Consider the following 42,343-nt stretch of genomic DNA (forward strand, 5'->3'; position numbering starts at 1 on the left):
TGCGTTCCTGGGTTTGCGATGCCTTAAAACCAAAGTGAAGGTAAAAGCTTTTGGCTTCTTCAGTCAGTGCATGAACCATAATTGCACGGACTCCAATATTCTCAGCTACACGATAACAGCGCAAAACTGCATCATGCAATAAATCAGCCCCCAGCCCGTTTCCACGAAATGAAACTTCGACAGCCAGGCGAGCAAGTATGATGACGGGGATGGGATCTGGCATATTGCGCCTAAGGCTTCCCGTTGCCTCCACGTGGTTGACGCTGCCGGTGGACAGAGAGTAAAAACCGACAACCTGTTTCGTGTCTGCTTTACAAACAACGAACGTTCGGGCTGCACCGAGAGCCTGGTTTTTTAATCCTCTCTGTTTAAGCCAGCCATCAAGTACAGCCTCACCACTGATAAACTCTGCTAGTTGATGCGAACTGGATAACGGTTCTGGTGCTGTTACACGTCCCACTGAGGTTTCCTTGCCAGGAGTTTATCAATGACAGCGTCATCCGAAACTGGCGCATCGAGCATATCGATGAACTCTGCATACTGCTCATCATTGAAATTAAATACTCGACGATCGAGGATCACATTCTCAGCAGCCTGGCATGCCATTTCCAGGATGAAGTCTGTGCGTGATTTATGGAGAATCTCTGCTGCAGCATCAATGAGTGCTCTTTGAGATTCCTTAGCTCTTAGGTTGAGCTGAACATCTGATTTCATGGGGGGCGCTCCTTGTATAGCAATTGCTTTACAAGCATAACACATGTAAAGCGTATAGCAAAAGCTACACAAAGCTAATGGGAGGTGCCTGTAATCTATCTTATGTTAAATATAATTAATTTATACCTCAATAATTTAAATCTAAGACGTTGCTATCTTTCAAGATGAGGTCATCTGACCGTTATCCCGAATTGGTAAGGCATCGCCGAACACTCCATCCCCCCGAAGGACATGCTGTGCCTGAACGATACCGTGAACAGGTATCCCGGTTGCGACAATTGTACTTGCCAATAGTCGCACCGGGGAAGTGGACAAATTTAGCGAATTTGTCAGACCGTTTACTTAACTCGTAAAGGGCGATGGATACCGCCCCTTAAATTCAGATCCTGCGTCGAATCTTCTCCACCAGGGCGGCAGTCGAAATACCGTATCGTTCGTGCAAAGTGGGCAGCGCGCCCGCATCAAGGAAAGCGTCCGGCAGTGCGACGGTATCAAAGTCCACGTTCACGCGGTTGCGCATTAATAGCGACGCAACAGCCTCACACAGTCCACCAACGCTGCTGTGGTTTTCCGCCACAATCACCAGCCGTCCCGGCTTCGCCGTCTGGGCAAGTATTGTCTCTTCATCCAGCGGCTTAATCGTGGGCGAGTGCAGCACCGCCACGCTGACGTTATCCTTACGCAGCTGCTTCGCCGCCTCCAGGGCTCGCATGGTCATCAGGCCTGAGGCGATGATCAGGACGTCGCGCCCCTCTTCCAGTAGTGCGGCTTTACGCACACCGTTGCCGTGTGGTGGGTGCCACCAGTGCTGCACATCCCCCTCGATAAACTGCCGTGATGCACAGAGTATTATCTGTTCACGCATCCGGTCCGGAGCAGCGTGGCTCAGAGCCAGCGTATCCTGCAGCTGATCGCGAAAACCAAATGCACCGCCAGACTGATAGTAGCCACTCCGGGCCACGAGCCGGCAGGCTTCCGCCCCGTCTTATCACCGCAGAAAAGGCATAAAAAAACCGCAGGGAAGGCGGTCTGTATGCAGCTAGCAGGGGAGATCAGGAGGTGGTGCTGGCGAGCCTGGCCGCAAATCCAATGAAAAAGAGACCGACCAGGCATTTACGATTGCAGACAGTCTGCGGTTACCACAACTGCCGGCGCGGTTTCAGGCGGGATAGATGGATTCTTTTCTGGCATTAATGCCCTGAAGATGAACACGGCCGTTGTCAGGCAAATGGATACCCATCAGGCGCAGGATAAAGTCACGCCAGCCTCGGTTAACCTGACGATTATAGTCATACAGGTCAGTATTCTCTGCCGTATCGCGGTCTATCCGATTCAGCAAAATCTGGATAACGGCGAGTTTAAACTCCTCCGGAAATTGCTTCAGCCGGTTCACTGAAAAGCCAGCCGTTGCCCGTGGAGTCCTGCAGTTATCCTTCAGGACAACTGCAGGTGGCGAGACGTTGTCCCTGCGTCTGAGGCACTGCCAGAAGGCACGGCTAAAAAGCTTAAGGAAATGGCCGATCGCCAGGCCTGGTCCGTTTATATTATTCAGGCAATATCTGCGATCCAGTTTTTCAGTAGTGCAGCAACATCATCGCTGTTCTGTTCAAAGAACATCATATGGCTGTTACCCGGAATACCATGATCAGGCAGGAAGACGCTGTCAGCTTTGCCGTTTACGGCATGGATTTCATCGACCAGCGTCTGGTTCAGCTCGCCTGAATGCCCGGTGTTGGAATAGTGTCCGCCTGCGCTGTTGACGTTGAGAAGCGGAATATTGTGTCTGGCCATCGTGGCAGCTACCGTTTTATATTCACTGATAGGCCCGTTATCGAACCATTTTCCGGGCTGTGGGAAACGATTTTCGCCGCTGTAGCCGTCCAGCAGGATCAGGGCTCTGAACAGGTCCGGGCGCCTCAGCAGCAGACGTTGCCCCAGACCACCGGCCATTGACCACGCCACAAAAACTGCCGGGCCGGACAGATTATTGACCTTTTCAAGCACGCTGATGAAGGTGTCGTCCAGAATGGCATCAGGAACCGGTTTATTCGGGATAAGCGTCCCGAGCAGGCGACGTCTGGAAGCCTCATCACCGGGCATCTGATTGCCCTGAAGGATACCATCACCCGGTACCCCCCATTCAGGTCCCATATTCCATGCAGCCCAGGCACTGCTGTCCTGGCCTGGCCAGAACCCTTTATCAACAGACATCGCGCCATCAATCACCATCTGTGCATGGTCGATATCATCCGGATTAAAGCCGGCACGTCCTGACCCGGGCGGATCGATAACATACACCGGGTGGCCGTTACGCAGGAAGAATTGCGCCCAGCCTTCTTTCCCGTCAACGTTACTTAACCAGGCTGAAGCCGCGAAATAATTATGGGTCAGAATGATAGCCGAGCGATCTGCCGACAGGTCTGAAGGAATATAGTATTCCACGTATGCCTGATGGCGCAGGGTAACCTCTTCTGTGCCGTCGGTATTCTGCCGCCTGACCACTTCGCCACCGGCAATAAAGGAACCAAATGTTGAGAGTTTTATATCTTGCATAGCGTGCTCTTTTCGTAGGTTTAAACAGGTGAAACGGACATATCGTCAGTTTATACAGCTTCGTTTTTATTAAAGTTTGGCGTCCAGGATAACGGAGAGAATGGTCGTTCCGGGCTCTTTAGAAAAATCAGGTGCCAGCTGAGCTGCCACACTGGCGAGGGACGTGATTTGTGCGCCTGCCTGTGCAGTCCGGGCCAGTGCTGCATCTTCGGTGCGAGCTGAGCGATTACCGATACAATCCACAGGGATCAATACCCGATACCCGTTATCCAGAGCGCCCAGCGCGGTAAGCATGACGGCAACCTCTGAGGTATAGCCCGAAACGATGAGGGTGTGTTTTCCAGATTTTTTAATTGCATTAACGATTTGCTTAACCCTGAATGGATCCGCATTTTCCCGGTAAATAGTGTTTTCTGCCGTCGCGTAAGGCTGGAGTTCCGGAAGGAGTTCACCCGGTTTCCCATTCCGTGGCACGGTCAGAAAAAGGGACGGGGCCTTGATGGCATGAGCAACTTTTGCCAGTCCCCCTGCGTTGGCTGCCAGCGCAGACGGTGACATTGTATTGCTGGATGCGATTAGATCAGGATGCAGGTCGGCAAAGATAAACAGTACATCTGATGGATCCAGCGTATCGTTTCTGACCGTTTTTACACCGGTTGCTGAAATTACCGAGGATGTATAAGACAGATGAGTTTCCGGCGCAGTTATCTGGTTATCTTTTGCCTGTACGCTGGTCAGAAACAGGCTTGCACCCAGTAATATTCCCATATTAAGGGAGGTTAATTTTTTATTCATTTGATGAGTCGCTCTGATTGAGTGTGTGAGAGGTTTATTTATTTGCAGACTTGCCCGGGGCACCATGACCATAAATCGCAATATTAGGGAGCTGAAATCCCTGCACCTATGAGGCCATGAAATTAATATTGCCTGACAATTCTCATATGTAGCGGTCATACCGGTAGACATGACAGTTACCAGATGATGTATCCCGTCCATTGACTCGACAGGCAGAACGGACGGCACAAGAATGCCGTTTCGGCAGCCTGTTGCGTATCTGTCGCCGTTGTATTTCCTGAACGGCGGGAGACAGCACTTGTGCAAAACTGCATCAGGACATCACCCGTCTACACTATACTGCAAATGTTTTATGACATTTAATGCAAAGATGAGAATGAACTGATGAGATAATTTCACTAATATTGATGACTGAACCAGCCGCATGTCGGACGGGCGGCTTACGGTTCCGTTCTTTTCAGCACCATTCCGGACTGATTAATAATTTATTACGACTTCCTGTGGATTGTTATGGCTAAAGATAATTACAACGACCTCGCAGCGTTCATGGCGGTTGCCTCCGAACTCAGTTTTACCCGGGCGGCCGCCAGAATGAACGTATCTCCCTCTGCGTTAAGCCATACCATCCGGAATCTGGAAAGGCGGCTGAGTATGCGACTGTTTACCCGAACAACCCGGGCTGTGGCCCTGACTGAAGCCGGCATTCGTTTACAGTCAGGAATTTCACCCCTGATGGATGCCATTGACGAACAACTCGATGCGCTCAACACTCTCCGGGATAAGCCTGCCGGTACCATACGTTTATCTGCCCCTGAATTCGCCGCCCGGTTTTATCTGTGGCCAAAGATCAGACGGTTCATTTCAGACTATCCGGATGTGACGGTTGAAATGAACGTCAGTAACAGCCTGCTTGATATCGTGTCCGAGAACTTTGATGCAGGGATTCGAATGGGGGAAAACCTGGCTAAGGATATGATATCAGTAAGGATAAGTCCGGATACGCGCTATCTGGTAGTGGGCGCGCCGGCCTATCTGGACACCATTCACCTTCCCGCGCATCCCCGGGAGCTGATTCAGTATAAATGCATTAATTACCGTTTTTCGCTGGCAGGTCAGATTGTCCCCTGGGAGTTTGCCCGTGACGGAAAAATCGTAAAAGTCCGAGTTGAGGGCCCCCTGATATTTAATGACGTTGAGCATGCACTGCAGGCGGCTGTGGAGGGAATTGGACTGGCTTATGTGCATGAAGAGTATGCCGATGAGTATCTCCGCAATGGCATGCTACAGGAACTTCTGGCTGACTGGTCGCCGCTCTGGGAAGGTCTGCACCTGTATTACCCCAACCGGCATCTTACTTCATCAGCTTTTACCGCGTTTGTAGAGGCGCTTAGATTTCGTGAATGATTGCCGCATAGCGACATCCCGGTCGCCATTGCTCTGTTATTCAGTAAAAGGTGCTTATTACTGAAAAATATATTCAGTCCGCAATTAATGTTGCAGTGCTTTTTTGTGACACATGACGATCAAAACCAGGCTCCTTTTTTAAAGCGTACATGATTATGGTCAGAAAACAGTTCCTGAAATAAGCGTGTTCTCTGGCGCAGGTCGTTTTCTGGCTGTCCGTGCAGACCCTGGCTGCAGGCTCGCTGATCATGAAGATGGATACCGGGTCTGTACCCGGTATGGTTCAGTATTTACAGCCGGTCATTCTTCTGAGGAGTAAAACCGGGCAGATGAAAGGTTTTTCTGTAACGGGCGCTACTCCGATTCAGCGAAACAAAGTCCCTTTTCTCCGGTCAGCTCTTCCGCTTTGTCCCACAGAGCCTTCGCCTGTTCAGGATCCGCAGCATAAGAACGAACGCCTTCGCGCAGCCCCTCTCCATCCATCACTTTCGCAACGTGACAGTCTTCGCAATACCGCCCCCCGGCCTCCTCCACAGGTGCCGCCACTGCAGCCCATACCGTTGTTGCCGCTCCCTGTGAAATATCCTTATAGCGAAACGGGGGGCGTCCGGCTTTTTGGTTGGCTTCATTTATAGAAGCGACAAGGGCTTCTTCATCTTCTGGACTGTAATGCCGCTGAAGTTCTGTCCGGATGGAGCCTGGATGAACGGCAATGGCACGAATGCCATATCGTTGTGCTCGTCGGTCCAGCTCCAGGGCAAACAAGGCATCAGCCGTTTTAGAACGACCATAAGCTATCCACGGATCGTAGCGGCTGTGGGTAAAATTAAAGTCGTTCAAATCAATATTTGCCCGTGAGTGTGCCCCTGAGGATAAAATAACGACCCTTCCGCCTTTCTTAAGCAGTGGAAAAAGGCGGTTAACAAGAACAAAATGGCCGATAAAGTTTGTGCCAATCTGGATTTCAAATCCCTCTTTAGTCAGACCGAATGGTGTGGCCATAACCCCGGCATTGGCAATAATAATATCCAGCGCTGAAACGCTGTCCCGAAGTTTACCGGCACAAGAACGGACACTGTCCAGGTCGGCAAGATCGAGCTGGATCAACGAAAATTTACCGCCGCCCTGTATTGCCGCTTCATGAACAATTTGTGTAGCCAGCTTACCTTTATCAATATCCCTGACCGCTCCGATCACTTCAGCGCCATGCGCAACCAGTGCCCGGGCTGTCTCTACGCCAAGCCCGGCAGATGCCCCGGTGACAAGAATCCGCAAACCAGAAAGATCATGACCTTTCAGAACATCTTCTGTCGTCGACTCCGCATTAAACTCGTTTTTCATTTTCACTCCTGGTATATGTATGACTAAGGGAGGGGGTTGTGTCTGAAACCTCCCCCATTTTCCTCGTTCAGCGGCCTACCAGTTTTAGGTCCTTTTCGTTATACCGGGTTCCTTTCACCGGCATTTTAAGCAAGAGAGCATCCAGTTCCTGAAGGATTTCCGGCGTCAGCACCACTGAAGCTGCCGCTGTATTTTCCTGCATACGGTGTATCTTTGTGGTCCCCGGGATAGGCACAATCCATTCCTTTTGCGCCAGTAGCCACGCCAGTGCCAGCTGGGCACTGGTACACTTAATCCCTGATGCCAGACGACCTATCTCTGTCGCAATTTTCACATTGTTATCACGGGATTCTGTACTGAATCTGGGAAGACGGTTACGTACATCATTTTCATCAAAAACAGTATCTGATGTGATTGCTCCCGTCAGGATCCCCTTGCCAAGGGGACTAAATGGAACAAATCCCACACCAAGTTCATTCAGAAGCGGCAGAATGTATTTTTCAGGATCCCGGGTAAACAATGAGTAATCACTCTGCACAGCCGTAACCGGGAAAACGGCATGGGCGCGGCGGATGGTCTCAGGCCCCGCTTCAGAAAGGCCAAAATGTTTGACCTTCCCTTCTTTCACCAGATCCGCAACCGTACCCGCCACATCTTCAATAGGAACATCGGGATCCACGCGATGCTGGTAAAACAGGTCGATATAATCTGTTTTCATCAGCTTCAGGGATTTTTCAGCCACCTGCCGTATCCGCTGCGGACGGCTGTCGAGCAATCCCGTTCTGGCATTACCGTCCTTCCAGCCAAATTTTGTGGCAAGTACGACGTCATGGCGAAATGGAGCAACCGCTTCTCCCAGTAGCGTTTCATTTTCAGCGCCATAAGCTTCTGCAGTATCAAAAAAAGTAACGCCGTTCTGATAAGCTGACCGGATGAGTTGCACTGCTTCATCCTGCTTCACAGCTGGTCCATATCCGAAAGAGAGTCCCATACAGCCAAAACCTATGGCAGATACCCGGAGTTCCTGACCCAGTTTACGTTGTTTCATTCTTTCTCCTTCTGATCATCCAAAGTTTGTTATAGAACCTGTTTCATCAAAAATTAATACTCATGTTTGAGATGGACTTATGAAAAAAAATCAACAATACATAACTGAAAGGCCAGTTTTATGTAACTGGCCAAAGTTTCAGCGATAGGCGCTGCTGACTAAAAGAATTTCGTCAGGGGATGAAAGTGGATACAGCTTCAGCCGGTGGGCGATTAATTCTCCCGAATTTATATATCACCGAACTTCTCTTTCACCAGACGTTCTGCGGCGTCCCAGAGAGCACTTGCATGTGCTGGATCCTGAGCATAAGAACGAACCCCGTCGCTGACCCCCTCACTGTTATTGATGTAGGCGACATGGCAGTTTTCACAGTATTTACCGGCGATATCAGACACACTGGCTGCGGCGGCAGCCCAGACTGTCGTCGCAGCTCCCTGTTGTACTGTTTTCCACTGAAATGGTGGGAGACCTCTTCTGGCATTCGCCTTATTAATCTCAGCGATGAAAGCTTCATCGACTTCCTTACTGTAATGGCGTTGCAGTTCGGTCTGGATCGCACCTGGATGAACGGATGCTGCGTGAATATTCTGGCTTCCGTACCGGCGTTCCAGTTCGACTGCAAGCAGTGCAACTGCCGTTTTTGAGCGGCCATAGGCTATCCAGGGATCATAGGGAGTGAGCTCAAAATTCAGATCCTCAATATTCACGTCAGCAATGGCATGGGCAAGCGAAGAGAGCAGGATAATTCGTGCTCCCGGATTAAGGGCTGGTATCAGACGTTTAATGAACACAAAGTGACCGATGAAATTTGTACCCATCTGGGTTTCAAACCCGTCCGCCGTTTTCCCTTCCGGTGTCGCCATGACGCCTGCGTTGGCAATGACGATATCAAAATGTTGGTTACTGTTGAGCAGGCTGTCCGTTGCTGCACAGACACTGTTCAACGCGGCGAGATCCATCTCAATTAAGTGAAAGGAACCGGCCGATTCTGCAGCCAGTAATCTGATATCAGAGACAGCAGCTTCCGCCTTTTTCAGGTTACGCGCAGTTCCTGTCACTGAAGCTCCCCGTGCAACCAGAGCCCGGGCCGTTTCCACGCCAAGACCGGCAGAGACACCGGTTATCAGAACATTTTTACCTGTCAGGTCAACATTGTTGAGAACATCGTTTGCGGTGGACGTTGCAGTAAAGTCAGTTGTCATAAATTATCCTCAGTAAGAACAATAGCCACGGGTGCTGATTCACCGGTGAGTGGCCAGATTTCCACGAAAGAAAAACCAGATAAGGAAGGTTATGCCCAGCACTGCCATGCCTGCACCTGCAACGGCGTACCAGTTACCGGCATTCCAGAGCAGACCTGTCAGGGCTGAACCCGTTGCCCCACCGATGAAGTTTAAAGTAATAAATGCGGTATTAATCCGGCTGCGGTTGACTGGATCCAGCGCCAGTATTCTGGACTGATTCACCACGTTCAGCGTCTGGATTGCCATATCAAAGGTAATAACGGCGATAATGACCAGCCAGATGGTGTGTACGGCAATCAGCGTCACAGCAAGGGAAACAATGGCCAGAATGAGTGCATAACCCGTTGCTGCAACCGAGTATCCTTTATCGTGAAGTGAGCCCGCTCTTCGCGCTGCGAGCGCTCCAGCAAGACCGGCAATGCCGACCAGACCAATTTGGTCGGTCGTATAGAAAAAGGGCGAACTGCTCAGAAGAAATGTTAAACCTGTCCAGAATGCGCTAAAGACGGCGAAGACACCAAATCCCAGCATCAGGGTGGTACGGATAGCCTTGTGGCTCCCTGCAATTTTAAAAACAGAGAGGATCAAAGGAACATAGGGTATACGAGCTTTATCTTTTTCTTCGGGGAGTATGAACAATAAAAGCATCGCTAACAAAAATGTGCATCCGGCGGCAAAAAAGTAGATAGACCGCCATCCCAGATATTCACTGGAAAAACCGCTCAGTGTACGTGAGAGCAGGATCCCGGTCAGCATTCCGGATACAATAGTGCCAATAATTTTTCCACGTTTAGCAGCAGGAGATATATCGCTGATAAAAGGAGTCAAAATACCTCCTCCCACTGTAGTCACTCCCAGAATCCCCATAAATATACACAATATAATGAACTGCGAGGAAAGAGCACATCCGAGAAGGGCTAGTGCAGAGGTAAAGAGAACAGCAGGGATCAAGTATTTCCTGTTTATCGTATCACCCAGTGGTACAATCAAGAAAATCCCGAGTGCATAGCCCAGTTGCGTAATCGTAATAAGTAGACTGGCGTTGCCTGCCGGAATATGCATATCAATAGCAATAACATGCAATAATGGCTGGGCCCAGTACAGATTTCCGACAGCAAGGCCGCCAGTGACGGCGAAGAGGAGCACCATCGCTTTCGTGAGGTTTGTTTCAGGGATCATGCTCTTATCAGTCAATTTTTCTTCCTTATGACGGTCAGGTGTTAGTTTTTTCCAGTAGCCCTTATCAAGGCAGATATATATGATTATTAACTAATGTGATTTATTCATTTTTTTATACTTCCTCAGCCGTCGTCGCTATTTCACCTAAAAAGGGGTGATCGCAAAATATACAACTAGGCAATATGCAATATGTTTATCTTTAAGCAGAACACTTGTCTCACCCAGTAAAAATCACCGGTAAATATTAAACATTTCTGTGCGTAGACAAAAAAAGACGAAGTATTTTATATTGTGATTTTCAGATTCGTTATTAACCGTTCAGTTTCTGGGTGAGACATACTTCATTTAATAAGCTCCGGGGTGACAAATTAGCTACTCAACGGTAGTTGATAAGCCGCAGCATTAGCTGCGGCAACAAACCTCAGCGTCAGAATAAATCAGTAAAGCCCCTGCTTATCCCAGAATTCACAGTGATGAGTATCAGCGAAATGCCCTGATACCATTCTGGCTTTCGGAAGGGCGAAGGTCATGAAATTATCTGACTTCGCACTATAGCGGGGCCAGCTCTGTTCACGGCTGGACATTTTTGCCATACCGGAGAAGTAGCCGACCATTTCCTGTGACAGTTTTTCCTGGGCTGGGTTAAGGCTGATATGTATATCGCTTCCTCCGTGAAAACCCGGAAACACGTAAGCCAGTTCAAATGTATGAGCTGCCTGCAGAGGGAATGTTGTTGCGCTGATATAAGAGGGTGCAGTGCGATCGCTAAACTCATACGCATACACGGGGATTTTATCAGCCAGACTCCGGTTTAATGCGCGCGCAGGGCAGGAGAACATGCTGTCCGTTGCAGCGGCTGCAAAAGCCTCACTAGGATTGTCATAGTTTTTAAGTGGGTATTCTGCCAGCACCTTAGGCTTGAGCGTTTTACCGTACTGCTGTTCAATCCATTCGGGGTAGTCTCTTTCCTGCAGGGTTTTCCCTGTCAGTATTTCCGGCAGTGCGACGAAAAAGCGCCCTTCGTCACGCGTTGTCCCGTTGATAAGCGTAACCGGGTTGATCTTACCACTTTTGTAAGCATCAGCCGGATGAACAGGCAAGGTTTTACCGTCGATGATAAATTCGTTAAGTGCGAACGATGGCTGAACATCCAGGATCCGCTTGGTCGGTACGGCGCGCAGGCATTCTGCATCCCCGGCATCACAGCCCAGGGCTCGGGCAAATTTTATCCCCGTTTCACGCGCAACATTCAGTGGACGCGGAGCGCCAAAAGCTGGATGACGCGACATGATTCCGGAACCACTCATTGCCACAACATGCTTGAACAGACCAGCTGATCCCGGAGCGGCAATATGTGCCATAACGCTGTTACCGCCGGAGGATTCTCCGGAAATGGTGACATTAGATGGATCCCCGCCAAAGGCAGATATATTCTTCTGCACCCAGCGCAGTGCCGCCTGCTGATCCATAAGTCCGTAATTGCCTGCTTCATGCCCTTCTGAATCCAGCCCTGGAGTGGACAGAAAACCAAACATTCCCAGTCGGTAATTTAAGGTGACAACAACAGAATTACCTTCCCTGACGAGTCTGGATGGGTCGTAATCCCCCCCCTGCCCTACCTGAAGCCCTCCTCCGTGGATCCAGACGAAAACTGGCAGCTTTTGATCACTATTGTGCATTTCAGCTGGGCGATAGACGTTCAGGTACAGGCAATCTTCATTTCCCCCGGCCCTGGCGAACTCACCAAGATCAGCGTTCTGCGCACAGCTTGCTGCCAGTGCATTTGCCTTTAAGGCCGTTGTCCAGGGAGCGACTGGCTGCGGGGGTTGCCAGCGTAATTTACCGACAGGTGGGGCGGCGTAAGGCAGGCCAAGCCAGGAACTGATACCATTAATTACCGTTCCTGTGACCGGACCTGAAGAGGTGGATACCTCCAGTGTATCCTGCGCCATGGCTGGCAGAGCCATCATCAGGCAGGCGGTGGTAATCAGTGCCGATACTGATTTTTTGAGTTTACCATTTCGTTTCATATTCGATCTCATATCAGTCACATCTCTAAGAATGTAATGATAGATTGGTTTTTGTGATTAAATTAGTATCTGAATAGTGGATGCTATAATGTATAAAATTCATTAATTGAACGGTAAGGTACCTGTACTGGGCTCCATTGTGGCAGTCTGAGTTAACAGGGCTGAGATACTAGGAAAAAGTGACCAGTAAGCTTTTTCTTTTTTGTAAAAAAACAACGTCCTGAGATTTCTTTGATGATCCGCAATAATATTAACGACCTTGTCGCTTTCCTTGCTGTTGCAAGAGAGCGAAGCTTTACCCGGGCGGCTGCGAAGATAGGGATCTCTCAGTCAGCTCTGAGTCACACCATAAGGAACCTGGAGAAAAGACTGGGTGTACGTTTGCTGACCAGAACCACCCGCGCCGTTTCACCGACAGATGCCGGTGAAAAACTGATACAGGGCATAGGTCCACATTTTGATGGCATTGAAATGCAGCTTGAGGCGCTTAACGCGCTGAAAGAATCGCCCTCAGGCACCATTCGTCTGAATGCACCGGATTACGCCATCAGCAACGTGATCTGGCCAAAACTGAATGATTTCCTGCTGGCTTATCCTGATATCAAAATTGAGCTGATGCTCGACAACGGTCTCTCCGATATTGTGACTGAACGCTATGACGCCGGAGTACGTATGGGCGAGCAGCTGGCAAAAGATATGATTTCTGCACGCATCAGCCCTGATTTTCGTTTTGCAGTGGTGGGTTCTCCCGCCTATTTCAGCAACCATCCTGTCCCCCGTTCTCCTAATGAACTCATCACTCATACCTGTATAAACTACCGGTTTCCGTCATCCGGTGCGCTGTATGCGTGGGAATTTGAGGTGGAAGGTAAAGAAGTCAAGGTACGCGTTGACGGGCAGCTGACCTTTAATAATATTTTTTATGTTCTCGACGCAGCACTGGCCGGGTACGGACTCGCCTACGTACCTGAAGAAATTGCCCTGGCATATATAAAAAAGGGCGATCTCCTCCGGGTTCTTGAAAATTGCTCTCCCTGGTGGGAGGGGTTTTATCTCTATTATCCTCACAGGCATCATGCCTCCCCAGCCTTCAGAGCGCTTACTGAGGCCCTCCGTCACCGCGGCTAAGCTCTGACACCATCCGGTCTGTAGTGTATTCCTTCTCATGAATTTCATGCCACAGTTAACTTTGCAACGAAGATCATATGCGAGTCCTGTCAGGTTCCGGGTGAGGTATTTTTTTGATTATCAGCCCGGACCAGGCTTCCTCATCATCAGGCTCATGCCAAAGCTGGAATGGGGGATCGCCATTCCAGGTATAACGACACGGCGGGAATGAAAATAAGCGGAAAAGTGGCATACACTAAGTCATAACAGTCAGGTTTAAGCCACCCGTTTTTAAGGCGGGTGGCCTGGTATCCCATCTGGTTATCTTAAGTTTGCCGTGAAGAAATGTTCAATTTCAGCAAACGGGATTTTACCCGCAGCGTTATCGTAGAGATCGACATGGTTTGCCCCAGGGACAATCACCAGTTTTTTCTCTTTGCTGCCGATTGCCTTGAAAGCATCTTCAGCAAAATAGCGTGAGTGGGCTTTTTCACCAGTCACGATAAGCGCCGGAATGGTGACTTCGCTGGCGTAACTCAGCAATGGCATATTCATAAACGACAATGGCATGGTTGCATTCCATGCCCCGGTGGAATTGACCGAACGCGCATGGAAACCACGCGGCACACGGTAGTAATCGAAGAATTCTTTCAGTACCGGATGGGGGTTGGCGGGTAAGGTTTCCGGCAGAATACGCGCGGCAGCGGTGGCGTTACCCTTCTCATCAACATAAATGTCATGCCCGCCCGGCGTGGAAGTACCGTTTGCCGCATCCTTCCAGCGCTGAGCGTTCAGAAACTGCAGTACCGCACGGCGATCGGCAGTGGTGTAGCGGTCTTTACCATCGCCCACCCCATGCCCCATCGCCCGACTCATGTCATACATTACGCTGGTCGCCACAGCTCTGACGCGAGTATCCATCGCTGCATCATTTAACGCCATCCCCCCCCATCCGCAAATGCCGAGCAGGCCGATACGGTTACGATCCACCTCGTGTTGCAGGCCCAGAAAGTCCACGGCCGCGCTGAAATCCTCGGTATTGATATCCGGTGAGGCAACATTACGGGGATAGCCACCGCTTTCGCCCGTATAGGAAGGGTCAAACGCCAGTGTGACAAACCCCAGTTCGGCCAGCGTCTGTGCATACAGGCCGCTGGACTGCTCTTTCACCGCACCGAAGGGGCCGCTGACGGCAATAGCAGCCAGTTTACGGTTACCGCGGTCTTTCGGCAGGTAGAGATCTCCAACTAAGGTGATCCCGTAGCGGTTCTGAAAGGTCACCTTACGGTGATCCACTTTCGCGCTTTCGGAGAAAGTTTTATCCCATTTTTCAGTCAATGAAACAGGCGCATTCGGGTTAGTTGTATCAGCATAACTCATCGTTGTAACTCCACTTAATAAAGCGCATAGCAGCATGACGGGTATCCCGGATTTCAGTCTTCTGGAGAAAAGCGTCATCAAAAACCCCCTGAAATAAACGCGACAGAAGCAGGACTTGAATGGACAATGCTGCTGTGCCTGGTTGACATTTTCCTATTCTAGCTAGCAGTAAAAGAGCTTATTAGTGGGTAAAAAGTGCTAAGATTAATAGCTTATTGTTCTGAATAGCGAACTGGCAGTGAGGAAGAATGGCGAAACGGGAAAACTATAATGACCTTTACCTGTTCATGCAGGTCGTGAGGGAAGGTAGTTTTACTGCTGCCGCGCAACGGCTTGGCCTGGCTCAGTCGGGGATCAGCCGCGCTGTCCGCGAACTTGAAGAGCGCCTTGGCGTTCAGCTTCTGGTTCGAACCACCCGTCGGTTATCACTCACTCAGGCCGGCGAACAACTTTATCACAATGTTGCATCCGGTTTTGACGCCCTGGACCTGGGGCTAACCAGACTGGCGCATTATCGCCAGACACCCTCCGGTACGGTACGCATCAATGCCAGCCAGCACGCCATTGATAAAGTCCTGCTACCGAAGCTGGCAGCATTTAAACAAAGCTATCCCGATATCAGACTCGAGCTCATCAGCGAAAGCCGGTTTGTCGATATTATTGCAGAGCGATTTGATGCAGGCGTTCGTCTGGGCGCGGAAGTGCGAAATGGTATGATTGCAGTACGTATTTCCCCTGATATGGAGATGGCCATTGTCGGTACGCCGGAACACTTTCGTCGCTACGGCTTTCCCCGAACTCCCGCCGATTTAGCCGTACATCCCTGCATCGCTTATCAGTTTGGCGACGGCAACCTGTACGCCTGGGAACTCGATCTGGATGGGAAAAAAATCACCCATCCACCTCAGGGACAGTGGGTTTTCGCCGACAGCTACATGGAAGCCAGAGCGGCCAGGCTGGGTCTTGGCCTGGCCTATGTCCCGGAAGAGCTGATAACCGAGGATTTAGCACAAGGCACACTTATCCGGGTACTCCAGCGTTTCAGCCGGCGTCTTGACGGTTCATTTCTCTATTACCCGCACCGCAATGTGTCACCTGCACTGAGAGCGGTAATTGATACATTACGAATTTAAAGAATGAAAATATGATTATGCGCAGATCAGGTCATGAAGCAGCAGTTCCTGACATAGCACGGATAATTTAACTAAACCAGGCAGAGGGTGCACAGTTTCAGTTGAGTATTGTTCAACGATTTATCCGTCACGAATCTCGGGGAACTCCTTTCTTTCTGTTTTCGAACACACACTATATCGTCTTGCCCGGAAGGCATATACATTCATTCATGAGTATTATTCATTGGTTCAATAGGTTCACGTTTATAGTTAATCAGTAATCAACAGGCTATAGTGAAATGATAAAATAAAAAACCGCCCGCTCCCGTAATTGGATTTGTCATTTCTGAAAATCAGTTACTTCTTGTTAAAACAGAAAGGCAGTAACTACATCTGAAATCGGGACATAATTGTTGGGTAAGTGAGCGAGTTTTAAAATGATACTTTTGTTAATGGCTGTAATTAATAAAGCTATCATTTTGGGGGATGGAAGTCAGCTGCTTATTACTGAGGTGTGTCGGAGTCGACTGTTTTTTTCAAAGGACAACGAGCTGATTCACAATCTCAGAATATTTTCCCACATACATTCTTGAACGAGGATCGTTATGAAATCAATACCAGCTGTTTTTCTGGGAATCATCCTGTCAGCGCCAGGTTTCGCGCAAGTTACTCAAGGAGAGCACCGCATGTCTTCAGATACCCCCCCTTCTGTTGCCGTCGTTTCCCCGGCATTGCAAAGTTATATTCAGAACGCTGTTGAGGGTGATCTGTGGAAACGACCACAGCTTTCACCACGTGATCGAAGTGTCATTACTGTAGCCGTACTGATAGCCCGGAACCAGATATCGGAGCTTTCGGGTGAGCTGAACAGGGCCCTTGATAACGGTGTTAAACCCCGTGAAATATCTGAAATCATTACGCATCTCGCATTCTACTCCGGACTTGCCAATGCCACAGGTGCTGCCACTGCAACGGCAGATGTCTTTGCTGCCCGGGGCATTGGTGTCGAGCAACTCCCCTCAACTGAGCCTGTACTGTTACCCCTGGATGTAGCCGCAGAGACAAAGCGGGCTGAAACTGCGGAGAAGATTGCAGGCTCCGTTTCGCCTGCACTGGTGCAATACACCACTGACATCCTGTTCAGAGGCCTCTGGCTACGCCCTGATCTCACACCCCGTGACAGAAGCCTGGTGACAGTATCTGGCCTTATCGCGAATGGTCAGGTGAACCAGATCGGATTCCATCTCAATAAAGCAATGGATAACGGCCTGACCCGTGCACAGGTTGCTGAATTGATTGCTCAGGTTGCGTTTTATGCAGGCTGGCCCAACGCGTTTTCCGCAGTTCCGGTTGTTCAGGACGTTCTCAATAACCGGAACAGCTGAGAAAAGATTCTTCACAACCCCTTTTCATACCTGGAGTGTCAGACATGAGAAATATATTAATGGTCGCTCTGTTTGCATCAGTAGTTATATCAGACAGCGTTAATGCCGATGATGGTCAGGATATTACAGTAACTCCGGCTGGCACTGTGTCTTCAGAGCAGGGTTCTCCTGATTATTTCACAGGGCATGTGATTATCGATCTACTGACGCCTTCGTCGTTAAAAACTCCTGCGTCATCGGGTCTGGTGACATTCGCGCCGGGAGCCAGAACAGCATGGCATATTCATCCGGCAGGTCAGATGCTTATTGTCAGGTCGGGTAAAGGCTGGATTCAGAAAGAAGGTCAGGCAAAAAGGATTATTAACCCCGGTGATGTCGTCTGGATCCCGGCAGGAGTAAAACACTGGCATGGCGCCACTGATACTACCGGAATGAGCCACATCGCGGTTACATATCTGCAGGACGGGAAAGGTGCAGACTGGCTTGAACCCGTATCTGATCAGGAGTACAGCGCAAAGTAAATTATTGCCGGCCAGTTGAGCCGGCTCTTCCTGAAAACCACCGCCCGGTAATCTTACTTTCCCTGGGGCGGTATGACCTGTGCGTGGAGTGACCCGCATTTACAGAAAGGTTCATTCACACAGTCCGGATATCAGCTGACGCCTGCTCAGCTTAGGATGCTCCGGTCAGAGCACTGTGTTTATTTATGCAAATTTCACATAACAGCATCCACTATTCAGATACTAATTTAATTATAAAAACTGCCTTATCATTAACTCTCTTGAGTTCTGTCTGCGGTAACCCATGCCGTACAAGGCTGACTCAGCCCACAACAGGGCCTGATCACGGGAATAATCAGCAACAGTATTGGTCCGGAGATTGTCCCTTAAGGCAGGGCTTATCCCTGGGCCGCTACGGAACAGACTGACCGTTAATACACCACATTGCACCTCCCTGGAAATTTAAACCAGTCCCGTCACATCTGATGACCGGACCTTCACCTGCGTAAGAAAAAATGACAAACAGAGACAATACGGACAAAAGCCTGTCAGTTGCCAGGCATCATTCAGATTCTGTCGCCCGGGCGAACTGGAGTGGCGTGTTCGCCATCACGCTCTGCGCCTTTGTACTTGTTGCATCAGAATTTATGCCAGTGAGCCTGCTTACGCCTATGGCCAGTGCCCTGTCCGTCACTGAAGGTATGATTGGACAGGGAATTGCAGTATCTGGTGTGCTGGCTGTACTCACCAGTTTAAGCATGCCTGCATTCGCAGGACGGCGGGATCGAAAATCTATCCTGCTGGGTCTAACTGTCCTGATGGGTATTTCGGGCCTCGTTATCGGTACGGCCTCCAGCTATGTTGTCTACATGCTGGGGAGAGCGCTAATTGGCATTGCCGTAGGGGGGTTCTGGTCTCTGTCAGTCGCAACAGCAATGCGACTGGTAAAAGCATCTCAGATCCCGCGGGCAATGGCTATTTTTAACAGCGGTAGTGCACTGGCTACTGTGGTTGCCGCGCCGGTGGGAGCATGGCTTGGATCCACTATTGGATGGCGGGGCGCATTTTTTTGTCTGGTTCCGATTGCCGTCGGTGCGTTCCTCTGGCAATGGTTTTCATTGCCAGTAATGAAAGCTTCGTCAGAAAGCCATCAGTCCGGGAATGTTTTTGATGTCCTGAAAAACAAACGGGTAGCCTGGGGAATGGCCGGCTGCGGCGCGTTCTTCATGGGGCAGTTTGCCCTTTTCACTTATATTCGCCCTTTTCTTGAAGCCATTACAGAGGTTCATGATAGCTCCCTTTCACTGATCCTGCTGATGATGGGGTTGACTGGCCTGCTGGGGACCAGTCTGATAGGCCGGTTCCTGACGACAGGACTGTACAGGATACTGACAACAATACCCTTGATGATGGCTGCCATTGCGGTGATGCTGATCCTTTTCGGTGACAGGACCGTTCTGGTCGTTGGTTTACTTGCGTTCTGGGGACTCATCGCGACAGCGGCTCCGGTGGGATGGTGGACATGGCTTGCCAGAATTCCTCATAACGCCGAGGCTGGCGGAGGACTGATGGTGGCCATTGTGCAGGCGTCAATTGGTCTCGGGTCGACTGTCGGAGGCATACTTTATGACACAGCAGGTTACGAGGGGGCTTTTCTGGCCAGCGCCATGGTGCTTTTACTGGGCGGGATTGTGGCGGGAGTGACATCAACATTTGAAGGCAAAAGATAGTACCAGTCCGGGTGGGATCCCGTCGAAAATAACCTCAGCGATTTACAGTCCTGAAAAGCCCTTTCAGATAAAGCCGCGACATCAACTCCCCTTTCTTTGCTGACTGAGGAAAATATAAGGCTGGTATCAGAACCTTTATGCTGTACCACCTGCTCTTACAGGCCGTTATACTCTGTAAAAAAGGAGGCTGACGTGAAACTGAAAATGCAGGATCTGAGACTGTTTAATCTCGTTTTTGAAAGCGATCCGGGCTGGATACTCGATTTTTCCAACCGCACGCTGTCGGCTTTTTTTGATGAAGAGCTGAACATTGATATTGATGATGAACGTTATCAGGAAGACGGAACCTCAAAAGCCAAACGGGTCAGATGCCTGCTGAAACAGGTGGATCGCGAGACAGCCCTGCGGGTTCTTGATGCACTCTGGCGGTACAAAATGGAGAGCATGCCTGAGCAGGCCGAAAAAAGCCGCAATGACTGGCTCGCACTGATTTCACGGCTGGAAAATGCAGACGCTGATACAGCAAGAGGCGACAGGCCTGCCCAGGTATGGCACGATGTTGACTGGCCATCACTGGTAGCCGAAATGAACGCGATGAAATCCCTGCCGCCACACCCGCGGGGTTTCCGCTTTGAAGCATGGCTTGCAGAACTTTTCAGTACCTTTAAGCTTGCTCCCCGCTCGTCATTCCGGAACACGGGCGAGCAGATAGACGGCAGCTTCCGGCTGAATGATGACTTTTACCTGATGGAAGCGAAGTGGCATCAGAACAGAACGCCGGCGGCAGATTTGCACGTATTTGAAGGAAAACTCAGTACCAAGGCAAAATGGGCCAGGGGCGTGTTCATCAGCTGGATGGGGTTTACTGATGAAGGTCTGACAGCCTTCGGGAAAGGAAAACGGGTGATCTGTATCAGTGGTTATGATCTGTACCATTCCCTCAGTCACGGTATCGCTCTGCCCGACCTGCTTGAAGCCAAGCTCAGGCATGCGGCTGAAACGGGGGAACCTTATGCTGAGTTTGACAGACTCTACACCCTCAGAGACAGAATACCCGGCACGCTGAAATAACCTGCCGGGTGGTTCAGGAAATTATCCTGAAGAGAGCGGCTTACTTCACCCAGTCTTCCAGCTCCAGGCCCGGCACCCGCTCAAACTCCCGCACATTATTCGTCACCAGCACGGCGCCGGCGGCGATGGCGTGCCCGGCAATCGCCGTGTCGTTCGGGCCGATCGACGTCCCGGCCATGCGCAGCGCGACCTTAATCTCCGTGGTCGCATCCACCGCGGCGCGGTCCCAGGGCAGGATGGCATCGAGGCGGGTGCAGAAGGCGTCAACCAGCTGCACGTGTCGGGGGGAGGCCTTCGGTCCGGTGGCGCCGAAGCGCATCTCGGAGTAGGTGATGGCCGAGACCACGATGCGGTGACCGCGCAGCACCGCCTGCTCCAGGCGTTTCAGCACGGCTTCCGGCTGCTCGCGCATGATGAACGAGCAAATGTTGGTGTCGAGCATATAGATCCTGTTCACAGGTTAACCCGTCCTTCGTCGCTGACAACATCCTCGCGCTCTGCCATAAAGTCCGGGTCGGCTTTTTCGAGCTGCGCGAACGAACCCCAGGTCGGCCGGACGGGACGCAGGATGATGCTGTCCCCTTCCCGGATGATTTCCAGCTCGCTCACCCCCTCAAAATCCATATCGCGGGGCAGGCGGATGGCGCGGTTGTTGCCGTTTTTAAAAATGGATACGGTTCTCATGATTCTCTCCCGGGTAAAAGTGGATCTGTGGTGCATATCCGGAATGGGGTGCATTGCACCGGGTGTGTGCATATGTTGAGTATAGGCAGATGTCATGCATATGTATAGGGGCTATATATGCAGATGGTCAGGATATGCGTATGCATTGCCTATGCAGATGCCGGGCATATGGATATGTTCAGCCTATACGGGCTTCTCACTTTTTCCGCGGAGATCCGAAAAATACCAGTTCCGGATCTTCTTCAGCCCCACCGGCGCGCTGCGGCGCAAAAACACAACATGTGCCACTTCGTCAGCTGCCATTTTTTCTATATGTTGTGTTTCGCCCCCTCCCCCGCGACCGTCCGCTCAGCACCTAAAAACGCCGATTTGCTTATTCTCTGACCGTGTTACACTTCCGGAAATAGTGATATAGCGGAAAGTCGGATCACCACAAAAGAGGCTCCCGGTAATTTACCAGCGTGTCTATATGTCTGCTTATTATAAGCATAAAATAATGATGCCCGGTTAAAATACCGCGAAATGACTGTCAGGTACGTGACTAGGTAATGATGTATGCTTGGTAAAATTGTCTTGCTAATTTTTCAGTTGAGGAAATTACATGTTTACTGCATTTAACAACAGAAATGATTTCAGTTATGCCTTTGAAAAAATCCGCAACGCGATTTCTACACCCGGTAAAATAATGGTTATGCAGCCATAAACCTCGGTCTGGGTATTCTGGAGCGTAAGTATGACCAGTTCCGCAAAGAACTGAACGTGGCCGGAGAACTGGGAGACTGGGAATACGATCTTGATACCTACAATTACTGCATTACGCTACTGCAACGTTATTTCTCCGGCAACAAAGTAACATCAGGAATGAAAAATTCATTTGAGTTTGATAAGGGAACGCTTATCACCACCGCAGCAGAACAGGATATCGGTCTGTGCTCGCAGACCCGGTATGAGCTGAGTGCCATCGGCACCAAAATGGAGTATCTGCTCGCAAAGTATTTGCCTGACAATAGTGACATAACTTGATGCCAGCACTGCCAGCCCAGATCGGAGCCTTTTCCTCTGCTCAGTTGCCGATGGCCATCGACTAACTACCCGGCTGCGCTGGCACTTCGCCAGCTGGCCCTCGCGCATGATGATCTGCCAAAATACCTGCTGGCGCCGGAGGTGAGTGCCCTGATCAACTATATTCCCGACCTGTACCGCAAGACCCTGGCCGCCACCCTGTGGAATTCCGGCTCACGTGTCAACGAAGCAGTGGCTCTGGGCCGGACAGATTTTTTGCTGCAGCCGTCCTACCCGTTCGAGAAGCTGACCACGCTCAAACAACGGTCTGAAAAAGCCGCCAGAACGGCGGGGCGTGCGCCTTCCGGAAGTCAGGTTCACCGTCTCGTACCGCTTTCTGATCCGCGGTATGTCAGCCAGCTGGAGATGATGGTGGCCACGCTGAAGATACCACTGGAACGAAAAAACAAGATAACAGGCAGAATGGAAAAGGTCCGCATCTGGAATATTACCGATCGTACCGTACGCATTGGCTCAGCAAAGCCGTGGAAGCCGCAGCGGCCGACGGAGTCACTTTCTCAGTACCGGTTAAGGACAAGCTGAGGCTGCCTGGCTCAATTCCACGCCTGTTGTATGTAGAAACAGGCGTAGAGCTATTTTTTAAATGTTAAAGGCCCGAGAGCGGTTAACCCCCGGGCCTTACTTACGTTTCCATCACACTCAGAAGAATGCTCGGATCAGTTCCAGAAAGACGACTAGCGCCTTCAGAACGATGATTGCTTTATCAATAAAAGCGCCCATCCGTTTCCCCATAAAATGGAGGAAATCCCCGCGGCTTACTCTTACATTGCCTGTCACAACGGGTATCTCACTGTTAGGTGAAGAGTGACTTCCTCCTGCCAGAGCATCAAGACAGCACCACCTGTTGCTTGACCAGGACTTTAATGTGTCCATACCCGCTGACGCTGGGTTTTAAAGGCAGGAATGCCACAAATCATGACTAACTTACTGATTATAAGGTTATCACCTATAAAAACCAAATTGCATCTTTGAACATCGTATTGCATAAATACAACTCAGGTTATATCATCAGGATGTTAGGTGAAGAGTGACTTCCTCCGGTCAGAGTCACCAACTCAAAACCGGAAATGTATTAAAACCCGATCTCACCAGTCGGGTTTTTTTACGCCCTACCCTGTTCTGTAGCATCATTTCGGCATACCCTGTTGTCATATGGAAATCAGGCTTGCTGTAGAATAATTCTCTATATCCAAACTGACCCTTGCGCAACACTTTATCTTATGCCAGAGGTTCTGCAGTTTCGCAGAAACTGCGAACGTGCTCATTCCCACTCCAGTAAAACTTGGTCCGATGGACATACGGGCGACCGGTTCGACGGTCTAATGCCATCGATTTGATAACAGCACTTTCGCCATTATCGTCATCCAATCCTAAATAGTTACTTTCCGCAACGACATCCAACGGTACCTGGCAACCAGAACTTTCAGTGCGAAATATTACTACCAACCTACCGTAGTCTTTGTGCTTTCCTAATTTTGAAATTTTTTCAAAGAAAAGTTCGACTTTTGCTTTTGGGACCGGCATGTTCTCCATCTCAAGCTTTTCCCATTGCTCCCAGGTCTTTCTTGTAACATGAACGTATTGACCTGCTTCAGTCGTTGATAACCCAAGCACCATACGTGCATTGTAAAGTGGCCTTGGAGCATCTATCTGAAATAACATATACACCTCCTTTTACCGTGAGGAGTAAAACTTACCATCATGGTAGCTTTGGTGTCAATGTGGTATTTGTTGGGTTGTAGGCGCTAAAACATCAAAGGCCGATTATCACCGAAGCCATGTGCCATGCCGCTGCGGGAGTTCGCCGCGTTCTGGCTACCGTTGCCCATAGCGTGTTCATTGCATCTGTTGCTGCCGCCTTTACGTGATGGCGCAGAGAATAGGGATGCCATCGGAACGGATACCTGAGTCTGCGGGTTCATCCTGGCCAGACGTGGTTACCGGTGAAGCACTGTACTCCGTTACATCTGCGGTTTACTGTACCTGATAGGTAACACCTATCCACCCCTTCGCCCTGCTAAGCTATAACCCGCAGTCAGGCGTCACCGAATTTGATTTGCGCGGTCGGAGTGGCCACGACAAGGCACAGCCGCAGTCGGGGTGTATCTCCGCGTTAGCGTCCCTTCAGGGCGCTTACGAGCGTGTAATCTGATGCTGCAGCGGCACAACTCACAGCGACGCCGATTTATAGTTACAACATCCATTATTAAAAGCGGTGTTGTTCCGGGCCTACGGCCCGGGCGGCGCGGCTTTTCAGTGGTGGGTGCCGGTTCAGGTGTTACAGCTGTGCGCAGGACTAAATTGTGGTTTGAGAGGGGCTTTGAGTTTCAGTTACTGCTGAGAGGCTTCAGGTGGTGAACGTAGATAGTGCTTTAGGATGTTGTAACTACATTTACTCCCGGAACTACCTATGAACAGGTAATCTTTTTAAAAGAATGCAGTTACAGGTAGTTTAAAAGAATACTTGCAGCCTGGGTGAGCTGCGGTTAGCAGCTAATTTGTAAGGTCTCTTGCAGTTAAGTGTGGAGAAGAAATTCTCGATGTGGTTTGCATGAAAACGACCTCTTTTTTGAGGCCGTGATAACTCATTTGGATTGCATACCTACAATATTTTCGTTGATGCGATTTTGAATATAACTGATTGTATCTTCAGTGACTTTTTCGGGAAGTAAATCACGGCATTTCGCGGAAAATGTGGTGGCCACAGATGAAATCCGCTCAATTAGCTCGGCTATCTGAGTAACCTCAAGCTCAGCCTCGTGGGTTCCAAGGGCAATCAGATGCTTGCGTTCTATGTCTAGCGCTTCCCCCATAACATCCATCTGATGATACCCGCCAGGACCATCGCAGAAAGTAATGTCAAAGGCCGGTGCAAGCGACCAGTTCCCCTCCTGAGACATCAGATAGGCAAAGTTTTTGGGATGATCATCCCGGTTATTAAAGATGACATTAAACACTACACGCTCGAATGCTCGTTTTTTTTCCCTGATATCATTCGTGCATAGCTGAGTCGCTCTAATGAAGTTTGCATAGTCCATGGAGCCCGGGATCTGATAATTTGCACCGGTAAAGGCTGCGAGGCTTTGCATCGGTACTTTCATTTCTCTTTCTCTGTCGAATCGCCGGCTTGCAAAAGCCGCTTGTCCACCTGGTAATTCAAAATACCTGGTTTCTGGCGTTTCAATCCCACATTCTCGCAGGCACTGAGAGTAGACCATTTCCACAGCGCAAACTTCGGGATGCTCCTGCCTGGCAGGAAACTTAATCAGCCATGGCTCAAGTTTCTGTGAAGGTATCGTTGTAAACTCATCCGTCACAGAGTTGCGATACAGCAGAGCTTTTGGGCGCGCTCCCTGTGGTGAGCCCCCCATAAGTAAGAGCCGGTTGAGAAACTCCCCTCCCTCACCTTTCAGTACTTCCTGAACCTCCGCAGCTAACTGGCTAACCGGGATATCTTCCTGAACAGATGTAACATCTGGTGATACCGGCCTATAAGACATAGCCCCCATAGCATTACTGCCGATATAGGTGAGTCGTTCAAGGGGGCCGATTCTTGCAATGTTAAGTCCGCGTTTACGAAACAATCTGTCCATGAGCAGCATCCCCCACCCATCTGGCAGGGAGTCGTAAACCGGCCCAGGAAGCCCTAACTGATGAAGAGGGAAATTACTTCGGAGTTTCGGGCCAGCCAGCGGTAGCGTATAGCTTGCAAGTTCCAGCCCTTTTTTTTGTGCTTCTGGACTATATTCGAAAACGATTACCGGTCGCCCTGTCAACGCCGTCGTCGTAGCTAACGTTCCCCAACGCCAATGCTCTCCCCAGCCATCATAAAAAACATCAACACTAATCATTTTTTATACTCTTATTTCTGATGCGCTTCCGGGTCAACGTGGACTCATATCGGCGGAGATCGTCCAGACTTTCAAGCTTTGGTTTGAACAGTGATTCCAGCTCATCAGTCCGGCCAAGGATCATTGCTACACGGATAATATTCTCAAAACTGGTATTTTTACCTGATTCCAGGTTGGATAGTGTATTCACACCAATACCAGCCCGCTTTGCCAGCTCGGACTGAGTCATCTGCTGGTTGATCCTTTCTTTACGCAACCGGTCACACAGAAGCGAGGCTATTTCATCTGGCTTGGTCAAAGATAAATCCAACATATTGTGTTTTATCTCTCATTATTCAACTTAAGACACATTATACTGGAATTATACTACAAACATTCACCTTCATCGATGGATTACCAGACTCCGGCTAAATTTGCAACGGAATGGCGAAGCAAAACAGGAAGAAAACAAACTAAATTAATAAGTTAATAGCGTATCTTATCCTGAGGGAAAATCATTTTGGATACACTCAGATGCACCTTGAATCGCCACAGATGATCTAGAGACTTCTGAACTGTTGCGGGGGCAGTCCAGTCCTGCATAACGCAGGATATTATTGTTTATGACAAAATTGATGTGATAAAAAAGCCGCCCCGAAGGGACGGCTCTGGGTTACTTGGTCTGAGTAATTACGCTGATCTGAAAGGTATTACCGGAGATGTTAATCCCGGGGCCCTCAGAAACAACGAACGACTTCAGAACAACGAGCAACACCACCATTGAGATGGAATGCTTCATTTCTTCGCTCCTTTGTTGGAGCTATGTGGCGCTGCTTAATTTGAGTTTCCCGCTTTGCCAACGACAAGTAGCGTCAACTCACGAGTCTTCATAGCGGGTTTTACGGGATCGCCGGCAAGCCCAACCAGGGGTTCCTAATCCCTGACCATTGACCGTGTATAGAGAGCACATCTAAGCGATAACGTCTCGCTTTCAGCAGGGGTAAAAGACTCCTTCTAACAAGAATCTTTTCCACAAGCTATAGATAGTTGTCGCAGCCAGCTGGTATCTTCAACCTATCTATCGAGACCAAAACGGTCTCAAAGTTGCTCCTCAATACGTCCGCCCAAACTCGGAAATTGACGAACCGAGAATATAAAAAAAGGGTATGTGTAACAAGGCATAGATGAGAATAATCTGCATACAACCACAGTTATATTGATAAATGGCGATTGTTCGTACACAATGAGGGTGTCAACTTACGAGTCTTTATGGCTTGACCGCGCTGCTCCTAACAGCTCGGGGAGGAAACCGCCAACCTACGGCGGTTTCTTTTTGTCTCACTCCTGTCTATCTGCGCAACGCATCATAAACAGCATATTCATCCTCAGTAAGCTTGAGGTGCTGCTTTAGACAGCAAGGATTTCCTTGTACGCTTTGCTGTCGGGCTTAGCATTACACCTCATGGATTGTTCAATAATGAGTACAACGTATCGGGAGTTACCCTTGCGTGTAATAAGTTACAGCGAACCCGAAAAAATTTATCAGCAACTATCCTTCAAACGACAGAGGATCGTGCGCCGGTGATCATCACACTCCAGGATGGTGAATCTTGCATTCTGAAGTCTTTGGATGACAACAGTGCTCTCGAGGAAACCGCATACCTGATGCGCTCACCAGCGAATGCCAAACGCCTGATGAATTCTATCGAGAGCCTAAAAGCTACTGGTGGGAAAAAATGGAATATCATTGAGTGAAGATTAGATGGTCTGAAAAGAAGTGGGATGAAAGCTATCAAGCGTCATCGCCCTCGCTGGCACTCTTTGATGTCGAATTAACGGCATGATTTGGCCAAATGTTGACATCTGAACATTACAATCCACCACACTCATCTTAGCAAAGCAGGCCAGTTCCCCCTGTCCGCGAAAGGATCATTCTCTCCTTTACCCGCCTTTTTATCTCATTACCAACCGCCAGTAAGTTGCCTGGATACTTCCCGGTGGCAATCTCCCGAGTCAGTTCTTTTCTGACAAGCGCGGAGATTTCGTGATAGCTCAAGCCAGCTTCTCTTCTCGCTCTGGCCCGTTTCTCCCCATGTGCTTTACGCATGAGTCTGTAGGCTTTAAAGCGTTCCCTGAATGCGTTCCAGGCCAGAGAAACCAGCTTATCCAATGATAGGCGTTGCTTACCTTTTTTCGCTCGCTCCAGGTTTTTATATTCAGCCCGACTTTTCCTGGCGGCTGACACAGCCTCTTCAGAGACGTCTATTGACTCAAAAAATAGTCCTGTAAAAGTGATGTTAGTTGGTAAATAACATCCCAGTTCCGGATCAAACTCTGTCTGGTATGTAATGATGCCCAGCTCCTCAGCAAGATACTGAAGCGCCCTCGTTGCCCTGCTAATAGATAGTTTTCCGCTCTTTGTTTCCGTCGCAAGGCCACATTCGCTTGCCAGCGTGGTCATCGTTGCATTCACCCTGTTGGCAAGAGGATCGTAATGGAAGCAAATTCCCTGAATGAGTGCATCTATTGCCCGACACCGAAGTACAGGTGGCCGACGCTGCCTTGCTCCTTTCGCGCGTGACAACGTGACCAGAAGTGTGAAGTTCCAGGATTGGGTAAAATCTGTGGCTTTTTGCATGAGCATTTTATTGAAAGGTAATGTTCTCTTTGGTCGCTCAGTTCCTTTCTGACAAGGGATGGTGAAAACCGGGAAAGGATTTTTTACCTGGACATATTGGGATGTTGTCGTACTCCGGAGTGTCATTTGACCTCCGGATTCAAGCAGGTGCGATCGATAGAAGCATAAAAACCTTGTGAAGTATAAGGCATAACGCTAACATTTCCATGTTGTGTGTTTATTGAACGCATGCGCCTAAACCCCGTTTTTCTTCCCGGACAGGATAGTGATAAACGGGGTTTTCCTTTTGTTTGAAACGAGACTAAAGGTTGGCGAAATAATGCTTACCGGGGAGTAATACTGGGGCATGTCTGCACATGCTGAACTATTTCAGATAACCTCTTTTAATAAGATGATTTCCAGTCTGTACCGGTATCCCAGCGTGACTGCCAGTGTTTAAGGTAGGTTTGGGCCAGCTCCGGAATGCCATGAATGACCAGCACGTTTTCTGAGTTTTTGCGGGCACCTGCCCTTGTGTAATTAAACGAGCCTGTTTGCAACGTACTTGCGTCTACAACCATCACCTTGTCATGCATGATGGCGAAATTATTGTTCGTTCGAAGCGGTATGCCTGCATTTACAAGCAGGTTTATCGCTGACCGACTGGGCTGATTTCTGTTAGCTTTTTCATCAAGGATAATCCTGACCGTAACGCCGCGTTTATGCGCCCTTACAAGTGCTTTCGTTATTTCAGGAGACGTATAGCTGTATCCCATCAGGGAGATACTGTGCTGTGCACGCTCGATAGTCTGTATTACGAGGATTAAAGCGCTGCCTTCAGGTGAAAAACCGGCCTGAATTGTAGGTGCAGCAATGACGGGATGAACTTGCATACTCAGGCACAGTAGTCCATGCATCAATAGCTTTTGCAATAAGCTCATGCGATCAATCTCGATATTGTTTGGGGTGAAACATAAAGAAAGACTGTAAAAAGTTACGGTCTTAACGCTAAGTACCAGGATGAACTGAACTGGGAAATTGATGGCGACAGGAGAATCTACTCTTCGAACGTTTTCTCGAGACTGTGCTCTCGTTCAGGAACCCACTCCCGCTCCTGCTGTAGCAGCCGATGTGTCACGTCACGCATCTCTTTACCGTCCAGTTCAGTGGCCACCTGCTCAATGGCCATTTGCGCTTTCTGGTCGATAATATCCACACGAACATCAGGCGTCTGCTTTTCTTCGGGGAGGATATATACCGGGTCTGACTCCTGTATGGGTCCGAAGATTTCTTCCGGTTGAGGTTCTGCTGCAGCCTGAAGGGCTGACAGTTCCGGATCGGTATTAGCCGTCGTTTCTTTTTCAGGAAGTAGCGGTAACGGTTCGTCTTCTTTAACAGCTGCGGCCGCAGTATCACCATCCAGTTCACTTTCCGGGAAATTACCGCCCGTCAGACGCCCCGGATTCAGCAGCATGTCATCACTGCTGAGGCGGATAACCACCCCGCTCTCCGGATTATTGCGCGCCAGCTGCAGCGCCTGAGCAAAATCATCCGCCATCAGCGTTTCACCGTTCTGGCTGGACTGCAGCCCGGCAAACCTCGCATCTTCCGCACCCAGCAGACGCTGTTCGTCACCGAGCGTCAGATGCCGCCCCTCTTCACCCAGCCGGATCTCTGTCATCAGTACACCGCGTTCTTTCCCGTATTGGTTCCAGACCGGGAGCGCCATGTACGGGGCCGGATACTTTTTCCCGGGACCGATAAAGCTGGCCATGGTGTTACCGGCCAGCTGCACGGTGTTGAGTACCTGACGACCCAGGCCGGTTTTCTCAAGCCCGACCGCCATATCGAGCAGCCAGCTGGCAGTTTTTGCCTGCGTATCGCCCTGCTGATGCAGCATGTCATGGGCAGACAGGCGCTGTTCCGCCCGTTCAATCTGCTTCACCCAGGCAGCCGTATCGTCCGTATAGGTCTGCATATGTTGTACGGCGCGAGACAATGTCACGTACCAGGACTCTTGCGAAGCCAGCATTTTGCGCCCCCCTTCCGTACCCGCCAGACCAATAACCAGCTTCGCGCTCGCCCCCTGAGCACCGTTGACCGTCACCGCATAGGCAAGGTCAACGTGGCGGTCGGCATCTTCCGCATCCGGGAAAAGCACCTTTTCCTCTTCATTGCGTCCGAATTTTACCCCGCCGTTCTCAGTGAAACCGATCACCTGCCAGACATCGTTGGCCACATAGCCGCGTTCAGTATCCGTGCGGTTAAACAGCACCTTATCTCCCTCACTAACAGCAATCTCCCGGGTTTCATAAACAGAGATATCCTGAGCGGTGTTTTGCTGGGGGGAGATCATGACTTCCTGCCCCTCACGACCAAGGAAATGCACCACCCCGTTCTCCTTATCGACACCTGCAATGGTGTAGTACTGGTTGTTCATCATCGCGGTTTTGCCCGTATAGCGCGCGAATCCGCCAGCCGAGCGCAGGGTATTATCGGGCACGCGCACCGGTGACAGAACGGACAGACGGCGTTCCTCTTTACCCACATCACCGTCTTCCAGTCGCGCCTGGTGAATGCCTTCATTGATGGCCCGACGGTCAGCGTTCAACTGGGCCACGACCAGCGTCTGCTCCTGCGCCTCGCGGGTGCGCCCTCGCCAGTCCTGAACAATGGCGTCAATCACCGTAGCGGGTCGGCCGGCATCAGCAACCACAGCCACGGCAGAGTCATTCTTACCGTCACCGCTACCGGGCTTCCCGGTTTTAAACTCCATCACCGATGATTCAGGCACCCAGGCATCGGCCTTACGCGGCACCAGTGCCGGCGCTAAGGCCTCCACACGCTCCAGTGATTCCGCCACCCTGCCCGCAATCACGCTCTCGACCGCCGGTCGCAGCTCTGGGGTCTGACGCACAATCTCCTGCATGATGGCCACGTCGGCGGCGCTGCGCTGCTGCATCAGGCGGAACGGGGTACCCGCAGCAATCGGCTGCAGCTGGGCTTCATCGCCGCTTGATACCATGCGTCCGCGCCCTGCGGCCACAATCTGGTGCAGTTCGGCCATATCGCGGTTGCCAATCATGGAGCTTTCATCGGTGAGGAAGAGGGTGTTGCTGAAGTCGGGCTTTTCGTCATTGAGCAGCGCCTGGCGGTTTTCGCTGAGGAAGCTGGCCAGCGTTTGTGCCGGCACCCCGGCTCCCTTCATCTCATTGACGGCGCGGTGGGTTGGTCCCAGGCCAATAACCCGCGGGCGTTCATCTTCCGGCAGCATCCTGATGGCCCTCATGACGGCGCAGTACTGAGTGGTTTTCCCGACGCCCGCATAGCCCTGCACACCCAGGAAGCGGTCGGTGCTTTCCAGTATCAGCTTCGTGGCCGCCGTCTGCCCCTGCGTCAGGCCGTTAAGTACAGCTTCAGGTACTTCAGCCATCAGCGGTGCAACGGCCTCTTTGCCTTCCGCAATGGTGCGGATGATGGTTTTCTCCATCTCATACGCGGCGCGAGGAACCAGCAAGTCAGTCCCCGCCCCGGACACCACCGGCAGATGCACGAGCGTGCCGTTGTCCGTCTGGCGCTCTATTTCCGCGCTGACATCAGCAAAGGGTACGCCGGAGGCGAGTGCATGGGACAGCAGGCTGACGCGCGACAGTTGGATTTTGCCGTTCTGCGACAGTGGCACGGCCAGGCTTACAGCCTGCTCTGCAGGTGACATCAGCTGCTCGCGGCGCGCCCCTATCGCCCCGGACAAATCCGCGGCATCGGTAGAATCCATCACCCGCTCGCTGGCCAGACGCACGACGGGGCTTGCCAGCACACGCTTTTCCGCCTGAACCTGCTCAAGCGGAGTGAAGACGCGAATATCACTCCCGCTGCGCGACAGGCGGGTCAGTGCGTCCGCCGTCAGCCCCTTCCCGGGCAGCAGGGCCAGCACCTGACGGTCTGCGCTGACGCTGCTGCCCACGCTTTCGACATAATTGTGTGAGAGCTTAAGCGCGCGGGAAGTATCCAGCGCCACGCTGCGCTCTCCGGCCTGCAGGATGAGCTTACCGTCCCCGGTGGACTGCACGGTGTAGCGTTCACCCGCTTTAATATCGCCTCTGGCATCGCGCCCCAGCGCACGCAGTTCGTCCCCCAGCGCCACGTCGAGGGTTTTCGCGCGGAACAGGCTCCAGCTGCCGTCCAGTTTGGTGACTTTTTGCACCAGACGTTCACCGGCCTCGTTGACCAGCACCAGAGAGTTAGTTTTGTCCGCCACGCGGTCAATGCTGTAGCGCACCATTTCTCGCTTCTCGCTGTTCCACTGCTCCATCACCATGCCCGGGCGATAGTTATCACGCTGCTTACGCGACCTGGTGTCCAGCCACACTGGCTCAATAACGTTAATCGTCGTATCACGCGCACCAATCTCCCCGGCTTCGCGGCGGGTTTCACGGATTGCCTCCGTCAGCGCCAGTTGCTCGCGCGGCCCGTCCACCTGGGCGACCACGTCCTGACCTGATGCCACGGCGCTGACATACTGCTTCGCCACGTCAGCAAAGCGGGTGCGCTTGTCGGGCTCGCTGACCAGCGTCACCTCCGGCTGCCTGCCGCCGTAGAAACGGTACTGCGCTACGTCCGCCTCTTTCAGCACCGAGAGCGCATTACCTGTTCCCGCCCGGTTCTGGGTGTCCATAAACACCACCTGCGCGTTCGCAGCCTGCCCCTTCTCCAGCACGAGGAGGGTTTCCTTCAGGGTCAGCTTCTCCGCCTGGTCCACAATCAGCGTGCTGTGCGCCGGAAATACCGTTTCGGCGCTGAGGCCGGTGCGGTGCATCATGCACCCCTCAAGCAGAGCATCCTGCTCCAGAAATGCCGCGCTTCGGCGATCGGAAACCAGCACCACCGCTTCGCGCCCCTGCTCCCGGGCCATCTGCGTTACATCAAGGATACGCTCGCGCTGGACCTGCGCCCCACCCTTGCCGGACATCACCGCAAGCGCGCTGCGATCCTGGGCCAAAACGGACACCGCATCACCGGCAACATCAGTGCGCGACACCGAACGGTCCGCAAAGACTTCAGTGCGCTGCTCGCGCACCATCGTCTTCACCAGCTGCTGCACGCTGAGTTCGTTGAGGAGATGGATATCGGAGGTGAAGATGCCTTTCTCACGGTCGAGCGGAATTAGCCGCTGCTGTTCAATGGCCTGGTCTATACCAGCTCGTGCCTGTTCAAAGACACCGGATACTGCAGGCAGGCGGTTTACGGTCGCGGACAGAAGCTCGGACATCGTGAACTGGACCTTTTTGTCCGATAGCGCCGAAACGGCCTCACTCACAGCCAGCGCCACATCGGAACCGCGTGAAAGGGCATTCACAGCGACTCCCCCCATAGTCTCCCGCTGAGTGGCTTTCGCCACATAATCCTTCATGTCGAAATCCCGCTTAGCGAGCCGGTTTTCCCAGCTTCTGACCAGCAGGTCTGCGTCTGCCCAGCTTTTCGGTTTGCGCGTATCGAGGGCCGCCATATCCAGGGATTTTGCGGAGGCATCCGGCCCCGCAGCTTCACGGATGGCGGTACTTCTGGAGGAGAATTCATCGGTGGGAACATCTCTTAAGTCCCATAAGCCATGGGGACCAACGTCTTCTGTCTTATAGCCAATACCGGACACTTCACCGCGCAGTACGGTACGGTAGATATTTCCGATGGCAATTTTATTGCCATAGACTGCCTCACTGAAGCCGGTTTTCATCTTCGGGTCACTGGCCAGTGAACGCCACTTACCCTCCGCAAAGGTGGCGTTGAGCACCAGTGCGTGCGTGTGGATCTGAGGCTCGAGATCGCGCGACGTATCATGATTAAACAGCGCGGCTACCATCGTTCCTGTCGATACCGTTTCTGTTTTACCGTTATCCGTTATACGTGCCGTCACCAGGCTTTCCACTTCACGCATGGTAATTTCCACTGCGCGGTTGTGCGCTTCCAGCAGTCTCTTATCCCCACCAATAAGAATGGCCATTGAAACTCCCTTCGGAGCCGAGAACGTCAGATCGTAGCCAGCACGGTGCATATTCCTGTCGCCGGACATCCGGGACAGATCTGAACCATCGGGCAGCTTGCCGGCCATAACGGCATCCAGCGTCGGGGAATCAACCCTGCCATTCAGGCCAAGCTTCTCAACCCCTTTACCCACCCAGCGATCGTCAAGAGAACCACTAACGTAGTAGTTATCTTCCTTACTGTAATAACCAGCATCCCCCTTAATCGGTGAAACTGACAGCATCAGATATTCTCCCATTCCATATCGCCGTGCTCACGAGGGTGATTGATATTCACCTCCTCACGGCGGACCTGTTCCTGCGTGTGTCCGGTCTGCTGCGTCCACGCCTCGTATGCAGCAAAGTCGATGATTTCTCCGTCCTCAGTCATGCCGGCAGGCAGCTCGTGTTCATGCTGCAGCTCCGGCTGCATACCGCCCCCGGCACTGCCCGCAACAGCGGAAGCGGTAACAGACGATGCGTCAGACTGATTCACCGGTGCAGCGGCGGGCGGAGAGACTGGTGCCTGTACGGATGAGGCGGGCTGAGAGGTTTCACTTACGACGGTCCGAGACTGCGCATCCGGACTGAACAGGGCATCCATCTGACGGCGATATGCATCATCACGGGCCTCCAGCTCACTCTCGATGTCCTGGTCGAGGCTGGTCCTGAGGTCGCGCATCAGCAGCGGTTCGGCCCTCTTCGGCATCCCCTGATATTTCATATTCAGGCGCACTACCGGATAGTCCCCCGGGAGGGTGACAAAACACTCCAGATCATTCAGGGACTGGACGTCGGAATAACTGACGATATTGATACGCTCTTCGTCCTTGCCGAAAGAGATACCGTCACGCACCTGCTCATGGCCAAAACTGGTCTGCTCGCTGAAGGTCTTGCGGCGGGTTTCACCGATATCCTCTTCAACAAACTTCGCCACCTTCGCAGACGGCGAACGGAAGAAGAACTTGGTGTTCAGCAGATCAAACATCCCTTCGGCCGCTTTTGGACCGTAGGTTTCTTCCAGCAGCGCGTAGGACTGAAAGCCCAGCACGAAACAGCCGCCGAACTTACGGGCTTCCGCGATGATGCGCGGTAGCGTCGGGAGTTTGTGCAGTGACGGGAGTTCGTCGTAGAAGAACCAGACGCGACGCTCACGGTTTTCCCCCATCGCCAGCAGGCTGGTTGCCGCGATGCTGAGCCACATGGAGATAAGCGGCTTCAGGGATTCGTGGTGCTCTTCGTCGGAGGTAATAAACAACCAGCCGTTCTGGGTCCTATCCGCCTGCCCTTTCATCCAGTCGCGGATGGTAAACTTTTCACGACCCGGCTTATCGATGCCCTGGAGATAGCGCAGGGACTTCACGTAGTTGGTCAGCACGCTTCGGATCGAGATGGCGGTCTTCTCGATTTTGCCGTCAACCAGCGTGGAAGCTGGCGTTCCGGCGAGAAACGATCGCAACTGATCGAGCTTGATGGCCAGCATTGTTCGCAGGAAGGAATTGTAGGAGCGGTCTTTATCATGCCGCATACGCTCGGCACCTTCCGCGAAGATAGTGCGGGCACTACCCTGCCAGAACGGGTCTTCACCTGAGCTGGAGGGAATAAGCGTTGAGCTGACGTTCTCTAGTTCAGGCAGAGTGCGGCATTCTTCCCACATATCCCAGTTGGGGCAGCGCTCATCGAGCGCATTAAGTACCTTATCGCGGCTCTCGTCGTAGAAATCTTCGATAAAGGTGCAACCTTTGTCATAGATGATAACCAGATCGCCGCGTTCACGTAGCCTGCGCAGGATTTTACGCATCAGCGTCGACTTACCGGAGCCGACCGTCCCGTGCATGGCGAAGTTCTGGATCTCCGCATCCTTCTTCAGCGCCAGCGCATCGATCCGAATATCGGAGGCTTCACCGCGTTTTTTCATCAACCGGGTCACTTCTTTCGGGTCGTCATTCAGAATACGTCCACCGATAACTTCGTCCTCGCTTTGTTTGCGCCCGGTCTGGCCCAGATACCAGTAAGTCGCAAAGGTCATGAAAAAAGCGACGAACAGCGTGGCGCAGCCGGCAATCGCCAGTTCCTGCCTGAGCAACTGGCCGCAATATGTGGTGTAAGCATCTGACAGCACCTGGTCAGGGGTATAGCGAAACGAGTCCTCGTAATAACGGATGGTGAAGACTTCTTTCGTGGCGGAGTTTTTCATAAACGGCGCAATCATCTTCGCGGCATAATAGATAATGCCGTTCATCAGGTTTTGCAGCGAAATACGGATAAAGAGTATAGCCATCATCAGTAGGACGCTGAATACAATGACGTAATACGAGATGATATTATTTATCTGCAGGAACATTTTCAGGCGCATAAACGACACCTGTCCACCCTGCGTTAAATCGCGTGGATTAAAGCTCATAATAGACCTGAGTAAAATAAGATTAAGAATTAACAAGCAGAGGAACAGGGCTATATTGCATAGCCCTGTTTAAATCGAATCAACCAACCTTACGGATTGTTGTGGTAATCAAAATCACTGAACTGATTTGTGTGAAAAGAGTCATCATTGAACACTGGCTCACCAAAACCGTATACATTTCCGCCGACATCAATTGCATCGTTAGCCATTGGAAGACCTGATGCAGGGTTTACACCTGGAGAGCTGTCTAAAGCACTGGTTGTATGGTAATCACTTTGAGGCCAGTAAATCTCATTATTCATCAGGTCATAGTCAGAATCTGCATAGGCTGCAGTTATCTGACCGTTCTCACCGTTCATAACTGAGCTCGCAGCAAGACCTGTCACCGATCCTGCACTCTGCCATTTTGTTTTGTCTGTAAACGACATGACAAACGGTATCGCCATTAGTGCATCTAGGCATGTAACATAAAAAAGAAGAAGAGTAATAGAGTTAGACACACCTGAAGTTGTAGTTGAAACTACAACCCCGACAGCTATTGCCAGACAATATACAGTAATAAGCAAAAATAAGCCGCTACGACTAATTACCCGGAGGCTTTTTTCTTTGCTCCAGCATTTTAATTTTATGGCAAGTATAAGTGATGCGACCTGGAGTAGAAACAGAGGAAACATAAAGAAGTCGCGCACATTCACATATACAGTTGTTGCAAAAACGAATGAAACCAAAAGACTAACAGTGCGAAACTTTAATAAACTATGATTGGTCACAACCATTATCTATCATCCTTTTTTAATAACGTTGCAGAATCCCTCACAGAAGTATCGGATATCAAAGAGTCAGTATTAATTAACTTTTGATTTTCGATTTCATTCTTCATTCCTTGCTCCTGCGTTTCCTTCGCGCTCTCATGATTAGCTTTCAGGCTAGCACGATTTTCTTCAATATTTCCTTTACCCGCATCAATAATTGAACCGCTTTGAGATATTTTTTTCTCAACGTCATTCAACTGATTATTTACACGCTCCTGAGAGTCTTTTCTGATACTGGCCGCATCAGCCTTGTCGTAAATAACATCGCTATTATTGTCGAAAGTTTCCTGAACGGTCGGATTATTACCGGATGTAACGCCAGGCATATTTTGGCCTATCGATGCTTTATTTGAGCGATACTGCTGTTCCAGTTTCGGTAATACACGCTCTTTCATGAACTCATGGACAAGTTGTTCACGCTCTGCGGCAATCTCCGGTGAACCGGTATCGCTGAGCACGGCCTGCGCCCTGCCCGGTGCTTTCTGGCCGACATAGCTCGCAAACATCTGATCATAGTTCTGATCGAACTGAGCACGGTTATCATGCGCATAGGTCGCCATTTCGCTGTATTCATGGGCGCGCGTTTCGCTGATTTGCCAGGACTCAAACTCCTTGCTGGTATCGTTGAGGGTCGCGCCAAACTGTTCGCTGAGGTTATTTATTCCTGTGTCGTTATGCGAAGCTGATAGTTTGGATGCACTAGATTCCACCAGGTCGCGGGACTGGCGGAAATCTTCAACCATCTGCGCGTTCTTGTCATGACTGTTGTCATTACGTTGAGAGTTAGACTGATTGGTGCCGTGTGAAGACTGCGATGCGCCGGTGAATTCTGTTCCGGCATGCACTTCACCGCCAAGGCCGGTAACAGATTTAAGCAGTTTTGGTGCGCCAAAGGACGCTTTTGCCCCGGCATTAACTGCACCGCGACTGGATTTGTCCATCAGCTCGTTGTAGGCCGCCGACTTGCTGAGGTTGTTGGCTTCAGCATAGCGATCGACGATCGACATCATCTTGCTCGCACCGCGGGTAATATTGGCCGTCTGTCCTGAATCGCCACTGCTCACCATGGAGTCCGTGTGACCATGCTGCGACACAAACTGCTGCAGCTGGCTCCAGCTGGTTTCTTTGCCCTTCTGGTAGCCTGCCTGATGCTGTGCCGACTGCGCATACTGCTCGCGAGCGCTGGCATTCCAGCCCGCTACGGTCGACTCGGCCCCGGCGATATGCACCGCCAGTTTTGACATCCCCTCGCTGGTATTCATCACGGTACCGCCATCCCTAGTTCTGGTGAGTACCGCACCGTTATCCAGCTGCTCACTGATGTGGCCATCGCGGCGGCTGTAGTTGGTATCCCACTTGTGTCCCTGCACGTTGTCGGTCTGCATATTGTTGAACGCGTAAGTGCCGTCAACCGTCTGCGAGGACGACTGTGTGGCGGCACCCTGCAGCGTCTGGCCCAGGTAGTTGCCCGCCTGCGACATCACCTGCCCAAGCCCTTTCACCATCCCCCAGGCAATGAACGGGATGGAGATAGCCAGCCACCCCGCCGTGGTGCCGATATCGGAGTAGGTATTCTGCACCTGGTCCATGGTCGAGAGCACCACCGGCGTACCGCCCAGCTTGTCCTTCAGGTAGAAGTTCATGGCGTGGTTGAGAATGGCAAACAGAATGGGCCACATCTGCAGGTAGGCAATGGTGTAGATATAACCCCGGAGCACCTGCCAGGAAAGAGAGCTGACCACCATCAGCACAACCAGTACCGGAAACAGCGCAATGGTCATCCCCAGCAGCACCGTGTGCATGATGGGCAGCGTGTGGGTGGCGATACTGGCGCTCGTTGACTGCGACATGCGCATTTTGGCGAGCGACATCTCGCTGGAGATATTGAGCATCCCCGCCGTGTTGCCGCTGTCCACCGCGTAGCTGTTCAGCCCGTGGCGGATGCCGTTCATCACCACGTTCCGGCGGATAATCTCCGTCGCGCTAGTTGAGGTGTTATGGAACCAGTTGTAGCTGTCACTCAGCATTTCGGTAAAAATCGCGGTGTTGCCAGTATTTCCACCGAACACCTGTCGGGTAAACCCGTGCAGCCAGGATGAGGCCTGCTTCATAAACGAGCCAGTATCCCTGCCGTTCAGATCGCCGCTGCTATTCTTCAGCCAGGCCGCTGCGGTTTCGCAGGTCATGAAGTTACGATCGTTATCATAAAGACCGCGCAGCGGGCTCGGCTGACTGAAGATAAGCGCGTACGGGTCATTTGCACGCATCAGGTCGCCCATCGTGTACTTGCGGTTAAGCTGGATATCGGACACCACGCAGTTTTTCACATAGTCCGTGAAGATGCGCTGTGCCTCCGGCTCGGTGAACATGAAGTTAGTGCTGCCCACGGCCAATGCGGCGCCGAACATCATTCCGGTTTTTGAGTAGGTCAGGGAGTCCGGGCGCGCAAAGATGGTGTCATACACCTGCGCCATTCCGGCCCCGACGCGGGTCAGCAGACTTGCCGGTACGGCAATGCCCGCGGGAACATTATCAATCTGGTAAATCGCGGCAGGCTCTGACAGGTCGATGACCTGCACATCCTTCTTGATCCCGACCAGAACCGACAAGACCGCAACGTAGACCGCCGCCCACTTAGCCAGCTCCATCAGATCCTTGCTTTTGACGTAGGCCAGCGCCGCCACCAGAACGGAAATGGCCGTCGCCATCCCCACCAGATAGTCTGACGCGGAACTGTTGAAGAACATGGCCACGCCGTTAAAAACGTCCTGGAACCAGCCGCCGCCAGCGATGGTGTACACCTCAATAACATTAGCCATCAGTTAACTCTCCCAAACTGATAGTTGCCCATATACCGGTCGGTCATCTGGGAAGACACCTGCTGGCGCAGGAACTGGATTTGGTTCTGGGCGCTGATAAGCGCGCTCTCTTTCACCTGCACATCCATACGCAGCGTGTTCAATGCGTTGTTGGCTTCATGCAGACTATTACGCAGCAGCTTCATGCTTTCGCCAGGGTAGTCTTTCCCGGCCAGCTGCGCGTTAACCTGCTTGAGAATGCCGTCCATGTACTGCAGGTAGATATCGCAGGCGATGTAGTCAGCTAGCTGATCGAAAAGGCTACGCGTCACAGAGAGAGAAGACTGGTCAATAATCCAGGTCAGGATCGGGATAGATGTACTGTTGATGAACTTCCTCTCCGCATCCGTCAGAGCCGTGTCAGTGATGGCCTTATCCTGGATGTCCTCCAGGGTCTTACGGGTCATGCTGATAAGCGAACTGGATTCACCTATCGTGAGCTTATTGATGGACGGTGCCAGGCATTTATTCGCGTTATCACAGACGTACACACTGGCAGTTCCACCGTTCATCATGGCATTAAGCACCGCCTTATCGTTTGAAATCAGACTCGGCAACACGCGCATGGTCCCGTTATTATCAAATGTCACAGTACCGCTGACGCTCATGGCAAACTGGCGTAATTCCTGGCTGTTGCTGAGCGCACTGTTTTCCATTGCAGTCCACATCAGGTTGATGTTTTTCAGTACATGATCGGCATCGCTGCCTTTTGCTTTATCCGTGACCTTGTCATAACCACCACCCGTCGTGCAGCCCTGGCGCGATGCTGCCCAGTCCGAGAAGATGTTGTTCTGACCAGCGACGGACTGGCACACCGCCTGCTGCGACTCGCTCCACATAGCCGCCATGCCCCCGACAATGCCCTGCGCTGCCTGACAGCTGGACATATTGAACTGGTTCATGTCTGAGGCCAGCTTCTGCACGTAGTCTTTAGCGGCCGCAAGCTCGGGTACCGTAGTCTTGAGAGCAATCTCGAACATGTAACCTGGCGAGTTGGCCATGATTTGCTTCATAAAGGCGATGAACTGGTCGGCATTGATGAATGACAGCGCCCCCAGATACACGTCGATGCCGCCGCAGCCGGATGAGATGCTCGGCAGGCTGATGGACATCATCTGGATATTCTTCACCCCGGTGCGGCTGTAGAACGAGCCGCCCGTCATGTAGCGCGCGGCCTGCCCCTGCCAGGACTTCGCTGACGTTGCGTTAGAGGAGTAGGTCATGTCGTTGAAGAATTTCTTCATGTCGTTTTCTACGCTTGCCTGCGCCACTGTGGCGCTGAGCAGCATCCCGGGCAGCGCGCTGAGGATATACCGTCTTTTCATCGCCTATTACCCCCGGTTTTTGCCGACTGGTTCTTCTTGTCGAGCGCGATACGGAGCACTTCATCGAAGCGAGTTGCAAAGGTCATCTCGTCCGCGTACTGCTGAAGCAGTGGCCAGGTT

At 51.4% G+C, this 42,343-nt stretch carries 31 protein-coding genes and 5 pseudogenes (1 of these 36 only partly in view); 11 read left to right on the top strand and 25 right to left on the bottom strand.

Annotation, left to right across the window (positions count from 1 at the left end):
* The 4 genes and pseudogenes from ACMGGQ_RS23670 to ACMGGQ_RS23685 form a co-directional block, all read right to left on the bottom strand.
* Positions 1-460, bottom strand: partial view of a GNAT family N-acetyltransferase gene (locus ACMGGQ_RS23670; protein ID WP_420290672.1) — the 5' portion only. It extends 26 nt beyond the left edge of the window; only the first 460 of its 486 coding nucleotides appear in the window; its start codon is at positions 458-460; the stop codon falls past the left edge of the window.
* Positions 448-714, bottom strand: a complete 267-nt coding sequence (locus ACMGGQ_RS23675; protein WP_248223252.1) for a DUF1778 domain-containing protein — start codon at positions 712-714, stop codon at positions 448-450. Before ACMGGQ_RS23675 ends, ACMGGQ_RS23670 begins: the two co-directional genes overlap by 13 nt.
* Positions 715-1,093: 379 nt before the next feature.
* A pseudogene (locus ACMGGQ_RS23680) lies at positions 1,094-1,486 on the bottom strand (transketolase C-terminal domain-containing protein); the annotation flags it as partial.
* Positions 1,487-1,687 (bottom strand): annotated as a pseudogene (locus ACMGGQ_RS23685) (GH36-type glycosyl hydrolase domain-containing protein); the annotation flags it as partial.
* Positions 1,688-1,918: 231 nt separating this feature from the next.
* On the opposite strand from ACMGGQ_RS23685, the gene ACMGGQ_RS23690 reads away from it, so the two are divergent.
* Entirely contained in the window at positions 1,919-2,110 is a 192-nt protein-coding gene (locus ACMGGQ_RS23690) for a hypothetical protein (protein ID WP_420290690.1), read from the top strand.
* Positions 2,111-2,262: 152 nt separating this feature from the next.
* On the opposite strand, the gene ACMGGQ_RS23695 is transcribed toward ACMGGQ_RS23690, so the two are convergent.
* Together ACMGGQ_RS23695 and ACMGGQ_RS23700 are read right to left on the bottom strand one after the other, a co-directional pair.
* Entirely contained in the window at positions 2,263-3,267 is a 1,005-nt protein-coding gene (locus tag ACMGGQ_RS23695) for a hypothetical protein (RefSeq protein WP_410029376.1), read from the bottom strand.
* 69 nt (positions 3,268-3,336) lie between these two features.
* On the bottom strand, positions 3,337-4,062 hold the full coding sequence (locus ACMGGQ_RS23700) for an isochorismatase family protein (protein ID WP_274578682.1): 726 nt from the start codon (positions 4,060-4,062) through the stop codon (positions 3,337-3,339).
* Between the two features lie 510 nt (positions 4,063-4,572).
* Here ACMGGQ_RS23700 and ACMGGQ_RS23705 point away from each other — a divergent pair.
* Positions 4,573-5,466 carry a LysR family transcriptional regulator gene (locus ACMGGQ_RS23705; RefSeq protein ID WP_274578681.1) on the top strand — a complete coding sequence of 298 codons (894 nt, stop codon included), beginning with the start codon at positions 4,573-4,575 and terminating at the stop codon, positions 5,464-5,466.
* Positions 5,467-5,820: 354 nt separating this feature from the next.
* Here the strand turns inward: ACMGGQ_RS23705 and ACMGGQ_RS23710 are convergent, their stop codons facing one another.
* The 5 genes from ACMGGQ_RS23710 to ACMGGQ_RS23730 all read right to left on the bottom strand — a co-directional run bounded on the left by ACMGGQ_RS23710 (position 5,821) and on the right by ACMGGQ_RS23730 (position 12,308).
* Entirely contained in the window at positions 5,821-6,807 is a 987-nt protein-coding gene (locus ACMGGQ_RS23710) for an SDR family NAD(P)-dependent oxidoreductase (RefSeq protein ID WP_274578680.1), read from the bottom strand.
* 67 nt (positions 6,808-6,874) lie between these two features.
* Positions 6,875-7,855 carry an aldo/keto reductase gene (locus ACMGGQ_RS23715; RefSeq protein ID WP_274578679.1) on the bottom strand — a complete coding sequence of 327 codons (981 nt, stop codon included), beginning with the start codon at positions 7,853-7,855 and terminating at the stop codon, positions 6,875-6,877.
* A gap of 227 nt (positions 7,856-8,082) precedes the next feature.
* Positions 8,083-9,057 carry an SDR family NAD(P)-dependent oxidoreductase gene (locus tag ACMGGQ_RS23720; RefSeq protein WP_274578678.1) on the bottom strand — a complete coding sequence of 325 codons (975 nt, stop codon included), beginning with the start codon at positions 9,055-9,057 and terminating at the stop codon, positions 8,083-8,085.
* 39 nt (positions 9,058-9,096) lie between these two features.
* Positions 9,097-10,293 carry an MFS transporter gene (locus ACMGGQ_RS23725; protein WP_274578677.1) on the bottom strand — a complete coding sequence of 399 codons (1,197 nt, stop codon included), beginning with the start codon at positions 10,291-10,293 and terminating at the stop codon, positions 9,097-9,099.
* 422 nt (positions 10,294-10,715) lie between these two features.
* On the bottom strand, positions 10,716-12,308 hold the full coding sequence (locus tag ACMGGQ_RS23730; protein WP_410029377.1) for a carboxylesterase/lipase family protein: 1,593 nt from the start codon (positions 12,306-12,308) through the stop codon (positions 10,716-10,718).
* A gap of 234 nt (positions 12,309-12,542) precedes the next feature.
* Here ACMGGQ_RS23730 and ACMGGQ_RS23735 point away from each other — a divergent pair, with 234 nt between their 5' ends.
* Positions 12,543-13,436 carry a LysR family transcriptional regulator gene (locus ACMGGQ_RS23735; RefSeq protein WP_282982951.1) on the top strand — a complete coding sequence of 298 codons (894 nt, stop codon included), beginning with the start codon at positions 12,543-12,545 and terminating at the stop codon, positions 13,434-13,436.
* Between the two features lie 300 nt (positions 13,437-13,736).
* Here ACMGGQ_RS23735 and ACMGGQ_RS23740 read toward each other — a convergent pair whose 3' ends face one another.
* The gene (locus ACMGGQ_RS23740; protein ID WP_420290673.1) at positions 13,737-14,873 is read right to left on the bottom strand and encodes an alpha/beta hydrolase; all 1,137 of its coding nucleotides are present in this window, start codon (positions 14,871-14,873) and stop codon (positions 13,737-13,739) included.
* A gap of 170 nt (positions 14,874-15,043) precedes the next feature.
* Here ACMGGQ_RS23740 and ACMGGQ_RS23745 point away from each other — a divergent pair, with 170 nt between their 5' ends.
* From ACMGGQ_RS23745 to ACMGGQ_RS23765, 5 genes are all read left to right on the top strand, one after another.
* Positions 15,044-15,928 (top strand): LysR family transcriptional regulator, encoded by an 885-nt coding sequence (locus ACMGGQ_RS23745; protein WP_282982949.1) that lies wholly within the window; start codon positions 15,044-15,046, stop codon positions 15,926-15,928.
* 584 nt (positions 15,929-16,512) lie between these two features.
* Positions 16,513-17,292: a carboxymuconolactone decarboxylase family protein gene (locus tag ACMGGQ_RS23750; protein WP_420290674.1), complete on the top strand. Its 780-nt coding sequence runs from the start codon at positions 16,513-16,515 to the stop codon at positions 17,290-17,292.
* A gap of 44 nt (positions 17,293-17,336) precedes the next feature.
* The gene (locus ACMGGQ_RS23755) at positions 17,337-17,813 is read left to right on the top strand and encodes a cupin domain-containing protein (protein WP_410029379.1); all 477 of its coding nucleotides are present in this window, start codon (positions 17,337-17,339) and stop codon (positions 17,811-17,813) included.
* 494 nt (positions 17,814-18,307) lie between these two features.
* Positions 18,308-19,522 (top strand): MFS transporter, encoded by a 1,215-nt coding sequence (locus ACMGGQ_RS23760; protein WP_410029380.1) that lies wholly within the window; start codon positions 18,308-18,310, stop codon positions 19,520-19,522.
* A 192-nt stretch (positions 19,523-19,714) separates the two neighbouring features.
* Positions 19,715-20,593 carry a restriction endonuclease gene (locus ACMGGQ_RS23765; RefSeq protein WP_420290675.1) on the top strand — a complete coding sequence of 293 codons (879 nt, stop codon included), beginning with the start codon at positions 19,715-19,717 and terminating at the stop codon, positions 20,591-20,593.
* A 40-nt stretch (positions 20,594-20,633) separates the two neighbouring features.
* Here ACMGGQ_RS23765 and ACMGGQ_RS23770 read toward each other — a convergent pair whose 3' ends face one another.
* Complete coding sequence (locus ACMGGQ_RS23770; protein ID WP_410029382.1) at positions 20,634-21,050, bottom strand: type II toxin-antitoxin system VapC family toxin; 417 nt, start codon at positions 21,048-21,050, stop codon at positions 20,634-20,636.
* Positions 21,047-21,277, bottom strand: coding sequence for a type II toxin-antitoxin system VapB family antitoxin (vapB, locus tag ACMGGQ_RS23775; RefSeq protein ID WP_047732352.1), 231 nt, complete (start codon positions 21,275-21,277; stop codon positions 21,047-21,049). The genes ACMGGQ_RS23770 and vapB overlap by 4 nt, the downstream gene beginning before the upstream one ends.
* 601 nt (positions 21,278-21,878) lie before the next feature.
* Here vapB and ACMGGQ_RS23780 point away from each other — a divergent pair.
* A pseudogene (locus ACMGGQ_RS23780) lies at positions 21,879-22,123 on the top strand (hypothetical protein); the annotation flags it as partial.
* Between the two features lie 213 nt (positions 22,124-22,336).
* Positions 22,337-22,869 (top strand): annotated as a pseudogene (locus ACMGGQ_RS23785) (phage integrase family protein); the annotation flags it as partial.
* Between the two features lie 130 nt (positions 22,870-22,999).
* Here the strand turns inward: ACMGGQ_RS23785 and dinQ are convergent.
* The 4 genes from dinQ to ACMGGQ_RS23805 all read right to left on the bottom strand — a co-directional run bounded on the left by dinQ (position 23,000) and on the right by ACMGGQ_RS23805 (position 26,521).
* Positions 23,000-23,233 (bottom strand): damage-inducible type I toxin DinQ, encoded by a 234-nt coding sequence (gene dinQ, locus ACMGGQ_RS23790; RefSeq protein ID WP_420290676.1) that lies wholly within the window; start codon positions 23,231-23,233, stop codon positions 23,000-23,002.
* A 345-nt stretch (positions 23,234-23,578) separates the two neighbouring features.
* Positions 23,579-24,022, bottom strand: a complete 444-nt coding sequence (locus ACMGGQ_RS23795) for a hypothetical protein (RefSeq protein ID WP_420290677.1) — start codon at positions 24,020-24,022, stop codon at positions 23,579-23,581.
* A 923-nt stretch (positions 24,023-24,945) separates the two neighbouring features.
* A complete protein-coding gene (locus tag ACMGGQ_RS23800; protein WP_420290678.1) occupies positions 24,946-26,211 on the bottom strand; it encodes a type II toxin-antitoxin system HipA family toxin in 1,266 nt (421 codons plus the stop codon).
* On the bottom strand, positions 26,204-26,521 hold the full coding sequence (locus ACMGGQ_RS23805; RefSeq protein WP_420290689.1) for a helix-turn-helix domain-containing protein: 318 nt from the start codon (positions 26,519-26,521) through the stop codon (positions 26,204-26,206). The genes ACMGGQ_RS23800 and ACMGGQ_RS23805 overlap by 8 nt, the downstream gene beginning before the upstream one ends.
* A 1,173-nt stretch (positions 26,522-27,694) precedes the next feature.
* Between ACMGGQ_RS23805 and yefM the strand changes: the two are divergent.
* A pseudogene (gene yefM / locus ACMGGQ_RS23810) lies at positions 27,695-27,945 on the top strand (YoeB-YefM toxin-antitoxin system antitoxin YefM).
* A gap of 136 nt (positions 27,946-28,081) precedes the next feature.
* Here yefM and repA read toward each other — a convergent pair.
* The 7 genes from repA to traH form a co-directional block, all read right to left on the bottom strand.
* A complete protein-coding gene (repA, locus tag ACMGGQ_RS23815; protein WP_420290679.1) occupies positions 28,082-28,954 on the bottom strand; it encodes a plasmid replication initiator RepA in 873 nt (290 codons plus the stop codon).
* A gap of 257 nt (positions 28,955-29,211) precedes the next feature.
* Positions 29,212-29,748 (bottom strand): phospholipase D family protein, encoded by a 537-nt coding sequence (locus ACMGGQ_RS23820; RefSeq protein ID WP_420290680.1) that lies wholly within the window; start codon positions 29,746-29,748, stop codon positions 29,212-29,214.
* A 116-nt stretch (positions 29,749-29,864) separates the two neighbouring features.
* The gene (gene traI, locus ACMGGQ_RS23825) at positions 29,865-35,069 is read right to left on the bottom strand and encodes a conjugative transfer relaxase/helicase TraI (protein WP_420290681.1); all 5,205 of its coding nucleotides are present in this window, start codon (positions 35,067-35,069) and stop codon (positions 29,865-29,867) included.
* The gene (gene traD, locus ACMGGQ_RS23830) at positions 35,069-37,228 is read right to left on the bottom strand and encodes a type IV conjugative transfer system coupling protein TraD (protein WP_420290682.1); all 2,160 of its coding nucleotides are present in this window, start codon (positions 37,226-37,228) and stop codon (positions 35,069-35,071) included. Before traD ends, traI begins: the two co-directional genes overlap by 1 nt.
* Positions 37,229-37,317: 89 nt before the next feature.
* The gene (locus tag ACMGGQ_RS23835; protein ID WP_420290683.1) at positions 37,318-38,004 is read right to left on the bottom strand and encodes a hypothetical protein; all 687 of its coding nucleotides are present in this window, start codon (positions 38,002-38,004) and stop codon (positions 37,318-37,320) included.
* Entirely contained in the window at positions 38,004-40,859 is a 2,856-nt protein-coding gene (gene traG / locus ACMGGQ_RS23840; RefSeq protein WP_420290684.1) for a conjugal transfer mating-pair stabilization protein TraG, read from the bottom strand. Before traG ends, ACMGGQ_RS23835 begins: the two co-directional genes overlap by 1 nt.
* Complete coding sequence (traH, locus tag ACMGGQ_RS23845) at positions 40,859-42,223, bottom strand: conjugal transfer pilus assembly protein TraH (RefSeq protein WP_420290685.1); 1,365 nt, start codon at positions 42,221-42,223, stop codon at positions 40,859-40,861. The genes traG and traH overlap by 1 nt, the downstream gene beginning before the upstream one ends.
* Between the last annotated feature and the right edge of the window lie 120 nt (positions 42,224-42,343).

This window comes from Enterobacter sp. BNK-13, assembly GCF_048685015.1.
GTDB classification, from domain to species: Bacteria; Pseudomonadota; Gammaproteobacteria; order Enterobacterales; family Enterobacteriaceae; genus Enterobacter; species Enterobacter quasiroggenkampii.

Bases quoted from the DNA above. Each gene is read 5' to 3' on its own strand.
- ACMGGQ_RS23675 (WP_248223252.1), bottom strand. From the start codon at position 714: ATGAAATCAGATGTTCAGCTCAACCTAAGAGCTAAGGAATCTCAAAGA.
- ACMGGQ_RS23690 (WP_420290690.1), top strand. From the start codon at position 1,919: ATGAACACGGCCGTTGTCAGGCAAATGGATACCCATCAGGCGCAGGAT.
- ACMGGQ_RS23695 (WP_410029376.1), bottom strand. From the start codon at position 3,267: ATGCAAGATATAAAACTCTCAACATTTGGTTCCTTTATTGCCGGTGGC.
- ACMGGQ_RS23700 (WP_274578682.1), bottom strand. From the start codon at position 4,062: ATGAATAAAAAATTAACCTCCCTTAATATGGGAATATTACTGGGTGCA.
- ACMGGQ_RS23705 (WP_274578681.1), top strand. From the start codon at position 4,573: ATGGCTAAAGATAATTACAACGACCTCGCAGCGTTCATGGCGGTTGCC.
- ACMGGQ_RS23710 (WP_274578680.1), bottom strand. From the start codon at position 6,807: ATGAAAAACGAGTTTAATGCGGAGTCGACGACAGAAGATGTTCTGAAA.
- ACMGGQ_RS23715 (WP_274578679.1), bottom strand. From the start codon at position 7,855: ATGAAACAACGTAAACTGGGTCAGGAACTCCGGGTATCTGCCATAGGT.
- ACMGGQ_RS23720 (WP_274578678.1), bottom strand. From the start codon at position 9,057: ATGACAACTGACTTTACTGCAACGTCCACCGCAAACGATGTTCTCAAC.
- ACMGGQ_RS23730 (WP_410029377.1), bottom strand. From the start codon at position 12,308: ATGAAACGAAATGGTAAACTCAAAAAATCAGTATCGGCACTGATTACC.
- ACMGGQ_RS23735 (WP_282982951.1), top strand. From the start codon at position 12,543: ATGATCCGCAATAATATTAACGACCTTGTCGCTTTCCTTGCTGTTGCA.
- ACMGGQ_RS23740 (WP_420290673.1), bottom strand. From the start codon at position 14,873: ATGACGCTTTTCTCCAGAAGACTGAAATCCGGGATACCCGTCATGCTG.
- ACMGGQ_RS23745 (WP_282982949.1), top strand. From the start codon at position 15,044: ATGGCGAAACGGGAAAACTATAATGACCTTTACCTGTTCATGCAGGTC.
- ACMGGQ_RS23750 (WP_420290674.1), top strand. From the start codon at position 16,513: ATGAAATCAATACCAGCTGTTTTTCTGGGAATCATCCTGTCAGCGCCA.
- ACMGGQ_RS23755 (WP_410029379.1), top strand. From the start codon at position 17,337: ATGAGAAATATATTAATGGTCGCTCTGTTTGCATCAGTAGTTATATCA.
- ACMGGQ_RS23760 (WP_410029380.1), top strand. From the start codon at position 18,308: ATGACAAACAGAGACAATACGGACAAAAGCCTGTCAGTTGCCAGGCAT.
- vapB (WP_047732352.1), bottom strand. From the start codon at position 21,277: ATGAGAACCGTATCCATTTTTAAAAACGGCAACAACCGCGCCATCCGC.
- dinQ (WP_420290676.1), bottom strand. From the start codon at position 23,233: ATGGACACATTAAAGTCCTGGTCAAGCAACAGGTGGTGCTGTCTTGAT.
- ACMGGQ_RS23795 (WP_420290677.1), bottom strand. From the start codon at position 24,022: ATGTTATTTCAGATAGATGCTCCAAGGCCACTTTACAATGCACGTATG.
- ACMGGQ_RS23800 (WP_420290678.1), bottom strand. From the start codon at position 26,211: ATGATTAGTGTTGATGTTTTTTATGATGGCTGGGGAGAGCATTGGCGT.
- repA (WP_420290679.1), bottom strand. From the start codon at position 28,954: ATGACACTCCGGAGTACGACAACATCCCAATATGTCCAGGTAAAAAAT.
- ACMGGQ_RS23820 (WP_420290680.1), bottom strand. From the start codon at position 29,748: ATGAGCTTATTGCAAAAGCTATTGATGCATGGACTACTGTGCCTGAGT.
- traI (WP_420290681.1), bottom strand. From the start codon at position 35,069: ATGCTGTCAGTTTCACCGATTAAGGGGGATGCTGGTTATTACAGTAAG.
- traD (WP_420290682.1), bottom strand. From the start codon at position 37,228: ATGAGCTTTAATCCACGCGATTTAACGCAGGGTGGACAGGTGTCGTTT.
- ACMGGQ_RS23835 (WP_420290683.1), bottom strand. From the start codon at position 38,004: ATGGTTGTGACCAATCATAGTTTATTAAAGTTTCGCACTGTTAGTCTT.
- traG (WP_420290684.1), bottom strand. From the start codon at position 40,859: ATGGCTAATGTTATTGAGGTGTACACCATCGCTGGCGGCGGCTGGTTC.
- traH (WP_420290685.1), bottom strand. From the start codon at position 42,223: ATGAAAAGACGGTATATCCTCAGCGCGCTGCCCGGGATGCTGCTCAGC.